This is a genomic window from Microcoleus sp. AR_TQ3_B6 (assembly GCF_036702785.1).
Taxonomy (GTDB): Bacteria; Cyanobacteriota; Cyanobacteriia; order Cyanobacteriales; family Microcoleaceae; genus Microcoleus.
Genome location: NZ_JAUBVJ010000018.1, coordinates 57,672 through 104,506 on the forward strand (window position 1 = coordinate 57,672; position 46,835 = coordinate 104,506).

The 46,835-nt window shown below is 45.5% G+C and carries 48 protein-coding genes (1 of these 48 only partly in view); 30 read left to right on the top strand and 18 right to left on the bottom strand.

The window, feature by feature from the left end:
- Positions 1-150 carry the 3' end of a glycosyl transferase gene (locus tag QUB56_RS11625; RefSeq protein WP_332955297.1) on the top strand. It extends 951 nt beyond the left edge of the window, so the window shows 150 of its 1,101 coding nt (coding positions 952-1,101); its start codon lies off the left edge, out of view; the stop codon is at positions 148-150.
- Positions 151-444: 294 nt separating this feature from the next.
- Positions 445-861: a secondary thiamine-phosphate synthase enzyme YjbQ gene (locus QUB56_RS11630; RefSeq protein WP_332955298.1), complete on the top strand. Its 417-nt coding sequence runs from the start codon at positions 445-447 to the stop codon at positions 859-861.
- On the opposite strand, the gene QUB56_RS11635 is transcribed toward QUB56_RS11630, so the two are convergent.
- The gene (locus QUB56_RS11635) at positions 848-1,363 is read right to left on the bottom strand and encodes a heme-binding protein (RefSeq protein ID WP_332955299.1); all 516 of its coding nucleotides are present in this window, start codon (positions 1,361-1,363) and stop codon (positions 848-850) included. The two genes, QUB56_RS11630 and QUB56_RS11635, sit on opposite strands and share 14 nt — an antisense overlap.
- 420 nt (positions 1,364-1,783) lie before the next feature.
- On the opposite strand from QUB56_RS11635, the gene QUB56_RS11640 reads away from it, so the two are divergent.
- Together QUB56_RS11640 and QUB56_RS11645 are read left to right on the top strand one after the other, a co-directional pair.
- On the top strand, positions 1,784-2,989 hold the full coding sequence (locus QUB56_RS11640) for an EAL domain-containing response regulator (RefSeq protein WP_332955300.1): 1,206 nt from the start codon (positions 1,784-1,786) through the stop codon (positions 2,987-2,989).
- Between the two features lie 53 nt (positions 2,990-3,042).
- A complete protein-coding gene (locus QUB56_RS11645; protein ID WP_445243330.1) occupies positions 3,043-3,894 on the top strand; it encodes a prohibitin family protein in 852 nt (283 codons plus the stop codon).
- A gap of 353 nt (positions 3,895-4,247) precedes the next feature.
- Here the strand turns inward: QUB56_RS11645 and QUB56_RS11650 are convergent, their stop codons facing one another.
- Both QUB56_RS11650 and QUB56_RS11655 read right to left on the bottom strand, forming a co-directional pair.
- On the bottom strand, positions 4,248-5,171 hold the full coding sequence (locus tag QUB56_RS11650; RefSeq protein ID WP_332955304.1) for a LysR substrate-binding domain-containing protein: 924 nt from the start codon (positions 5,169-5,171) through the stop codon (positions 4,248-4,250).
- A 104-nt stretch (positions 5,172-5,275) separates the two neighbouring features.
- Positions 5,276-5,428, bottom strand: coding sequence for a hypothetical protein (locus QUB56_RS11655; RefSeq protein ID WP_332955305.1), 153 nt, complete (start codon positions 5,426-5,428; stop codon positions 5,276-5,278).
- Between the two features lie 125 nt (positions 5,429-5,553).
- Here QUB56_RS11655 and QUB56_RS11660 point away from each other — a divergent pair, with 125 nt between their 5' ends.
- The 9 genes from QUB56_RS11660 to QUB56_RS11700 all read left to right on the top strand — a co-directional run bounded on the left by QUB56_RS11660 (position 5,554) and on the right by QUB56_RS11700 (position 13,051).
- Positions 5,554-6,993: an APC family permease gene (locus QUB56_RS11660; protein WP_332955306.1), complete on the top strand. Its 1,440-nt coding sequence runs from the start codon at positions 5,554-5,556 to the stop codon at positions 6,991-6,993.
- 277 nt (positions 6,994-7,270) lie between these two features.
- The gene (locus QUB56_RS11665; RefSeq protein WP_332955308.1) at positions 7,271-7,975 is read left to right on the top strand and encodes a cadmium resistance transporter; all 705 of its coding nucleotides are present in this window, start codon (positions 7,271-7,273) and stop codon (positions 7,973-7,975) included.
- A gap of 20 nt (positions 7,976-7,995) precedes the next feature.
- A complete protein-coding gene (locus QUB56_RS11670) occupies positions 7,996-8,658 on the top strand; it encodes a cadmium resistance transporter (protein WP_332955310.1) in 663 nt (220 codons plus the stop codon).
- A 535-nt stretch (positions 8,659-9,193) separates the two neighbouring features.
- The gene (locus tag QUB56_RS11675) at positions 9,194-9,859 is read left to right on the top strand and encodes a hypothetical protein (RefSeq protein ID WP_332955311.1); all 666 of its coding nucleotides are present in this window, start codon (positions 9,194-9,196) and stop codon (positions 9,857-9,859) included.
- A gap of 149 nt (positions 9,860-10,008) precedes the next feature.
- Positions 10,009-10,431: a DUF202 domain-containing protein gene (locus QUB56_RS11680; RefSeq protein ID WP_332955312.1), complete on the top strand. Its 423-nt coding sequence runs from the start codon at positions 10,009-10,011 to the stop codon at positions 10,429-10,431.
- Between the two features lie 91 nt (positions 10,432-10,522).
- Entirely contained in the window at positions 10,523-11,023 is a 501-nt protein-coding gene (locus tag QUB56_RS11685) for a DUF202 domain-containing protein (protein ID WP_332955313.1), read from the top strand.
- Between the two features lie 19 nt (positions 11,024-11,042).
- Entirely contained in the window at positions 11,043-11,279 is a 237-nt protein-coding gene (locus tag QUB56_RS11690) for a hypothetical protein (RefSeq protein ID WP_190738922.1), read from the top strand.
- A gap of 170 nt (positions 11,280-11,449) precedes the next feature.
- A complete protein-coding gene (locus QUB56_RS11695; protein ID WP_332955314.1) occupies positions 11,450-11,953 on the top strand; it encodes a hypothetical protein in 504 nt (167 codons plus the stop codon).
- Positions 11,954-12,256: 303 nt separating this feature from the next.
- Positions 12,257-13,051: a sulfite exporter TauE/SafE family protein gene (locus QUB56_RS11700; RefSeq protein WP_332955315.1), complete on the top strand. Its 795-nt coding sequence runs from the start codon at positions 12,257-12,259 to the stop codon at positions 13,049-13,051.
- A 667-nt stretch (positions 13,052-13,718) separates the two neighbouring features.
- On the opposite strand, the gene cysK is transcribed toward QUB56_RS11700, so the two are convergent.
- Together cysK and QUB56_RS11710 are read right to left on the bottom strand one after the other, a co-directional pair.
- The gene (gene cysK, locus QUB56_RS11705; RefSeq protein WP_332955316.1) at positions 13,719-14,699 is read right to left on the bottom strand and encodes a cysteine synthase A; all 981 of its coding nucleotides are present in this window, start codon (positions 14,697-14,699) and stop codon (positions 13,719-13,721) included.
- An 18-nt stretch (positions 14,700-14,717) separates the two neighbouring features.
- Entirely contained in the window at positions 14,718-15,155 is a 438-nt protein-coding gene (locus tag QUB56_RS11710) for an Rrf2 family transcriptional regulator (protein ID WP_332955317.1), read from the bottom strand.
- Between the two features lie 110 nt (positions 15,156-15,265).
- Between QUB56_RS11710 and QUB56_RS11715 the strand changes: the two genes are divergently transcribed.
- Positions 15,266-15,499, top strand: a complete 234-nt coding sequence (locus QUB56_RS11715) for a hypothetical protein (protein ID WP_332955318.1) — start codon at positions 15,266-15,268, stop codon at positions 15,497-15,499.
- A 338-nt stretch (positions 15,500-15,837) separates the two neighbouring features.
- Here the strand turns inward: QUB56_RS11715 and QUB56_RS11720 are convergent, their stop codons facing one another.
- The 4 genes from QUB56_RS11720 to QUB56_RS11735 all read right to left on the bottom strand — a co-directional run bounded on the left by QUB56_RS11720 (position 15,838) and on the right by QUB56_RS11735 (position 20,678).
- Entirely contained in the window at positions 15,838-16,422 is a 585-nt protein-coding gene (locus tag QUB56_RS11720; protein ID WP_332955320.1) for a Crp/Fnr family transcriptional regulator, read from the bottom strand.
- 87 nt (positions 16,423-16,509) lie between these two features.
- Complete coding sequence (gene cysE, locus QUB56_RS11725; RefSeq protein WP_332955321.1) at positions 16,510-17,241, bottom strand: serine O-acetyltransferase; 732 nt, start codon at positions 17,239-17,241, stop codon at positions 16,510-16,512.
- A 156-nt stretch (positions 17,242-17,397) separates the two neighbouring features.
- Positions 17,398-19,338, bottom strand: a complete 1,941-nt coding sequence (locus QUB56_RS11730; protein ID WP_332955322.1) for an ATP-binding protein — start codon at positions 19,336-19,338, stop codon at positions 17,398-17,400.
- A gap of 308 nt (positions 19,339-19,646) precedes the next feature.
- Positions 19,647-20,678 carry a sulfate/molybdate ABC transporter ATP-binding protein gene (locus QUB56_RS11735; protein ID WP_332955323.1) on the bottom strand — a complete coding sequence of 344 codons (1,032 nt, stop codon included), beginning with the start codon at positions 20,676-20,678 and terminating at the stop codon, positions 19,647-19,649.
- A 307-nt stretch (positions 20,679-20,985) separates the two neighbouring features.
- Between QUB56_RS11735 and gltD the strand changes: the two genes are divergently transcribed.
- From gltD to QUB56_RS11750, 3 genes are all read left to right on the top strand, one after another.
- Positions 20,986-22,470, top strand: a complete 1,485-nt coding sequence (gene gltD, locus QUB56_RS11740; RefSeq protein ID WP_332955325.1) for a glutamate synthase small subunit — start codon at positions 20,986-20,988, stop codon at positions 22,468-22,470.
- Between the two features lie 480 nt (positions 22,471-22,950).
- Complete coding sequence (locus tag QUB56_RS11745; RefSeq protein ID WP_332955326.1) at positions 22,951-24,312, top strand: ATP-binding protein; 1,362 nt, start codon at positions 22,951-22,953, stop codon at positions 24,310-24,312.
- On the top strand, positions 24,284-26,197 hold the full coding sequence (locus QUB56_RS11750) for a tetratricopeptide repeat protein (RefSeq protein ID WP_445243331.1): 1,914 nt from the start codon (positions 24,284-24,286) through the stop codon (positions 26,195-26,197). Before QUB56_RS11745 ends, QUB56_RS11750 begins: the two co-directional genes overlap by 29 nt.
- A 261-nt stretch (positions 26,198-26,458) precedes the next feature.
- Here the strand turns inward: QUB56_RS11750 and QUB56_RS11755 are convergent, their stop codons facing one another.
- From QUB56_RS11755 to QUB56_RS11765, 3 genes are all read right to left on the bottom strand, one after another.
- Entirely contained in the window at positions 26,459-27,055 is a 597-nt protein-coding gene (locus QUB56_RS11755; protein ID WP_332955328.1) for a hypothetical protein, read from the bottom strand.
- A gap of 210 nt (positions 27,056-27,265) precedes the next feature.
- A complete protein-coding gene (gene priA / locus QUB56_RS11760; protein ID WP_332955329.1) occupies positions 27,266-29,827 on the bottom strand; it encodes a primosomal protein N' in 2,562 nt (853 codons plus the stop codon).
- A 79-nt stretch (positions 29,828-29,906) separates the two neighbouring features.
- A complete protein-coding gene (locus QUB56_RS11765; RefSeq protein ID WP_332955330.1) occupies positions 29,907-30,977 on the bottom strand; it encodes an ATP-binding protein in 1,071 nt (356 codons plus the stop codon).
- A 610-nt stretch (positions 30,978-31,587) separates the two neighbouring features.
- Here QUB56_RS11765 and QUB56_RS11770 point away from each other — a divergent pair.
- Positions 31,588-32,532 carry a fused MFS/spermidine synthase gene (locus QUB56_RS11770; RefSeq protein ID WP_332955331.1) on the top strand — a complete coding sequence of 315 codons (945 nt, stop codon included), beginning with the start codon at positions 31,588-31,590 and terminating at the stop codon, positions 32,530-32,532.
- Positions 32,533-32,571: 39 nt separating this feature from the next.
- Positions 32,572-32,742, top strand: a complete 171-nt coding sequence (locus QUB56_RS11775) for a YqaE/Pmp3 family membrane protein (RefSeq protein ID WP_332955332.1) — start codon at positions 32,572-32,574, stop codon at positions 32,740-32,742.
- 142 nt (positions 32,743-32,884) lie between these two features.
- Here the strand turns inward: QUB56_RS11775 and QUB56_RS11780 are convergent, their stop codons facing one another.
- On the bottom strand, positions 32,885-34,195 hold the full coding sequence (locus QUB56_RS11780) for a lipid-A-disaccharide synthase (protein ID WP_332955333.1): 1,311 nt from the start codon (positions 34,193-34,195) through the stop codon (positions 32,885-32,887).
- Between the two features lie 36 nt (positions 34,196-34,231).
- Between QUB56_RS11780 and QUB56_RS11785 the strand changes: the two genes are divergently transcribed.
- The 3 genes from QUB56_RS11785 (at position 34,232) to QUB56_RS11795 (ending at position 35,527) form a co-directional block, all read left to right on the top strand.
- Complete coding sequence (locus QUB56_RS11785; protein ID WP_332955335.1) at positions 34,232-34,708, top strand: ankyrin repeat domain-containing protein; 477 nt, start codon at positions 34,232-34,234, stop codon at positions 34,706-34,708.
- 79 nt (positions 34,709-34,787) lie between these two features.
- The gene (locus QUB56_RS11790; RefSeq protein WP_332955336.1) at positions 34,788-34,976 is read left to right on the top strand and encodes a hypothetical protein; all 189 of its coding nucleotides are present in this window, start codon (positions 34,788-34,790) and stop codon (positions 34,974-34,976) included.
- A gap of 128 nt (positions 34,977-35,104) precedes the next feature.
- Positions 35,105-35,527 (top strand): Uma2 family endonuclease, encoded by a 423-nt coding sequence (locus QUB56_RS11795; protein WP_332955352.1) that lies wholly within the window; start codon positions 35,105-35,107, stop codon positions 35,525-35,527.
- Positions 35,528-35,609: 82 nt separating this feature from the next.
- Here QUB56_RS11795 and QUB56_RS11800 read toward each other — a convergent pair whose 3' ends face one another.
- On the bottom strand, positions 35,610-36,629 hold the full coding sequence (locus QUB56_RS11800; protein WP_332955337.1) for a calcium-binding protein: 1,020 nt from the start codon (positions 36,627-36,629) through the stop codon (positions 35,610-35,612).
- A 400-nt stretch (positions 36,630-37,029) separates the two neighbouring features.
- Positions 37,030-38,019 carry a calcium-binding protein gene (locus QUB56_RS11805; protein WP_332955338.1) on the bottom strand — a complete coding sequence of 330 codons (990 nt, stop codon included), beginning with the start codon at positions 38,017-38,019 and terminating at the stop codon, positions 37,030-37,032.
- Between the two features lie 532 nt (positions 38,020-38,551).
- Between QUB56_RS11805 and QUB56_RS11810 the strand changes: the two genes are divergently transcribed.
- From QUB56_RS11810 to QUB56_RS11825, 4 genes are all read left to right on the top strand, one after another.
- Positions 38,552-42,547 carry a magnesium chelatase subunit H gene (locus QUB56_RS11810; protein WP_332955339.1) on the top strand — a complete coding sequence of 1,332 codons (3,996 nt, stop codon included), beginning with the start codon at positions 38,552-38,554 and terminating at the stop codon, positions 42,545-42,547.
- Between the two features lie 164 nt (positions 42,548-42,711).
- Positions 42,712-43,287: a Uma2 family endonuclease gene (locus QUB56_RS11815; RefSeq protein WP_332955340.1), complete on the top strand. Its 576-nt coding sequence runs from the start codon at positions 42,712-42,714 to the stop codon at positions 43,285-43,287.
- A gap of 83 nt (positions 43,288-43,370) precedes the next feature.
- Complete coding sequence (locus QUB56_RS11820; protein WP_332955341.1) at positions 43,371-44,018, top strand: Uma2 family endonuclease; 648 nt, start codon at positions 43,371-43,373, stop codon at positions 44,016-44,018.
- Complete coding sequence (locus QUB56_RS11825; protein ID WP_332955342.1) at positions 43,994-44,236, top strand: hypothetical protein; 243 nt, start codon at positions 43,994-43,996, stop codon at positions 44,234-44,236. Before QUB56_RS11820 ends, QUB56_RS11825 begins: the two co-directional genes overlap by 25 nt.
- A gap of 97 nt (positions 44,237-44,333) precedes the next feature.
- On the opposite strand, the gene QUB56_RS11830 is transcribed toward QUB56_RS11825, so the two are convergent.
- Complete coding sequence (locus QUB56_RS11830) at positions 44,334-44,531, bottom strand: hypothetical protein (protein ID WP_293352268.1); 198 nt, start codon at positions 44,529-44,531, stop codon at positions 44,334-44,336.
- Between the two features lie 133 nt (positions 44,532-44,664).
- On the opposite strand from QUB56_RS11830, the gene QUB56_RS11835 reads away from it, so the two are divergent.
- The 4 genes from QUB56_RS11835 to QUB56_RS11850 all read left to right on the top strand — a co-directional run bounded on the left by QUB56_RS11835 (position 44,665) and on the right by QUB56_RS11850 (position 46,304).
- Positions 44,665-44,931 (top strand): helix-turn-helix transcriptional regulator, encoded by a 267-nt coding sequence (locus QUB56_RS11835; protein WP_332955343.1) that lies wholly within the window; start codon positions 44,665-44,667, stop codon positions 44,929-44,931.
- Positions 44,932-45,052: 121 nt separating this feature from the next.
- Positions 45,053-45,256: a DUF6887 family protein gene (locus tag QUB56_RS11840; RefSeq protein ID WP_332955344.1), complete on the top strand. Its 204-nt coding sequence runs from the start codon at positions 45,053-45,055 to the stop codon at positions 45,254-45,256.
- Complete coding sequence (locus tag QUB56_RS11845) at positions 45,256-45,462, top strand: type II toxin-antitoxin system HicB family antitoxin (protein WP_332955345.1); 207 nt, start codon at positions 45,256-45,258, stop codon at positions 45,460-45,462. The genes QUB56_RS11840 and QUB56_RS11845 overlap by 1 nt, the downstream gene beginning before the upstream one ends.
- Before the next feature lie 131 nt (positions 45,463-45,593).
- On the top strand, positions 45,594-46,304 hold the full coding sequence (locus tag QUB56_RS11850; protein ID WP_332955346.1) for a class I SAM-dependent methyltransferase: 711 nt from the start codon (positions 45,594-45,596) through the stop codon (positions 46,302-46,304).
- Between the two features lie 2 nt (positions 46,305-46,306).
- Here QUB56_RS11850 and QUB56_RS11855 read toward each other — a convergent pair whose 3' ends face one another.
- Together QUB56_RS11855 and QUB56_RS11860 are read right to left on the bottom strand one after the other, a co-directional pair.
- Positions 46,307-46,498, bottom strand: coding sequence for a hypothetical protein (locus tag QUB56_RS11855; RefSeq protein ID WP_332955347.1), 192 nt, complete (start codon positions 46,496-46,498; stop codon positions 46,307-46,309).
- A gap of 56 nt (positions 46,499-46,554) precedes the next feature.
- Positions 46,555-46,743: a hypothetical protein gene (locus QUB56_RS11860; protein ID WP_332955348.1), complete on the bottom strand. Its 189-nt coding sequence runs from the start codon at positions 46,741-46,743 to the stop codon at positions 46,555-46,557.
- Between the last annotated feature and the right edge of the window lie 92 nt (positions 46,744-46,835).

Sequence of the window (46,835 nt, forward strand, 5' to 3'; positions counted from 1 at the left end):
GCGGAACATCAAATTGTGACGGCGGCGGAGTTTTTTGAGGGGGATTGGGAGTTTTTGCGAAAACCGCTGCATCCGCCCCGTTTGTCGGGTAAATTGGATAAAAATGGTACGGAGACGATCGCCCAAGCTGTTGTAGATTATTTTACATGAGGCGATTGAAATCGATCCTAGACAAGCAAAGCTGGAGGAGGGCGATTGAAATTGCTTAAGAGTCAAACCAAGTCGGCGCAACGCCAGACTGAACAGTTTTGACTCAGTCTCATCCAAAATCTCAAATCTCAAATCTCAAATCGCAAGTCTCATGCAAAATCTCAAATCTCAAATCTCAAATCGCAAGCCTCATGCAAAATCTCAAATCTCAAATCTCAAATCGCAAGCCTCATGCAAAATCTCAAATCTCAAATCTAAAAAATCTAAAATCTAAAATCTAAAATCTAAAATCGAATGACTCACTATCAACACATACTCAAGATTCAAACTACAGGGAAGTCTCTGTGCAAAATCACTCCTAAGATTGAAGATGCGGTGGCGAATTCAGGTATTAAAACAGGACTTTGTACCTTATTTTTGCGCCATACTTCTGCTAGTTTGGTGATTCAAGAAAATGCTGACCCGGATGTACTTAAGGATTTGGCTAACTTTTTAGCTAAACTGGTACCGGAGGGCGATCGCTACATTCACGATGCGGAAGGCCCAGACGATATGCCGGCCCACATTCGCACTGCGCTGACTCACACTTCTGAACAAATCCCGATCGATCGCGGCAGGTTACTGTTAGGAACTTGGCAGGGAATTTACCTGTGGGAACACCGCCAGCGGGGTCACATTCGCGAATTAGTTGTTCACGTCAGCGGCACTTGATCGGAATTTGCACCTCGCTGATTTTAGTTGCTTCCGGCGTCATCGGGGAATTGTAAAAAAAACGGCGCGGCGGCCCGACTATTTCGTATTCAGGATGTTCTTGAAGCCAATCTTTGAGTTTCTGGAGGTTCTTTTCGTAGCTTTCCCAAGTGTAGGCCCCGCCCACGCCGATGCTGACAACCGTCATCGGCGAAGTATCCCTGACTTCTACAGCGGAGTTAACGCTGCTGGGGGCGATATTTGGTGCGGGATAGAGGAAAGAAACTTCTGCAACAGGAACCGCATCGATTTGCTCAGAAGTTGCCGTGTAGCGCGCTTCTACTGGCGTTGTCATCGCAATTTGGTTGTTGCTGATGTGTTGAAATAAGGGATTGAAGGCGATTCCTGTTGCTTGTGGCAAATCGCCCGCGTGGGTGTATGTGACAGCGCGGTACTGAGGATATTGCTTAACTTCTATGACCCCAATCTGTGCGGGTTCAGGGAATCCACTAGGTAATGCCATTTAAGATTTGAGATTTGAGATTTTACATTAAAGAATTGAGAAAGACTGACTCCGCAAGGGTTGGGAACTTGCTGGCAGTTGCATTGTTTTTTTGCAACTGGTATAAATAGGCTGAGATTGTTTGCAGACGATCGAGCCACACAACCAGTTTAGCAGTTATGCAGGGCGATGCTAACTGTCGATCGCCTAGAATTAGTTAGAGATTTATTAATTCAGCTCCTAATAATACGGAGGGCGCTGAGTAAGCAGAGAAACATTAATCTAGTTGTCGTTGAAAAATTACCGTTTTTCAGGGGCGTCTGCTATTTTGGTCGGAAAACATTCGGCTGTTGGGCCGATCGAGCTGTGCGTTCTCAGTTATTGCCACGCTTATCGCGTTCAGCAACGCCGATCAATTATACCGCTTTCAGGAAATGACGTATGAAAAAGATTCTAGTGATTGAGGACGAGCAAATAATTCTCGAGAATATTCTCAAACTCCTCAAAGCTGAAGGTTTCGACGTGACGGGCGCAGAAAATGGAGCGCAAGGTTTAAATGCGGCGGTGTCAAATCTTCCCGACGTGATTATTTGCGACGTGATGATGCCGGAACTTGACGGGTACGGGGTGCTGATGGCCTTGCGATCGAATCCTGTTACTGCTACAGTACCTTTTGTTTTTCTCACCGGTAAAACCGAGCGCTCTGAAATGCGGCAAGGTATGGAATTGGGAGCAGATGATTACCTGACTAAACCTTTTACTAAAGCTGAACTTGTGGGGGCGATATCGAGCCGCTTGAAAAAACAAGAAGCTGTCGCCGAACAGTACAATAATTTGCGAGCGCAAAGCTGCGCCTTAATCCCAGGTGCCGCGGAAAAATTAGAGCAGATAAAAACAAGTTTGTGCGACGCTCTGGAACGAGAAGAATTCCAACTTTACTATCAGCCGCAGGTCAATGTCCAGACTGGGAAAATTCTGAGCGCAGAAGCTTTAATACGCTGGCTGCATCCAGAAAAAGGGCTGATTTCGCCCGCACAATTTATACCGTCTGCCGAAGCAACTGGCTTCATTGTACAGTTAGGCGAGTGGGTTTTGCAGACAGCTTGCAGGCAAATGCAAGTTTGGCAAAGTGCTGGTTTTTCGGGGCTGCGGGTAGCGGTGAATCTGTCGGCGCGCCAATTTCACCAACCGGATCTCAGCAGCAGAATTGCCCAAATTTTAGCAGAAATTGGTTTGGAACCGAGCAGTTTGGAATTAGAGCTGACCGAAAGTTTGATGGTGGAGGATGCTCCAAGTGCGATCGCTACTTTGCAACAATTGAAAAATTTGGGAGTTTCTATATCTATTGATGACTTCGGCACTGGGTATTCTTCTTTAAGCTATCTGGCGCAATACCCCTTCGATACTTTAAAAATCGACCGCTGTTTTATCAGCAATATCACCCATGGTTGCACAAATGCAGCCATTGTGAAAGCTATTATTGAAATGGCGCACAGTCTCTGTCTTGAGGTAATTGCCGAAGGAGTTGAGACGGAAGCCGAAAAAGATGTTCTCTGGCGCTACAAGTGCGATACAATGCAAGGATATTTGTTCAGTCCTCCTTTGCCTGCGGCGGATTTTGAAAAGTTGCTAGTAGCAGGCAAATAGAATATCGGTTAATTCAATATTTGTCCTATAATTAAGTGCGATTCGGGTGGAATATGGTTTTAGAATCCAGCAGTAACGTTGACTCACTTAAATCAAGCAATAAAAAAAATAAGGATGTTTACATAGCTGTGCAAGTTACTCTATTGATAGTCTTTTTAGCTTTTTTGTCCAATTTTTTTGTCATTGTCAACGCTGGAGAACGGGGCGTCCTGATGCAGTTTGGTAAAGTGCAAGAACAGGTACTCGGAGAAGGACTTCACATAATATTCCCCACAGTTTATACTGTAAAAAAGTTGAGCGTCCGGGTGCAAAAACAGGAAAGTTCCGCTGAAGCTTCTTCAAAAGATTTGCAAGATGTTTTCACGGATGTAGCGCTAAACTGGCACATTATCCCAGACGAAGCAAATGCTATTTTTCAACAAATAGGTGACGAAACAGAAGTCGTGGCTCGCATTATCGCTCCGGCAGTTGAAGAAGTATTAAAAGCAGTTATGGCAAAATACACGGCTGAAGAAATTATTACTAAACGGGGAGAAGTTAAAGCCGCAGTTGATGAATTTTTAACCTTGAGGCTGCTTACATATCACATTGCGGTTGACGATATTTCTTTAGTACACGTTCACTTTTCTCAGCGGTTTAGCGATGCGGTGGAGGCGAAACAAATTGCCGAACAGGAGGCAAAAAGAGGGGAGTTTTTAGCGCTGAAGGCAGTAAAAGAGGCCGAGGCTAAGGTGAATTTAGCCAAGGGAGAAGCCGAAGTGCAAAGGTTGCTGCGGGACAATTTGACTGCGGAACTTTTGGAAAGGCAGGCTATAGAAAAATGGGATGGGAAATTGCCGCTGATTGTTGGTGATGGGGGTAAAAATATATTGGATGTGAGAAAACTATTGAACAGCGGTAATTAAGATAATTAGATATCTCCCATAATTCTTGTGGAACAGGCATCCTGCCTGTTCAAAACTTGATTTTTAGGAGATGTCTATTAACTAGGGACACGGCACCGTGCCTTTCGTCGTGTCAACTTAACGTACAACCAATAGTCCGGCAAGGGTTGAAACCCCTGCCTCAAAGCTAAAGTCGTCTGAAGACGACTAATGAGTTCTTCAGTCCTCTTGGAGAGGACTTTAGCTATTAGACAGGGGTTTCAACCCCTGGCGGACTGACGGGCGGACGGAAGGACTGGGCGGACTGACAGCTTAAGTTGACACTAATAGCCTCTGGGAGTGTCCCTACGGGGCTCTTACCAATTACCAGTACCTTAAGTTAATATCTGTTCAAAAGCTTTAGTAATTCCAGTTTGAAAGCGCTGTCGGTGCTTCAGTTTTAAAACTGGTTTAATTATGTCAAAACATAGATTAGAACTTGGTTGGCTATCTATAATTTTAATCGCTCGCAGTGTAGATAGCTGCAATTCTTTTTTTACCATCAATTCAGGAATAGCCGCTGCACCTGTGCCGCTTTCCACCACTGCTTTTACCATTTCACTGCTGTTCAAAACTAAAGTTACATTCAATTCATCGGGATTAATGCCCCAACTTTGCAAAGCTTGTTCCAACATTTGCTGAACTCCAGAACCAGCTTCTCGCATCACCCAATCCGTTTTCGCAATTTCCGTTAAACTCACCTCTGCACGTTCAAACCAAGGGTGAGATTGGCCAACTACAATCAGCAAGCGCTCGCTGCCTACAACTTCTTCCTCTAGAATCTTCTTAAGGGAAGCTTTGATGTCTCCCGTCACTAAACCTAAATCAAATGTTCCCGTCGCCGTCCCCGCACAAATTTCTTCGGCATTTGCCAGAGTACAATTCACGGAAATACCAGGATATTGCTGTTTGAACTCGCTAAGTTTATCAGGCAACCAATAATTGCCAATGGTCAGACTGCAACCCAAGTTTAATTCGCCTCGCTGCAAGTCGTTCAACTCCCGCAAACCTCTCTCAGTCAAAGCAACTTGGTCGAGAATTTTCTGAGTTTCAACTTGCAGCAACTTCCCAGCATCTGTGATTTCTATCCGGCGGCCGATGCGGTGAAATAGTTTGACTCCGTATTCTGCCTCTAAACATTGGATAGCGGCGCTGACTGCAGGTTGGGTAATGTAAAGTTCCTCTGCGGCGCGGCTGAAGTGCAGGTGTTCCGCGACAGCTAGAAAAACTCGCAGTTGGTCAAGTGTCATTCCGGCCATGCTGAGTACCCTTTTACTAAATACAGTTATTTTTTGAGATCAAAATCTATTGCGGCTAAGTTTTGACGTGAACTTTTCGATCGACTCTCTTGTACAGGTGGGAATTACAAATAAAGTACGGTTGCCAGCCGCTCTTTCAATTTTCCTTTTAACGTCAAGGGTTTGAGCTGGTGGCGACTGATAGGTTCGGTACTCCAAAAGTTCTTTGGCGGCGGCACTGCATCACTTGTATTTATTAATTCGATAAAAAACAACATTTGATTCTACCTCAGAAGAGCCTTAAGGTGATACTTAAGCTTCTAAGGCAGGGTCTAATGCTGAAGCAGCACCGACAAGTTTAAGCCGATCGCCAAAAGTCGATCGACAAAAAGAGAGAAGATAAATGACTAAGAAAACGCCAAAAAATCAGAGTGCACACGGCTTAAAGCCGGACTGCCTCTCCTTCGGGGAGGTTTTAGCTCAATCCTTTGCCGTCATTGCACCTACAACTATACCCGCATCTAATCTAGGGTTAATTGTCGCTCTTTCGGGTAACGGGACTTGGCTGAGCTTTCTCATCGGCTTGATGGGCCTAGTATTTGTCAGCATCAATATCAACCAATTTGCGAGTCGATCGGCTTCTGCCGGTTCTCTTTATTCTTATATTGTTAAAGGACTTGGCCCGACTGCCGGCGTAATTTGTGGCTGGAGTTTGGTACTGGCTTATCTATTTACTGCGATGTCCGTTTTGTGTGGTTTTGCCAACTTTACGGGTACTTTCATCGGTCATTTAGGCATCCATCCGTCACCGATTACGCTGTTAGCGATCGGGGCCGGCGTTGCTTGGTATGCAGGTTATAAAGATATCCAACTCTCAGCTATGGCGATGCTGTGGCTGGAGGGGGCATCAGTGGCAGCGATTTTTATCTTGGGAATCATCATCTGGGCGCACAAAGGTTTTGCCCTGGATATGTCGCAATTAACTTTGGAAGGCGTAACTCCGGGGAACATAGCGACGGGACTTGTATTAGTCATGTTTGGTTTCTCTGGTTTTGAAAGCGCTACATCTCTGGGCGACGAAGCGAAAAAACCATTAAAAAATATCCCCAGGGCTGTCATGGGCAGTGCTGTCATGGCAGGCTTATTCTTCGTTCTGATGACCTATATTGAGGTTTTGGGTTTTAGCGGGACTGGAGTTTCTATTACGGATAGTGAAGAACCTCTGACTTTTCTAGCGCAACAAGTCGGGATGGGTTGGCTGGGACAGTTAGTGGCTTTAGGCGCTTTATTTAGCTTTTTTGCTTGCGTGCTAGGCAGCATCAATCCAGCGGCGAGAGTGTTTTTTATGATGGCGCGCCACGGTTTGTTTCACTCTTCATTAGGTGTAGCGCATTCATCTAATAGAACTCCCCACGTTGCAGTAACGATGTGTACATTTATGACATTTTTTGTGCCTGCTGTGATGTCTATGTTTGGCATCAAACTGTTTGATTGTATGGGTTATTTGGGGGCAATTTGCAGCTACGGATTTTTAACGGTATACATCTTGATTTCGATCGCAGCCCCGGTTTACCTGCACAAAATTCGTAAATTGCGCCTGCGAGATGTGCTATTCTCGGTGGTGGCGATCGCATTTATGATGATTCCGATTGCGGGAAGTGTGGGCATTCCAGGCAGCACTATGTTCCCAGTTCCCGAAGCTCCTTACGATGCGTTTCCTTACTTGTTCTTGATGTACTTGGTGGCTACTTGCGGGTGGTTTTTCTTGCAGCGGCGGCGCTCTCCTGGACTTGTGGGTTCGATGGAGCGGGGTATTGACGCAATTCATGCCAAATTCGAGTAAGAAAATGCAATTTACGGCGGTGTTCGATTCAAAGCAGTCCCCTTTGACAGTGATGCTTTTTGATTAGCAGTTACCAGTTCGCTGTTCGGAGAAAGAGTTTTTAAGCAACTGGGTTTTTACTGAGATATTGCAGCATTGTCAATAAGCATTTCCAGGGCGTTGCTCCGATCGACAGCCCACAATAAAATTTAATTTTTGTGGAACGGGCCGGAGAGCCCGTTCCGAAGATACGATCCCAGCAAGTACAACGAAATAAAAAATCTGAGGAGACACAGAAATGAATGAATTACTAACAGCAATTTCTACGGGGATGACGGCTTTTACGGCTACGAACCTTGACGATATTCTGATTCTGCTGCTGTTTTTCTCGCAGGTGAATGCAGTATTTCGGCGCAGGCATATCGTCTTCGGTCAGTTTCTGGGCTTTACTGCACTGGTTTTGGCTAGCCTTCCGGGGTTTTTTGGCCGCTTAATCTTTCCGCCAGATTGGATCGGAATGCTGGGTTTGCTGCCAATTGCGATCGGGCTTAGCCGCCTGCTGAATCCAGAAACTGATGATTCGGAAGCTGAGGCAGAATTAGAGCAATCTGAGAACTCTTTTTTTACCAGTTTTCTGTCTCCTCAAACTTACAGCGTAGCAGCGGTGACGGTGGCCAACGGGGGCGACAATATCGGGATATATGTGCCGCTTTTTGCTAGCAATACTTTAGAAAGTTTGGCGGTGATTCTCGGCGTATTCTTCAGCATGGTGGGCGTTTGGTGCTACGCTGCTTATCGGTTAATTCAGATGCGGGCGATCGCGGATACTCTGACTCGCTACGGCAATCAGCTTGTGCCTTTTGTTTTGATCGGATTGGGAATAGCGATTCTGGTTAAAAGCGGCACTCTGGCAAGCCCAACTTTAAGTATAATATCTTTACTGGGTTGCGCTTTCTGTTTGATAACTGTGAGCAGAAGTAACGCCAGGGAAACTGAAGTCTAGAAAAATTGCAGGGACAGCACATGAATTGGATTGCCGCAGCGATTATTGCCGGGATTACATCTTTTGCCGCAACCAATATTGACGATATGGTGCTTTCGATGCTGTTCTTCGCCCAGGTAAATGATACTTTCCGCCCCCGGCATATCTTTGTGGGTAAGTACCTGGGATTTGCAGCACTCATCGCTGCTAGTTTGCCGGGTTTTTTTGGCGGTTTAATTGTGCCGAAAGCTTGGATTGGTTTGCTGGGTTTGGTTCCGATCGCGATCGGCATCAGTCACTTAGTCAACAGAGAAAATGAGGACAATGACGTACAAGCGGTGTCGGGCGAATTTAACCGTCAATCTAACTCATCTGCTGTGTCAAAATTAGCAAGTCTTTTCAATCCCCAAACTTTGAATGTGGCTGCGGTAACAGTGGCCAACGGGGGAGACAACATCGGCATTTATTTGCCGCTGTTTGCTAGCAGCGATTTGCCGAGCTTGGTGGTGATTTTGGCGGTTTTCTCGGTGATGGTAGGTGTTTGGTCTTATGCTGCTTACTGGTTAACTCACCACAGGGCGATCGCCCCTATTTTGACTCGCTATACTCAGGCTGTTGTCCCTTTTGTATTGATTGGCTTGGGAATATTTATTCTGATTGAAAGCGGTACTTATCGCCTGCTCCCGCACTTTCAATCTAACTAATAATTAGCCCTTTGCTATTTGCATCCCTCTAAAGGTAGATAAATGGTCCGAAACCATAAGTACTAAGTCATCATTTTTACCTTAACAATTGTTTGCTTAAAAATAGCGCTAAATCGCTTGAAATATATCAAGAAATATGCTAAGTTAATAATGAAGTGAGTGAGCGAGCTAAAAGCAGCTTCAAAGTAATTTAGCCTCAAGTATTCACGAAAGTTGAAACCATCTTTTGAGCTAGCTAATTGCCGGACTTAGGCAACAAGATACCTGTTGTCTCAATAAATCATGTAGTGGTGAATCAAACCGAGCTAAAAACTTGAGGATGAATCCCTAAAATATCCCCCGAACACTTCGCCACTACCCCAGGCAGCTCGGCTTTGACAATAGGTATAACGCTAAAAAACCAGATTTTTCGATTCTGCTAAATTTGGCCGCTCGGGCAAACAAGTTAAAGAGAGCTGGTTTTTGCCTGAGTCCTCAAATAGCAAGCAAACAGAAAGTGGGAAAAAACCTGAAAATCTAGAAAAGGAGAAAAATTGTGAAAATCTTCAAATTTGTTTTAGTGCTCTTGGTAATGGCCGCCAATTTAGTATTCGTTCCTCCCTCCTGGGCCGACGCTCCAAAAACGCCGAGATATGCGAGCAATCCCGACTACATAGAGGTGACTGAAGCTCTGAACGCTCTCAAGGCAGCGAAAGACGCACCCGATACCGCCCAGAATTATAGCCCTGAGGAACTCCGGAAAAAAATCGGTCAATTGGAGTTTCAAAAATACACTTTAGAAACGGGAAAACCTTGGGGTCAGTGCCGCAACGAGACCGGAAAAACCCTGGCTGTATACGGCCCGAAACGCAAAAAAGCAGCCGAGTCTTCTTACGAGAATGCCCTTTATTTTCTAGCTGACGGCGAAACAACTGAATATAAATGGGATTGCGATGGAATTTATCTGCCCAGCGATGTCAATGCAACCGATTTAAGGTCAGCAGATCAACCTTCACAACAATTGACCGGCGGTCTAGCTGTTAAGATAGTTGACGGAACTCAAGTTGTAGCGAGAGCTAATCCCGATACGGGGGCTGTAGAATTTAACGTTCCTACTGCTAAAATTTTCCAGCCTGGGGATGCGAATTGGTTTGTTCCTGAGGTGACTCAGGCTTACATAGATTCGCAACTTCCCAACGCACCTACTGAGGAAAATGATTAGTTTTGGTGAAGTTGTAATGCGATCGGCTGTGTAAAGCCCGTTGCAACGAAACATTCCGCCGGGGATCGCTCCCCCGGCGGATAATCCGTCCCAGCGAAAATATATCGGTTTCCCTTATTAATTTGGCGTCAAAATTAAAAGGTTTATCTATGCTATTAAATTGGAAATCCACGAAAGTAGATACAGAAAAGACTAAGCGACCAAATCCGTCGCGGGTGCGGGATCACTTGGCAAACGAGCGCACATATTTAGCATGGATGCGGACAGCAATATCGCTGATGGGTTTTGGCGTAGTTATCGTGCGCCTTCGCGCCTTCCATCCCCCTCTGCTGCCAACTCCGGGCAATGGTTGGAAGTTGGGTTTGCTTTTTTCAACAGTGGGTTTGCTGACGGTGCTATTATCAACTAAGCACTACTTCGGCGTCCGCCACGATATCGATTACGATACTTATGAACCTACCGATCGCTGGGTAATTCTTTTCAGCCTCGCGATCGCTATCCTAGGGGCTGGGGTAATTTATTATATGTTCACCGTTCCTTCTAGCTTAGAAGGTTTTATGGCACCAGAATAATGGCGCTGTTTTTATATCAATCTTCAAGAGTTCGATCGCGTGCAATTATCGTTCAAACTGAGATGTTGCACCATTGTCAAGAACAGGCAAGATGCCTGTTCCACAAAAAGTGCATTTTCTTGTGGGGTGGGCAGGAGAGCCCGCCCAAAAAAGGGTTATCGAGAATGGTGCAAGATGTGAGTTCCAACCGATGCAAGTAGATGATGAGAAACTAAACAAGCAAAATCTGTCGCGGGCGATCGATCGATCGGCAAATGAGCGCACCTTCTTAGCATGGATGCGGGCTGCGGTCGCCCTCATGGGTTTTGGCGTCGTCATCGTCCGACTTCGCGTCGTGCAAGTGCCCGTACAGTACCGCCTGGGGATGGGGTGGAAGTTGGGTTTAATCTTCTCTCTAATAGGTTTGGCGACAGTCTTAATCTCAACTTTGCACTACTTCACCGTTCGCCGCCAAATTGACGAGGATACCTACGAACCGTCAGATTGGTTGATATTCGTCTTCAGTTCGGCTGTTGCCTTATTGGGGATGGGAGTAATTTATTTTATCTTTGCAGCCGCCGTGGGCCCAAGTAGTTTTGTAATACCCGATTGATTGTCAACAGGAGTTAATTATGAACAGCGATACAGTTGCCACGATCGCTTCCATTATCATCTTAGCTGCTGCTATCTGGGCAGCATTCGTAGTGCTCGAGACTGTCGCGAAAATAGTCCCTAAATTGCTGGGCGTGACAGTCGCGATCGGGCTTTTGCTGGTTTACCTGCAATTTTACTGGGGCATCGATACTGCATATCTTTGGCAAACTGTCAAGCATTTGCCTGAAACTTTCAATTTCTCGATCGGCGCCTAAACTACCACTAGCCAGCATTCTCAACAACCTCTCCCGGATAGATAGTTTTGTATCAGAAACAAAGTATATTTAGCTGATCCCCCAAAATACGGTAACTTGATTGACTTACTAGACATAACCGATTTGGGCTGGTAAACTACGGTAAGTCGATCGAGTTATGAGCTATAAACGTGGAAAACGCTAAAAAAGTCAGTGAAGAGTACCAGCTTGCAGGACAACTCACCCAACAGTTGCCAGAAGCTAAGGGCTTTAAGGAAGTCTGGTTTAAGAAAATCCGAGGCGGGTTGCTTCTGGCAATTGGATATTTGCTATCACCCCTGTGTTGGTGGAACGACATATTTTTCAATCTGCCAATTGCCTACGCCTTTGGGTATATCTGTAGTTGGCTTTCCCCAGATTTACTGTTTCCTTGCACAATTGTCGGCTACTGGCTTTCCAATATTGTGGGAATTCTGTTGATGCAGCTAGGAACTTTAGATGTTTTGGCCGACAAACCCAAGGAAAAAAACCTCAAAAAAGAGTTATTGACGGGTTTAGTTTCCTCAACAGTCTTCACGGTTGTCATTGTGGCATTGATTCATTTTAATGTTCTCGAGACTCCCGATTTCTTTGCCGGCAAAGAGTCGGTTAACCTCAGCTATGCTTTACCTGTGACGCTCGTCACTTCTAGGTAGAAGGCAGAATATAAACCCCTAAATAAATCAAGGGTTTTTAATCAGTTACACAGGTAGATATAAGAAAATCAGGGAGCTTTTACACTACAATTTCTGTAGTTTTGTTTATTTGCATTTACTGGCTTTTCCCAAGAATTTTGTATCTGAACACGCCGTAATTCTCAATCGTTGATGAGCAAAATTCCTGGCTATAAATATTTAAATGCGAGTAAGATTTTGACTGTGTAGCTGTGTTGCAGGAGCCGCGCCAGTTATCTATTTGTTGGTTGGCAGCGCTAAATTACACAGTTTTTGGGCATAACCGTGAACTACTTATTACTCTCCTTTCTCAGCTTTTTTGTCGGCATTATCGTTGGTTTGACCGGAGTTGGCGGAGCCTCGCTCATCACCCCAATGTTAATTTTTGTTTTCCAAATTCCAGCATCAATTGCTATTAGTTCTGATGTCGTAGCTGCTACACTGATGAAAGTTGTTGGCGGCTTCAAACACTGGCAGCAAAAAACCCTCGACTTGCAAGTAGTTAAGTGGCTGGCTTTGGGTAGCGTACCCGGTTCGCTGACTGGCGTGTGGATTTTACACTGCATCCAATCCAGCGAAAATCAGGACTTAGACAGCATATTGCTGCGCTTTCTCGGATTAGCGATCGCCCTCATTGTCGCTTTATCGCTGACCCAATTAGTGGTCAAAACATTTTTCCCTAATTTTAAAATGCCTTCGCCCCCGGAATGGGACTTAAATACTAATTATGGCCGTATTTGTACTGTGAGTGCGGCAGCAATTTTAGGCTGCATAGTGGGAATCACTAGCGTATCTTCCGGTTCGATGTTTGCACTGTTGCTGATTGCTTTTTTCCGCCTGGATACTTCTAAATTGGTGGGTACAGATATTTCGCAGGCGGCACTTTTGTTGATGTTTACATCTGTGGGACACCTCAGCCTCGGAACGGTAGACTGGAGTTTAGTTTGGCCGATTTGGTTGGGTTCGGTGCCGGGAGTTTTGGTAGGTGCTAAATTCTGCCAAGTTATGCCTCAACGCCCGCTAAAGTTTGTTATTTACGGAATGTTGGCGATGGCTAGTTGGAAGTTGTATCAAGTGTGATATCGATTCCGGTTGCACCCTCCGTGATTGTTGACTGTTGACTGTTGATTGTTGACTGTTGACTGTTGACTGTTGACTGTAGAAGGAGGGGTCAAAAAACTGAAAATTGCGCGAATTATTAGTTGCGAGCTTGATTCGAGTTTACGCCGGACTTCGGAGGGCGAATTTGATATCATTCCGGCGCAGCCGGAATTGATATGAAAAGTTAAACCTAGTGTCAGCCTGCTGTTTGAGTCCACAATCCTCAATAATCCCCCTAACCCCTAAAAAAAAAGGGGGGACTGTTTCATTCTCCCGAAATCCGCCAGGGTTTGAAACCCACGGGGCTTATAGCAAAAGTCGGTTAAAATTGAAATGTTGCACCATTGTCAATAAGCTTTTTATGAACAGGCAAGATGCCTGTTCCACAAAGAGTGAGTTTTCTTGTGGAACAGGCATCTTGCCTGTTCTTGAGAATGGTACAAGATGTGAGTTAAAACCGACTCAAATAGTAATTTTTAGTGTTCATAGCGAGAACTTTCGCTCTCTCGAAAGGGGTTGAAACCCCTTTCGGACTATAGCTTTAAAAGAAGGAATCAGCCCTGCCCTAGGAAGGGTATGCACGGGGACTCTAGACGGGAATGCAAGCTAGACTTATCAAGGACGATCGCTCAACCTCACCTACAATTTAATAATTGCTGACTAATGATTCGAGTTCGGCGACGGTGGGCAATTCTAAATCTTTGAACAAGGCTGTACTGAGGTAGCGTTCGCCATAAGAAGGCTGCACAAAAACTATCAATTTTCCAGCATTTTCCGGTCGCTTGCCGACTTGAATTGCGGCAAACAAAGCGGCGCCTGCAGAAATTCCTGACAACAATCCTTCTTCTCTGGCCAGCCGACGGCTGTAGGCGATCGCATCTTCGTCGCTAACTGCGATCGTTTCATCAATTAACTCTGTTTTCAACACTTCCGGGATGAATCCTGCACCAATCCCTTGAATTTTGTGAGCACCAGATTTGCCTCCAGAAAGCACGGGGCTGTTAGCGGGTTCAACTGCGATCGCCCTAAAAGTCGATTTTCGCGGTTTAATTACCTCAGCAACTCCAGTAATCGTACCGCCGGTGCCAACTCCAGCAACTAAAAAATCTACTTTACCCTCTGTATCTTCCCAAATTTCCTCAGCCGTTGTTTCCCGGTGAATTTTCGGATTAGCGGGGTTGCGAAACTGTTGCAGCATGAAAGCATTGGGGGTTTCTTCTACAATTTCTTCCGCACGGGCGATCGCGCTTAACATCCCTTCATGTCCCGGAGTTAATTCCAACCGAGCTCCGTAAGCTTTCAGCATCGATCGGCGTTCCGTGCTCATCGTATCCGGCATAGTTAAAATCAGACTGTACCCTTTCGCCGCCGCTACCATTGCCAAAGCAATTCCAGTATTTCCTGAAGTCGGTTCAACTAAAATAGTTTTCCCCGGTTGAATTAACCCCGCTTCTTCGGCAGCCTGAATCATGCTCGCCCCGATTCGATCTTTCACCGAAGCAGCCGGATTCATACCTTCCAATTTTGCCACAATTTGAGCAACCACTCCTTCGGCTTGGGGAATTTTATTGAGCTGAACTAAAGGAGTTCTGCCAATTATTTGTGTAATATCCTTAGCAATTCTCATGGCTTAATTTCTCTCCCCTTAAATGTAGTACATAGGATGTGTTTGTTTGCGAAGATCCCGCTGTTCGCACAAATCTTGTAATGTGTATTTTCCCAAAACTGCGAAAGATGCCTCTCGAGCTTCCTGCCATATTTCTAGCACCGCAGTTTTTTCTATTGTTACAGATTCCGACACTTTTTGAGTCTGGCCGCTGCCAGATCCTTCGAGACTCAAAAACACCTCTAGCAAAGTAATCTGCCAAGGCTCTTTCGCCAGCAAATAACCGCCTTTAGCGCCCCGCAGACTCTGGACGATACTCGCACGCCGCAGCACGGCAAGAATTTGGTCTAAATAGCGTTCCGGTATCTCACCAGAAGCAGTAAGTTCGCTTACTGTTAGGGGCGAATCCTTCGGGTAGTGGCTCGCCAGTTCCAAGAGGGCTAACAGGGCATATTGTACTCTAGAAGATAGTTCCACATTCCCCACTGGCGATCGAGTTTAAATTGTACATTATATCATAGTACACAATCCCGGTAGGTGTACAGGTGTTATCATATTTTCATTACAAAAACGGTTGGAGAAATCCCGTGAGCAATGTAAATGTAGGTTTAAGCTGTCGGCATTGTCGGTATTACGAGCAGCACGGACACAGGGGCGGAAACTGCCAGATGCTCGGCGTGGGGGTACAGGGTGGGTGGAAAGCTTGCTCCTTGTTGGTTCCACCCTTTGCACCGTCTTGGGAATACCCCGAAGCGGGTAGAGCCCGAAAGTCTCAAATGTTGCAGGGAGCAAGTATTTTACAGGCAATACCGCCGCCTTAAAGTAACTGCTAAGTAGGTAGGCGAATATGTGCTGTGTCATCATTAAGTTTATTCCTACTGATATCTTGCACCATTGTCAGCAACAGGCAAGATGCCTGTTCTACAAGAAAATTTATCTTTTGTGGAACAGGCATCTTGCCTGTTCATAAAAGGCTAATTGAGAATGGTGCAACCTATGAGTTCATACTCACCTACTTAACGGCAGTCAACAGGTGCCAGATGTGGCATCTGTTGGCAGTGAGAAGAAAGAAATCAGGAGAAAGAGAAAAGCAAGTGCGATTGTCGCACTTGCTTTTGAACTTATTGACCAGTGGATGAGAAAATTTAATAAACGCAAATTATATTTCGTAGTGCCACACCTCGGAAGCTTGCAGAATAATCCGGTGGAGCGGCAGGCGATCGATCAAGCCTTGCTGCTCAAAATGACCGAGGGTGCGAGTGACTGTTACGCGACTTGTACCGATGATTTCTGCAATGTCCTGATGCGTTAAAATCATATCGATCAGATGTCCTTGCTCTACCTGAGAACCAAACCTCTTAGCCAGCCAAGTTAATAGGTGATAGAGCATAAAATCAACTTTTTTGTAACCTCGCATTACCATAAAATCTTCAGCTTGCTGAATGTGATTGAGCAAAATATCTCGATTTAGCCAGCGATCGCCAGATAATAGAGTTGCCTCGACTTTAGTTAAGCATTCAATTTGAAAAGGATCGCATTTTGATATCTGTTTGCCGATCGTATCACCAGGCCCCCACAATCCCAAGGTGATAATTGTGCCATCTTCAAGCCACGTTACAGTTCGCACTACTCCACTTTCAATTCGCCACAGAGCATTGCTTCTGTTGGGCAAGTGCGTGCGGCGAGCAAATTTATGTCGGCTGGTTTCATCAAAAATTTTAGGGGAAACAGAAGCAATAGTCATAGCCAGTTACTGAAGGAATCAAAGTTAGTTTGTACAATTGCAGCAGAATAGTGTTGCTAGCTAAAATCTCTCTAAATCAAAGCTTTACTAGATTCCTGCCCCGTCTAAAAACTGTGTAATAAATAAATTAGAAGACATAAATAATTCATGTTTTTTAGTCTCTTTTGGCTCTGATTCAGTTGCTTTGACCGGAGTTAGTTGAGATTTCAAAATATTAACCTGGTCTTCTAACTCCTTAATTCTATCGAACAAAGCTCGAATTGCTTGAGCTTCCAAATCCGGTATGCCTTGAGAATTTTGAGCATCTTCCACCTGCTTTTTCCGAGGGATGATGCGACCGGGAATTCCCACAACTGTGCAATCGCTAGGGACATCCCGCAGCACTACCGATCCCGCACCAATCCGAACATTATTGCCAACTTGAATATTGCCTAAAACCTTAGCGCCTGCTCCCACGACTACATTTTCTCCCAGGGTGGGATGCCGTTTTCCTATTTCTTTACCCGTGCCGCCAAGGGTCGCTCCTTGATAAATTACAGCATAATCTCCAACGATCGCAGTTTCGCCAATTACCACCCCCATGCCGTGGTCGATAAACACGCCCCTACCAATTTGGGCTCCTGGGTGGATCTCAATACCTGTTAAAAAGCGGCTCAGTTGGGAAATCAAGCGCGGTACAAACGGAAGGCCAGCGGAATAAAGCCAGTGTGCTATCCGGTGCAAAAAAAGTGCTTGCAGTCCGGGATAGCAAAATAATACTTCCAGCCAGTTGCGTGCCGCGGGGTCACGTTCGTAAATAATTTGCAAGTCAGTGAACATATTTAGTCTCGCCGTGTTTTGGTTATACAGTATCGGCAGGGCCGACGGTTTAAGCTGCATAAAGCAGGATTGGTTGTGGCATTATTACATATAATACTATAACCCGACCGAATTACAGTAGTATATGAGAAAAAAATTTTCCTTCCCCAGCCGCTTCTAAGCTGCCTCCGATATTTTCCGCGAAACAAACGGTACTGGTTGTCTGACTTCTTGCCGCAGCGGAATCTCGATCGAGAATTGGGTCCCCAATCCCGGTGTCGAATCGCAGCGCAGCGCACCCTTGTGCTTTTCTACGACAATTTTATAGCTGATTGACAGTCCCAATCCTGTCCCTTTGCCGGCAGGTTTAGTCGTAAAGAACGGGTCAAACAGCAGTTTTTTGACATTTTCTGGCATACCGGGGCCGTTGTCAGATATCCGCACAATTATTTTGTCGGGACTTGAATATTCTGTGGTTATGGCGATCGCCATCGGATCGATCGCTGCTTCGGGCCCGCGATCGAGCCTGTAACTCTCAAGGGCGTCGATCGCATTAGCCAGAATATTCATAAACACCTGATTTAATTGTCCGGCATAGCACTCTACTAAAGGTAAATGGCTGTAGTTTTTAACAATCTCGATCGCCGGGCGATCGGCTGTAGCTTTCAGGCGACTTTGCAGAATTAGCAAAGTGCTGTCAATGCCTTCATGGATGTTGACAGGTTTCATTTCGCTTTCATCTAAGCGAGAAAAATTCCGCAAAGATTGGACAATTTGAAGAATGCGATCGGCGCCTATTTTCATCGAGGACAGCAGTTGCGGCAAATCTTCGCTGACAAAGTCAAAGTCAATATTTTCTAAATGCTGTGAAATTTCCGAGGGAGGGGATAAATAGTGTTTTTGGTAGAGTTCTACCAACTCCAACAGATCCCTAGTATATTCGCGGGCGTGGTGAAGATTGCCGTAAATAAAATTAATAGGATTGTTAACTTCGTGGGCAACACCAGCCACTAATAAACCCAAACTCGACATTTTTTCCTGCTGAATCAGTTGAGTTTGAGTTTGCTGCAACTCTTGCAACGTTTTCTCTAGCTGTTGAGATTTAGTAGTGCGTTCGGCTGCTACTTTTTCAATTCGCTCGGTATAAATCCACAAGCTCATTATATAAAGTGTCGCCGCCAAAGTTAAGATACTCCCAAAAATTAAAACAGTCAAAGAACGCCAAAATCTTAGAGGATTAATGTACTCTGGCGTTAGCCGCAGTTGCAGCAACCACCTGCGATTTTCAATATTGAGAATGCGGGTGCAACTGCTGCCGTCCGGGCAGTAAGCTCTTTCCCCTATTTGGAGTTGATTTTTAATGTTTTCGTCGGTGATTATCCTCTTAGTCTTCGCTTCGTAAAAGGCAAGAAATTTTTCGGATTCAGGAGCCATCGCATCTTGAAGATACACGTTAACAAAGTTGAGTTTAGTTTCCTGTAAAGCCGATTTTACAAGAGCATCAACGAGCAAAACCCCGAGAGTAAAACCTTTCAATGATTCGGGTTCCCTAGCAGGTAAATCTGGCTGCCCTGCTGCGGTATCGCCGGGAGGAGTTTGACTAAAAATTGGCAGGAATACAAAGACGCTGGGTTGATTTTGGGAGGGCAATTTTTGGCGGTCAGTTGCAATAATTTCTTGTCTTTTTGTTGCTTTTTCTAAAGCAAGTCGATTTGCACTCAAATCTACATCTAAATCTATTTCCTTTGTCAGGGATTGCGGAGAGTCAGAAACGCGGGGAAGCCAAGCGATCGCCTTCAGGCTCGGATGGCGGTAGAGGGCAGAACCAACAAATGTCTTCATTTCTGGTTTTTTAACGCCGTCAAATACGCTGTAAAATGCACCTGCAGCCCGAATAATTTCTAAATTCCCGCTCACTTCTCTCTGAATGTCTGTAGCTATTTTGTCCAGTCGGTCTTGCAGTTCGGTTTGCATGAATTTGTATTCCCAATTGTACGCAACTGAACAGGCGATCGCAGACAGTCCAAATCCTGCACAAAGTGTTAATCCTGCCTGGATATAACGGCGATAACTAAGTAAAGTGCTAGTTGCTAAATTCTTGAATTTGTTAGCAGTCATATTCTTCACCTATCTTTTTTCTAGTTCTTCCAACCTCGGCCTGGGATTTCTCGTTTTTCTCGTTCCCAGGCTCTGCCTGGGAATGAATTTCAGGAGGCTCTGCCTCCGATTTTTATCGTTCCCACTCAAAATTTCAGGAGGAAGCTCTTTCTCGTTCCCAGGCTCTGCCTGGGAATGAATTTCAGGAGGCTCTGCCTCCGATTTAGAGCCACGAGACAGCATTACCAGGCACGAGCCTGGTAACGGTGTGGGAGCAGTGTTTTGTAGAAGATCCCGGATAGTATTTTGCGTAAGATGCAGTGGCTGATTTAAATTGAATAAGCAGGAAAAGTCATCGCGTGTTTGGGCTTGACGTAAACCTGCTGATCTCGCGTTAACTTTAGAGAATCGAAGCGTTCGCGACTCACGTAAGCCGTTACTACCTGCTGGGATTCTAACACTAACTCGGTTTGTATTTCCCGCCCTAAATGAATGATGCGGCTGACTGTTGCTAATGAAAAACCCGACTCCGGCTTAGTTTTAATTTCCACGTCGTGGGGGCGCAAAAACACTAATTCCGAATGAGCGGCGCCATTATTGTGAGGCGCTGGGGCGTGGTTGGCGAACAAACCCGCAGCATTCGACAGCACATTGACCGGCCCAATAAAACTCATCACAAAAGCTGTTGCGGGTTTGTCGTAAATTTCAGCAGGAGTGCCAATTTGTTCGACTCTACCTTTGTTCATTACCACAATTTCATCGGCTACTTCCATAGCTTCTTCTTGGTCGTGAGTCACAAAAACTGTGGTGATGTTAACTTCTTTGTGAAGGTTGTGCAGCCACGATCGCAATTCTTTGCGGACTTTAGCATCTAATGCTCCAAAAGGTTCGTCTAGCAGCAGCACTTTTGGTTGAACTGCTAGAGCTCTGGCCAAAGCAACCCGCTGCCGCTGGCCACCGGAAAGTTGCGAAGGATAGCGATCGCCCAAACCTGTCAACTGCACTAAATCCAAAAGTTCATCAACCCGCCTGCCAATAGAGTGTTTAGGAACTTTGCGAATTTCCATCGCAAAAGCAATATTTTTCCTAATACTCATGTGTTTGAACAAAGCGTAGTGCTGAAACACAAAGCCGATATGCCGTTCCTGCACCGACTGATGAGTAGCATTTTCACCGATCAGGTAAATCTCACCGCTGTCGGGCGGTTCTAGCCCCGCGATCATCCTCAGCAGAGTCGATTTCCCGGAACCGGAAGGCCCCAACAGCGCCACTAAAGAGCCCCTTTTAATTTCCAAATTCACGTTGTCAATTGCGTGGAAGGAGCCGAAGTGTTTCGATACGTTCCGAATTGTAATGCTCATGAGTTTATATACCTATTTTCGGAGTGAAAAAAGTTAACCCCGCTTATCTGACCGAGTTACAGTAGTATATCCTGAAAATAATATTTATTTTGCAACCCCTGTAACTTTTTGTATTGTATGGAGAGGCGCGGGTGATGGGGACTGGGCTTGAAAGTTGACGCTGGCGGGCTCCGAAGAGTTAAGCCGCGAGGGCTGCTAAAACCGCGCGGCTTCTAGCCGTGGGGTAGTTTACAATAGTTAATTCAGAAGCCAGCCAGCTTGAGCTTTGAGAAACGACAGAATAGTAAGTTCTAACAAAAACACCACTATGGGAAAACCAACAGGCTTTATCGAATTCTTGCGCGAATTGCCCTCGGAACTCTCACCAGTCGAGAGAGTCCACAACTGGGACGAATTTCACCTGCCGATGGATGAGGAAAAACTCCGCACCCAAGGCGCGCGCTGCATGGACTGCGGAATTCCGTTTTGCCACACGGGTACAATGATCGGCGGCATGGCAAGCGGCTGCCCGATTAACAACCTCATCCCCGAATGGAACGACCTAGTATATCGCGGACTGTGGAAAGAAGCCCTAGACAGACTCCACAAAACCAACAACTTCCCGGAATTCACCGGCCGCGTCTGTCCCGCACCCTGCGAAGGCGCCTGCGTGCTCGGCATCAACAACCCGCCAGTCACGATTAAAAATATCGAAGCCTCGATTATCGACAAAGGCTGGGATGAAGGCTGGATTACTGCGGAACCGCCAGCCAAACGCACCGGCAAAAAAATCGCCGTCATCGGTTCCGGGCCCGCCGGTTTGTCCGCCGCCGCGCAACTCAACAAAGCCGGTCATTGGGTAACAGTATACGAAAGAGCCGATCGACCGGGCGGCCTGCTAATGTATGGCATCCCCAACATGAAGCTAGACAAAGAACAAGTCGTCATGCGCCGCCTGAAAATCCTCGAAGACGAAGGCGTGACATTTGTCTGCAACACCGAAGTCGGCAAAGACTTACCAGCCGAACAACTGTTAAAAGAATACGACTCCGTTGTCCTCTGTACCGGCGCCACCAAACCCCGCGACTTGGGCATCCCCGGCCGCGAATTAAAAGGCATCCACTTCGCAATGGACTTCCTGACTGCGAACACCAAAGCAGTTTTAGACAAGAGCACCAACGGCAACTTCATCTCCGCCGAAGGCAAAGATGTGGTCATCATCGGCGGTGGCGACACGGGCACCGACTGCGTGGGCACCTCCATCCGCCACGGCTGCAAAAGCCTCGTACAGCTAGAAATCCTGCCCAAACCGCCCTCGGAACGCGCCCCGAACAATCCCTGGCCGGAATGGCCGAAAGTCTACCGCCTCGACTACGGCCAAGAAGAAGCAGCAGCCAAATTCGGCGAGGACCCCCGCGGCTATCTCACCACGGCGACAAAGTTCGAGGGCGACGAAAACGGCAATGTCAAAGCCGTGCACACCGTTGAGGTGGAGTGGGAGAAAAACGAGAAAGGGCAGTTTATTCCGAAACACATCCCGGGCACGGAAAAAGTGTTGCCCGCACAGCTTGTGTTGCTGGCGATGGGCTTCCTCGGCCCGGAACAGCCCTTGCTGGATGCCCTGGGATTGGAACGCGACGCCCGCAGCAACGTGAAAGCCGAGCACGAAAAATATACAACCAGCATTCCGGGAGTTTTCGCGGCTGGGGACTGTCGCCGCGGACAGAGTTTGGTGGTTTGGGCGATTAATGAAGGGCGCGGCGTGGCCCGGGAGTGCGACCTTTATCTGATGGGGAGCACTGATTTGCCTTAGTTGGTAGGATTTACAGTACGGACACGGCGCTGTACCCATTGGTGTCAACTTAAGCTTTTCGTCCGCCAGTCCTCCCGCCTACCCTGCAGTCCGCCAGGGAATGAATTCCCTGTCTAATAGCGAAAGTCCTCTCAAGAGGACTAATCAGTTTACCAGTCTTTTTCTCAGTCCTCATAGCGAGGACTTTCGCTTTGAGGCAGGGGTTTCAACCCCTGCCGGACTGCCGGACTGAGGGTTTAACGCCCTTGTTGACAGCATCGAGGACACGGCAGTGCCGTTTCCCTACCGTTGAATCTGTAGTTCACTCGGCTGAAAACTGGTATATTACCCATTAGTTTGTAGTAAGGACTTCATTCCTTTCTTTTCTCAGGGCTAAAGTCCTGACTGCGAACCTATTTTGCTAAAATAAAAGTACATAAACAACATAACTTTGATACATTATTCAGGTTTCCTGCAACAAATTTACTAAATTAAAAACTTATGACTACTCATCCTATCAACCGCGCCACTACCCTCAAAACTGCCTATAAAGCCTGTGATCCTCTCCGCTCCTTAGAAGGTGCAGATCTCGATCGCTATTATGTTGATTTATCGAATGTTCGCAAAACCGAAGCGATCGCAGGTGTCAGTAACATTTTAGACTTTCAAGAACCAGAACAGTTTACCACAATCTTGTTTACAGGACATCAGGGTTGTGGCAAAAGTACCGAATTGAAGCGAATTCAAAAGCAGTGGGAAATCGATTATCGCGTCATTTATCTGAACGTGCAAGAAGAAACCGATATTAATGATATCAGTTATACCGATTTTTATTTAATCGTCATTAAGCGAATTGAGTTTGAAATGCGCCGGCTGGGGCTGAAATTAGATTCTCGGCTGATGGATAATTTTGGGGCTTGGTTTAAGGATGTCACTGAAGAAACAGAACGCACGGTTGAAAGTTCCGTAAGTGTGGAAGCGGAAGCAACCTTGGGACCGGAAGCTCCATTTTTAGCAAAGTTATTGGTTAAGCTACTGGCACAAATCAAAGGTTCTGATAAGCAGAAGAAAACAATTCGCCAAACTTTAGAAAAAGACATTTCTCGCTTAAAAGCCGATATCAATTTAATCTTAAATGATGCTGTCAAAAAACTGCGTAAGGAGTTTCCGAGCTATAAAGGATTTTTAATTATCTTTGATAATTTAGACCGCGTTCCTCCCCATGTGGCAAACCATTTATTTTCGGACTATGCCGCTCAACTTCAAGAACTGAATTGTACGCTGATTTACACAATTCCACTTTCAGTTCTTTACTCGTCTCAAAATGCTCTCAAGAATTTTTTTGACTGTCCTCACATTGTCCCGATGGTCAATGTTTATGAATTCGAGCGAGATAGCTGCGACTTAAACTACAATGAAGTTAGCTTAAATGCGATGGCTAGTTTAATCGATCGCAGAGTTGAAGCTGACAAAATCTTTGAGTCTCGCGAACAATTACTAGAATTAGCCAAAGCCAGCGGGGGTAACGTTAGCCAACTCATGAAGATGATGCGGACGGCTTGCATAACCGCCAGCGGTCGCAGTCATGCTAAAATAATGGCTGAAGATGTTACCTATGCAGTCAAACAAGAACAATTTAATTTTGAGCGGTTCATCCCACAAGATCATTATCCAGTTTTAGCTCAAGTTTGTTTGACGAAAACTATTAATAACGATGAACTCCGTGATGTGATGTTTTCCAATTTGTCGGTTTTGGAATACAACGGCAAAAATCGATGGAACTATCCGAATCCGGTGGTGAAGCAAATTGAAGAATTCCAAAAAGCCCTCCGAGATGCCAGACAATCCCATGTTAATCCCTAACACTCGGAATGCACAAATTTGGCGATTTTTGGCAGTAAATCAGCAGGCATTTACTCAACTTTTGACGTTTGTTGATTTTTCGGAGAATTTGACTATCGGGTTTGCAGAAGTTAATTTTAATACGGAAGCTGATTTGCTAATTGAGGGAGTGAAAAATCATCCGATTTCTCAAGAAACTCAATTTGAAGTTTTGAGTTTTGATGAGAATTTGCGTTTTCTCCGAGATGAAATTATCAAAATTTTACCTACTATTAAGCGAGAGGCAAATAAAAAATTAGTTTTAATTGTGCGGGGATTGGAAAAGTCGATCGGCAAGTTTGGTGAATATCCTCCGGTATTACAAGACCTTAATTGGGTGCGAGATGCTTATAAAACCAGCGTTCCCCATCCGATCCTGTTTGTTTTGCCGGACTATGCAATTACTCGTTTGGCGAAGTTTGCACCGGATTTTTGGGCGTGGAGATCGGGAGTATTTCTGTTTAAAACTACTCAAGCTACTAGAGATGATGCCGTTGCTAGGACTCTGGATTCGGAAAGGAGTTTTAGGACATTAGAAACGCCTGAAAAGCAAGAACGCATTGAACTTTTAGAGTCTTTGTTGATGGAATACAGTCCGAGTCATTCTGGAACTGAAAAAAATCCTAGTGCTTGCAGCAATATTTTACATCAATTAGGAGTTGCTTATCTCAGCCAAGGAAAGCCCGTTAAAGCGAGAGAGTATTTAGAAAAAGCCTTGGAGTTGACAAAGGAAAGTGAAAACTTATCGCTGCAAGCTGATGTTTACAATGAATTGGGTAAAGCTTACAAGCAAGAGCGACAATTTTCGGCGGCAATGAGTGCTTATCAAGCATCGCTGGCAATTGCTCGCCAACTGGGAAACCGTCGCGGGGAAGCTAATGCTTTGTATTATTTGGGGAATGTCTGTCAGGATTTGCGAGAGTGGGAAAAGGCAACTGTTTTTTATCAGGAATGTTTAGAAATTGAACAAGCAATAGGAGATATCTACTCTCAAGCAAGCACCTACCAGCAGTTAGGATGGGTGGCGCAGGAAATGTGGAATCTGACTGAAGCTGAGCGTTACTATCAACAAGCTTTGGAGATTTATCGCGAATATGGCGATCGCTCTGGTATGGCAACTTGTTGGGGATTATTGGGAGATATCGAGCGAAATCGCGGCAATTGGGATGAAGCAGAGAGATTGTACCGGCAATGTTTGGAAGTTGAGACAGAATTGGGCGATCGCTCAGGTATGGCAAGTTGTTGGGTATCATTGGGATATATCGAGTCATGTCGCGGCAATTGGGATGAAGCAGAGAGATTGTACCGGCAATGTTTGGAAGTTGAGACAGAATTGGGCGATCGCTCAGGTATGGCAAGTTGTTGGGGAGTATTGGGAGATATCGAGCGGATGCGTGGTAATTTCGATGCTGCTGAACAGTTTAAGCGACAGTCTTTTCAGTTGCGAGAACAATTAGGCGATCGTGAAGGTATGGCAAGTTCTTTAGGTGCATGGGGAGATATCGAGCGAAATCGCGGCAATTGGGATGAAGCAGAGAGATTGTACCGGCAATCTTTGGAATTAAGGACAGAATTGGGCGATCGCTCTGGTATGGCAACTTCGATCGGTTGTTTGGGAGAAATTGAGATGCTTAAGGGTAACTTGGATGCAGCAGAACCCCTTTTAAAAGAGTCTTTAGCGATGTTAGAAGAACTAGGAGAACCCAGAAAAATTGCCGATGCCAACTACGATTTAGCACGACTTGAACGTAAACGCAACAACCCAGAACTTGCCCAACAACATTACAACAGTGCCCATCAAATCTTTCAACAATTGGGAGCCGCGAAAGACTTAGAAAGAATCGAGCGAGAGTGGGAATCCGATTAATTTTAATCAAGAAATGCCGCAGGCGATAGTTGTAGGGTGTGTCGCCATTAACAATCTCTAACTCAATATCGACAATCTCATAGCGACGCAGCGGGCGAAATAGGTATCAGGTGCGTCAGCTTGGAGATTCTGGATTATTTACAAAATCGTCGAAGCTGACACACCCTACAATACCAAAGAAACCGGGTTTTTAGCTAATTTCGTAACTGCGGCGAATAATTTTATCCAAAAACCCGGTTTCTGGCCACCCGTGTGTAAGTCCTATTTGAGCAAACTTGAGAAAATCCCTAATATTTTCCCCGCATCTTTAATGTAATACTCCACAGCATCAATATCTAAAGCATTACCTTCTAACTTTAAAAATCTCCAGACAGTACCAGATGTCACAACACCATAAATTACTGCAACTTGATTCCCTTCTTTTTCATTAAACAACTGCGCTGCATACATTTGGGCCGCACACTGTCCCAAACCGCCGATTAAATCTTCTTTCTTCGCCTCAACAATTGCAATTACAGGGGCCATAATCACAATCTGCGATTCGGAAAGGCTAATTAAAAAATCACAAGCGCCAGTCAGTCCTTTTTCTAGGTCTACATTAAACTCTTTACCAGAAAACAAGCTGATTTTATCGTCTAGCATTCTCCTCAATTCTAGTAAGATTGGGGTGATAATCATTTCGGAACGCGCTTTTTCTGTATTGATTTCGCTGGCAATTCGCAGGTTGTACTTGAGGGTGAAATCTAGATATTCGCTGTATTCTACTTCTGGTATATGGGCGAATAAATCATTTTTGTCTTTCAGGGTTAAGCTGAGTTTTTTGATGGCATCAGTCAGGGAAAAGTTACTGTAAGCCATATAGGATTTTGAAGTTTAAGTTGATGATAATATTGTAGCTTGTAGATTGTAGATTGTAAGGTGCGTCAGCTTGGAGATTTTCGATTATTTACAAAATTGTCGAAGCTGACACACCCGAAGATTCAAAAGCTTTTAAGGTGCGTCAGCTTGGAGATTTTCGATTATTGATACAATTGTCGAAGCTGACACACCCGAAGATTACACAGCTCATCAACCAAAATTCAACGGATCGACATCAATAGTTAGACTAACAGAACGCGGCGTGCGATCGCGCAACCCGATCAAATCCGACAAATCCACCGACTCATCCAAAGGCAACTTCAGCAAAATCTGCCATCGATAGCGATTTGCCACCCGCATAATCGCCGCAGGTGCAGGCCCCAACAACTCACACCCCGGTACAGACAATCGCTGAATATACTCCTGACAAACCGACGCCAATTGTACCGCAGCCACCGCCACTTCCGCCGCATCTACACTGCTCAACCGCAACAAAATCAGCCGCCCCGAAGGAGGATAATTCAGCGCGGCCCTTTCCGCCAATTCCGTCTCCACAAAACCTGCATATTCGTGCCGCCTAACTGCTTGAATAACCCGATGTTCTGGAGTGTAAGTTTGAATAATTACGCGCCCCGGATCGTCGCCTCTGCCCGCACGGCCCGCGACTTGAGTTAAAGTTTGAAAAGCTCGTTCGCTGGCCCGATAATCCGATAAGTTCAGCAACCCGTCAGCAGACACAACTCCCACCAATGTGACTCCAGCTAAATCTAACCCTTTCGTCAGCATTTGCGTACCCAACAAAATGTCAGCTTCCCCATTGGCAAATTGCGTTAACAATCTGCGGTGATCGCCCTTATTTCTAGTCGTATCGCTGTCAAACCGAATTGCCCGCAATTCTGGAAACAATCTCGTTAATTCCTGTTCGACTCGCTGAGTGCCGCTGCCAAAGTTTTTGAAGTAAGGAGAACTGCATTCCGGGCAGTTTTGGGGGTGTCGTTCCGTGTGGTTGCAGTAGTGACAGCGCAACACTTCTGCGGTTCCTTCGCCGACGTGGTGATAAGAAAGCGACACATCGCAGTTCGGGCATTCCATTACATAGCCGCAACTCCGACAAGAGACAAAGGTACTGTGTCCTCTTCTGTGAATAAATAGAATACCTTGCTGTTGTCTTGCTCGCAATTGTTCCAGGGCGTTTTGCAGGGAAGCGCTGAAAATAGAGCGGTTTCCTTGCCGCAATTCTTGGCGCATATCCACTATTTCTACAGGCGGCATCGGGCGGGAATAAATGCGACTGGGCAATGATAAATAATGGATATTTGGTAACGAGTAATAATCTCGGCGCGTCCCCACAAAAGTCTCTAAAGCTGGCGTTGCGGAACCTAAAATTAACGGACACTTCTCTAATTCGGCGCGCCATTTAGCAACGGTGCGGGCGTGGTAGCAGGGGGCTGGTTGATCTTGTTTGAAGCTGCTGTCGTGTTCTTCATCGAGGATAATTAAGCCGAGGTTAGGTAAAGGCGCAAAAATGGCCGATCGCGTGCCGATGACAATTTGCGGGGTTCCAGCCAGCATCTGACGCCATGTATCGTAACGTTCGCCCTCGGATAGGGCGCTGTGGTACACGCAAATTTGCTCGCCAAAACGGGCTCGGAACCGATCGGTAAGTTGAGGTGTGAGGCCGATTTCGGGAACGAGTACGAGGGCGGATTTGCCGCTGGCTAAGATGGGGGCGATCGCCTGCAAATACACTTCGGTTTTCCCGGAACCTGTAACGCCGTGCAGCAGCACTTGACGGAATCCCGAAAAAGAGTTAATAAACGCTAAGGCTTCAGCCTGAAAATGAGTTAAAGTCTTCGGTGCATCGGGCAATTGAGCAATTCCGCGATCGCCCCTGAGCACTTCCCTTTGATCGATAACAACACAGCCTTTTTCTTCTATTTTTTTGACAACCGAAGAACTCGCGCTGCAAATCCTCAGTAAATCATTCAGCCACATTTCACCGCCACGCTGGCGCAAAACTTCCAATACTTCTTGTTGCCGCTTGGTTAAATCTGTGACAAATGCACTAGCAATTAATGTCACTGCAGGTTTGAGTTGTGGTTTGGGAGGATGGGGAGGTTCTACATAACTTTCTACCCAACCGCGTTTCAATAAATCTCGCAATCCCCGATAACTTCCCTTGACTTGTCGCTGGAGGTATTGCCAAGTGTAATCGCCGTTTTTTTGAGCTTGCAGCAATTGCAAAATTTGATTGGCTGCGGGATTGAGAAATGTTTCGGCATTCGGAGAAATTGCGTCCTTAATTAAGCGAATTCGGCGCACGGAACGCCTTAACAAACCGGGCGGCAGCGAGGCTCTAATTACTTGAAGTAAAGGTGTGCAATAATAGGTGGCAGTGCGATCGAGCAATTCCCAGTAATTAGGCGGGAAAAAACCCGCACTGACCACATCTTCGACATCTTTAACCCTTGTGGGATCTAAGTCGGGCGGCAGTTGAGAAATGAACCGAATCGCGATCGCCCCTACCTGTTGATTGCCAAAGGGTACACTCAAAATATCCCCTGGTTGCACCGTAAGTTCCGCAGGTAAACGATAAGTAAATAATTTGTTTTCCTCCCCAGGGGAGTCCCCCGCACCCCTGAAAGGAGAGTCCACCAATACCTCGATCCACTCTGCCCGCACTGTGGGGCGCTGTGGCGGTTCGCTGCTGCGGTAGGATGCCCCGGGCTCTGCCGCTACAGGGGTTGACAAACCAAAAGAAACAGTAGACATAGGGTTGCACATCAAACTAGGAGGAGCCGCGGTCAAAGGGAGTTTTCATTATCCCTCAGTTTAGCTCGATCGCTCCATCTTAGCTGCGGGAATTGGCGATCGGAATCTCGATCACCAATTCAGTCCCTTCTCCAATTGCGGATATGCAGTCCAACCTCCCGCCGTGTTTGTCCACAACAATTTGATAGCTAATTGACAGTCCCAAACCCGTCCCGTGACCGACTGGTTTGGTCGTGAAAAACGGATTAAAAATTTTCCCTTTTACAGTTTCATTCATTCCTATACCATTATCTTTGATGCTAATTCTTACCCAATTTCCGGAAATAATAGAAGTAGTAATTTCCATCTGGCTGGGGTTGGCTTCTCTCTCGCCTCGGTCACACTTTTTGTCTCGCTCCCGCAGGGCATCAACAGCATTATTAATGATGTTCATAAATACCTGATTTAATTGCCCCGCATAACATTCAACATGGGGCAACTTTCCATAATTTTTAACAATTTTTATAGCAGGGTAACCTGGTTTCTCATTAGTTAAATTCTGCAAAATTAACAAAGTGCTGTCAATTCCTTCGTGAATGTTAACCGGTTTCTTTTCGGCTTCATCTACCCGCGCAAAGTTGCGTAAAGTCAGCACAATTTCGCGGATGCGATCGGAGCCAACTTTCATTGACGAAAGAGTTTTTAACAAATCTTCGCGGAGAAAGTCGAGGTCAATTCTTTCAATAAAATCTTCAATCTCTGCATCTGTTTCGGGATACCGCTCCTGATACATTGCGAGCAATTTTAAAAGGTCGGCAGTGTAGTCATTGACATAGGTAATATTGCCGTAGATGAAGTTGACGGGATTGTTGATTTCGTGGGCGATGCCAGCTACCAAAATTCCCAAAGCCGACATTTTTTCGGCTTCGATCAATTTGAGCTGCATTGTTTGCTGGTTTTCCAGAGCTTTTTCTAGTGTAGACATTCTTGCTTTTAAAATATTTTCGGAATCTCTAAATTCCTCCGTGACACTTTTTAGCAAATATTCCTTTTTTTGATTAAGCGCTTCTAATTCGCTGCGTTTGGTTTCCGAAGTTTCGAGTTTTTCCCGCAGGCTTCGATTTTCCTTTTCCAGTTCTTTGATTCTGTTTTCCCACTCTGTTGGTTCCATCGGCTATTATTTTGCACCTAAAAATAGTGTAAGAACAGTTTTATTAGTAAATTTAGTTGCACTCTTTACCTAGTTAGAATCTCGTCGCACATCGCCTAGGCAATTTTGTCCAAAAAATTAAACACTTGCTTTATTTTGGTCTGTTTAAAAATCTTATCTAATATACATTCAAAATGTCAAGATATTAATAACAACTCTGTTTAAAACCGCTCGCCAGTTTTATTCCCCGCACTCGCATTTGCGGGGTTTTCATCCGATTTTTGATAAATAAGCAGGGCGATCGCAAACTTATAAAGGCTGACCCAGCGCGAAAAATTGCCCGATTCAGACAACATTAGTACAAAACCCGCCGACAATCCAAAGCGAAAATATTAAAGGTGACGGAGTGAGGGTGGGGGATGGGAAAAGTACGATCGACTGGGCGCGCGATCGGGCAAGCAATCTCAAGTACCAAGCCAATTGGGTTCTCCCAGAACGCAATCACACTATACCATTGCTGAAAAATCTCACTCCAATGTGTCGATCGTACTTACATACCCGCACCATTTTGTGCTAAGAACTACTACTTGTGACCACATTGACACAGAAGTTTATATTTGGAGAGTAATTGATGTCAGGTAGCGAAGTTCGTGCAGACTTTTGGATGAGCGAGTACATTACCCCTTGGGATATTTACGTTCACGGCATCATCGGCGTGCTCGCTTACAAAAAAACAGCCTATCAAGAAATGTACGTAGTTCAGACCGGTACCTACGGCAAAGGCTTAGTTTTGGACGGCAAATGGCAATCTTGTACAGGCGACGAGTTTCTGTACCACGAACCCCTAGTACACCCAGCCATGATTTGTCACGGTTCCCCCAAAAAAGTGCTAGTTCTCGGCGGCGGAGAAGGAGCTACAATTAGAGAAGTGCTGCGCTGGAAAACAGTTGAAAAAGTCGTGATGATCGATATTGACGGCGAAGTAGTAGAAGCTTGCCGCGAACACCTCCCAGAAATGCACCAAAACGCCTTTGACGACCCCCGCTGCGAAGTCGTAATCGGCGACGCTTTGGACTATTTAGACAAAACAGACAAAGATTGGGATATTGTCATTTCTGACTTGTCCGATCCCATAGAAGAAGGTCCATCTTTCCAGTTGTTTACCAAGGAGTATTTTGAGAAAGTTCGCGGCGTAATGTCGCCTAACGGATATTTCGTAGTGCAAGCGGGGCCAGTTTCTCCCGCCGAAATGAAAATGCACGCTCGCATTGTCAATACCCTGAAATCGGTTTTCCCCAACGTTCAATCCTGTACCAGCTTTATTTCTACTTACGGAGCTCCGTGGGGTTTTGCCATAGCTTCAACTCAAGAAATAAATACGCGGCCAGAACCCGAAGCTACTGACAAATTACTCGCCGAGAAAACAACTGGCGGGTTGCGGATGCTGGACGGGATTACACTGTTGGGGTTGATGCAAGTTCCCGGTCACTTGCGGCAGGTAATCGCCTCTGAAACCGAAGTTTACACTATGGCAGCACCGCCTAAATTTTTCGGGAAAGGCTCTGTCAGTCAGTGAAGTTAAATTGAAAGAGAAAACTCGTTTGGAGTAACTGAGATGAGCAATTTAATTCGCATAGTCGCTGCAATTTTTCTTCCCCCTCTGGGCGTATTTTTGACTGTCGGCCTCGGCACAGATTTTTGGATCAACCTGGTTCTGACATTTTTGGGCTTTATTCCCGGCATCATTCACGCTGTTTGGGTGATTGCTAAGCACGATCGCCCTTAACTTGAGGGCAAATCCAGTTTTGGGATAATAAACAGGTCAGAGAAAATAAAATTTCTTTTGCCTGTTTTCACCAATTTATCAGTATTAAATCTGCGTTCATCCGCGTTCATCTGCATTCATCTGCGGTTAAAAAGAAAAAAATCTAATTCATCTCAGAAATAGATTGCACCTCAATTTCTTCACAAACCAATTCAGCAATTTTTTTCGCCGCCCCCAATTCTCCTCGAACCGCACGCAAACGATCGCCCATTTGTGCTAATTTATCAGGATGGCTCAAATAGTCGATCGCCAATAGAGCCACAGCATCGGGTTCCAGCTTCCCAATCAACTCCGGCACAATCTCCTCCCGTGCCCAAATATTCGGCCAAGCATAAAGCTTACCCTTTCCCAATTGCCAGATTAGCCAATTAATCGCCGTAGCAAAAACTGAACCGACTAACGGCAAATTTGCCAACAATCCCGGCAATCCGTCCCAAGCTTTCATCGCATCCAATTGCTGAGTCGGAATCAAAACAATCATCGGTACAGCTAACGAACCCAATTCGGCAGTATTCGCTCCCACAGTAGTTAAACACAGGCTGCATTCTGATAGCAAATCGTAGGCGGGCGTCTGGGTCCAAAGTTCAACTTGCAACTTATTTGCTGTCTGCAAAAAAGGCCGTTCTGTGAAATGAAGTTCGGCGCTGCCGTTCTCAAATAAATGCAGGCAAGGATTTTGTTTCGGGTCGGCAAAACCTGCTAGAGTTTGCACATCTAAGGTAGGAGCAACGGGAATTACAAAGCGAGTTTGAGGGCGGATGCGATGGATCGATTGGGCGATCGACAAACATAACGGTACACCTAAAGCTAATTTGGCGGCTTTAGAACCGGGCAACAATCCAATTAACTCTATTTTTGGAAGAGGCGGAGCCTCTGGATATGCGTTTCCAGGCAGAGCCTGGGAACGAGGTAAATGAGTCGATTTCCGATCGCCTACTTCCGCAATCAAATCTCCGACAACTACAAATTTACTAGCATATTTTTGGGGAACTTTAGCAAAAACTTCAGGTTTCATCGCCGCAAACTTATCAATCCAGCGATACCAGCGCGCGTCCCATTCAGCATAAATAACAGTGCGATATTTTAGCCTTTTGCCAATAACAACCGTAAAAAATTGATCGCCGCCTAAAAACAAAACAACTCCTGTTTCATACCAATCCCAATTTTCAGCAGTTTTGCCCGATAATAAGAAGGGAAAAAAATGCTCCGGCGCCTGCACTCTGTCCACTTCAGGGTAGGAACGGGCGATTTGTGCTTCTTTTCCGGTGGCGTGGGGACAGGGGGACAGCACCACAGAGATGCGGGCTTGAGTCCCCGCCTTCCCCAATTTCTCGCGCAAAGCTTGCACGGCGGGACGCACCCAAGTTGCCAATTCTCCGGGGCCGTTGGAGAGGATTAAAATATCGACTGTCATAGGATTTAATATTTGAGAGGATACAAGGGAGAATTTATGACAGATTTAATTGATGCCGTCAAGACGGGTGATGTTGCCGCTGTAGAAAGTGCGATCGAACAGCGTGCAGATATCAATGCCAAAAATGAGCAAGGTGAGACAGCTTTGACGGCTGCGGCTGAGGCTGGCAATTCTGCGATCGTCAAAAAATTGCTGGCTGCAGGTGCCCAGGCAAACAGTCAGGATAATGACGGGTGGACGCCGTTAATGAGTGCCGCTGCTGCCGGACATAGCGAGATTGTACAGCTTTTGCTGGAGGCGGGAGCGGATGTGAATGCTAAAACTAATTTTGGTTTGACGGCTTTGATGAGTGCGGCAGGCAGCGGGCGCACTCAAGTTGTGGAATTTTTAATCGATAAAGGAGCTGATATCAAAGCTAAGGATAATAATACTTGGACTGCGTTAGTTTGGGCTTCTTCGGAGGGCCACAAAGATGCGGTTGAGGTTTTGAAGCTAGCGCGCGATCGCCATTAAAGACTTAGCAACCGGGTTGATTGGAAAAACCCGGTTTCTGGATGGTACAATTAATCAATAAATTTGCCATTTTCCTGTCATGGTACTATTCGATCGAGAAATGCGTTTGCCAACTAGCGCCGAACTTCCTTCTTCGGATGATACTCCTGTGGATGACGAAAATCAAAACTTTCTTCCCAACTTACTTTTATTCTTGCTCAAATTTCACTGGCGGCAGCGAACTGGTTTTTTGGCGTGGATATGGCAATTTATCACACGACGGGAGTGAGTCATCTGGTTCCAATCGTTCCTGACGGATTCTTGAGTTTGGGCGTAGAAAGGTTCAAAGGCGATACTTTGCGCCTCAGTTACGTCCTGTGGGAATAAAATAATATTCCCCCGATTTTTGCCCTAGAGATTGTTTCTCAAACTTACGGCGGCGAATACGATAAAAAAATTGATATTTATGCGCGGTTGGGCGTGCTGTACTATGTGATTTACAATCCCTACTACTGGCGGCGAGACCAACATCAACCGTTTGAAGTTTATCGTTTGGTAAATGGTGAGTACGAACAGCAAATTGGTGAACCTTTCTGGATGCCGGAAGTGGGCTTAGGAATTGGTCGAGGTCGGTACAGTGATGGGGAACGACAGTTGGAAGTTTTGTACTGGTTTGATGAACGAGGTAGCAGGTATTTGACGGCTGAAGAAACTGCCGATCGAGCACAGCAAAGAGCGGAGGAATCAGAACAAAGAGCGGAGGAATCAGAACAAAGAGCGGAGGAAATACAACAGCAGCTTGCTAGATACCGCGATCGCTTTGGTGAGTTGCCGGAATAGCAAAGTGCGATCGCCCTTTTTGTAGAATGTGCGATCGCACCGACATCAGCAATCAGGCAAATCCCCAATAGCTGCGAGATTTCTATCCAAGTAAAAGTATCGACGAATAACTAGGTGCTGGTAATTGATTCAACTTGAGATTTCCGCCGCCTTCAATAACAGCGATCGTGTCACCGGGGCTGGTTTGGCTAACTCCATTTTGAGCGAAGGGCAAGCCCTTCCTTTGGATTGCTAAATCTCGATTATTGTTAGTGGGAACCAGAATGTAGTCATCTAAGAAAGACCCTCTGAGTTCGATTGTATCCTGACCTTGGGTAAAGTTCCGAATAGTAGCAAAACCCGGCCCAATGTAGAAAGTTTTAACACCAAGAACACTCAGTCTAGGGCTTAGTATTACTTCCCCGAGCACGAATGTATCGCGACCGGTACCGCCAATCAGAGTATCGAATTCGTTGCTGCCGTCACTTCCACTCACCCCGTAGCCTGCTCCAACTCCAATTAATCTGACATTACCCACACCAACACCTGTGAGGATATCATTGCCGGGGCTTCCGACAAAAGTAGCGGAGCGCCCCTCAAATTGCCCAAATTTGAAATAATGTTCTCGACCACTTGTCAAGGCTCCTGAGTAGACAAAAGGCGCGATGTCGGGGTTCTCGAATAAATATAAATTTTCCCCAAAAGAAGTCGCAAATCTGCGCTCTTTATTTCCAAATTTGATGAAGTGCTGGTAGCCATTTTTGAAAGTTCCGTTCTGAACAAATGGTAGCAGGTCTTGGTTATTTGCTAAATAAAAATCTTCGTCATACTCAGGCGATACGCGAGTGCGACCCTCTTCGTAACCGTATTGGATAAAGTGGTCTAGTCCGGTCGCAAACGGCGCATTTGGGTTGAATGTGCGGACAAAGGGTTTAAGGTCTGGATTTCTCTCAAGGTAAGTATCTTCGTCAAAATACCGCGATATTTTTGTGAGGCCGGCGGCTTGACCAAATTTTTCAAAGTGTTCTCTCCCGGATTTGATGATGCCTGCATCAATGGCTGGTTTCACCCAGGGATATTGTGAAAGGTAGTATTGTTCGTCAAAAATTTCGTAGTTCGCCATGTTTGTCTCCTATTTTTATTATTCCTCTATAATCGGCAAAATAGACCATACAGACCTTATTAAATGGTTTTACGCTTGGGAAAAATATTAGTTTTGGTGGCAGCATCATTATCATTATTTTTAATTTTACCTTCGCGAATTATAGCTTTTTGCCTCAGTTAATTGCTTGATATAAAAAAGTCATGAATCATCAGTATTATAGCAATCCTCGCATCAGTTTCAATAACTTCCAGGCGTTTCGCCTCTTAATCAAAGTCACTCTTGCTCTGCCTCGCCTGCTACAATCGAGGCTCTTCCTCCGGATCTGCGTTACCAGGAAGAGCCTGGTAACGAGTAGAATCATTTAGGATTGCTATAGCTAATGACTGATGACTAATGACTAATGACTAATGACCAATGACTATCCAATCAAGAAAGTACTGTTACTGTTAGCTTCTTGGAAGATCAAACCCAAGCTTGCTCCTCCTTCAATCACGCCCAGCACGTCTCCGGCACGTGTCTGGATGGACAAATTGCTGCCAACGGGAACCAAGTTGTAACTGCTTAAAGAAGTTCCTTGCAGTTGGATAAAATCGTTTTCTATGTTGAAGTTGCGAATCGTAGCTTGACCGTTACCCAAATACAGCGGTGTCGGGGCGGTATTCCCGGCTGTAGCACCCACTCCCAGTACGAATATATCAGAGCCCGGACCGCCAATCAGGACATCGAACTCATTGGTGCCAAAGCTTTCATACTGCCGGTTGCCCCTGGGATCGATACCTACTTCCACTCCAATGAGTTCGGTAGTCCCCACACCAACACCAGTGAGAATATCGTTGGTGCGGCTACCAACAAAAGTAGCCTTGCGGTTTGGCTCGTTTTTCCCGAAATTGAAGTAGTGTTCCCGACCAGTTCTCAGGACTCCCGAGTTGACAGACGGTACAATGTCGGGGTTTTCTTTTAAGTATTCAGGTTCAAAAAATGAAGTCCCAAAACGGCCTTCTTTGGCCCCGAATTGAATGAAATGCTGGTAGCCTGATTTGAAAGGTGCATTGGGGCCGATAAACGATCGCAACTCTGAGTTATTTGCTAAATAAAAATCTTCGCTGTACTCAGGCGATACTGCGCTGCGGCGCTGTCCTTCATCGTAACCGAACTGGATAAAGTGATCTAGACCTGTCGCAAAAGGTCCGTTTGGATTGAATGTGCGGATAAAGGGTCTGAGGTCTGTGTTGACAGTAAGGTAAGCATTTTCGTCAAAATAACGCGATACTTTGGTTAGACCGGCCTCTCGCCCGAATTTTTCAAAATGTTCTCTCCCGGATTTGATGACTCCGGCATCAATGGCTGGTTTGATCCAAGGATATGAGGCGAGGTAGTATTGTTCGTCAAAAATTGCGTAGTTAGCCATGTTTTACCCTAATGTTTTAATGAGCTTGATAGTCCATAGCAATTAGCTTTCCCTGAACTAGAGCGCCAATCAGGAACTTAGACACAACAGACTTTATAAAATCGTTTTAAGTTCCTGGCAACCTACCAATTTTGGTAAGTCAGCAATGATCCTAAGGCTACATACTGCTTTCACAAATTATGCCTTTTTTCCATCAGTTAATTGCTCGATCGCAAGTTTGATCGATTCTACAAAACTTTGCTCTTTTTTCAGGATTTCTTTCTCAATGGTTGGTTAATTTTTAATTATTTTTATATAACAAATTTTGATATCACAACAATATTTTTTTGTCAAGTAAAATTTTGTAAAGAAAAGATGGAGTATTTGCTCAAGGAATTTATAAAAAAATGTAACGAAAAAATGCCATAAATTTGTCGAATTGTGTCATATGCAGGCTCAAATCGCCTAATGGCAAGCATTTTCTGGTAAAAATGCTTATGGGATAAAAAAATTCCCGATTCGCGAAAACAGCATCTTAAAGGAGCCTAACCGGATGTTCACTCACGTCAAGCCCACCATTCGCCACGTCGTGCCGGAAAACTTGCAGGGGCGCTCGCTCATGAAGGTGGTCTATGTCGTACTAGAACCGCAGTATCAAAGCGCCCTGTCGGCAGCGGTTCGATCGATCAACAAGAAAAATCCGAATTTGGCAATAGAAATCAGCGGCTACCTGATCGAGGAACTCCGCAGCCCGGAAAATTACGAAGCCTTCAAGCGGGATGTGGCGGATGCCAATGTATTTATTGCTTCTCTAATTTTCATCGAAGATTTGGCAGAAAAAGTGGTAGCGGCGGTGGAACCGCTGCGCGACAGCTTGGATGTGGCCGTCGTCTTCCCGTCGATGCCAGGGGTGATGCGGCTCAATAAAATGGGCAGTTTCTCGATGGCACAGTTGGGACAAAGCAAAAGTGCGATCGGCGAATTCATGAAAAAACGGAAGGAAAAATCCGGGAGTTCCTTCCAAGACGGAATGCTGAAACTGCTGCAAACTTTGCCGAAAGTGCTGAAATATTTGCCCATCGACAAAGCCCAAGATGCGCGCAACTTCATGCTGAGTTTCCAGTATTGGCTGGGCGGTTCCCAAGAAAACCTGGAAAACTTCTTGCTGATGCTGTCACATAAATATGTGTTCAAAGGCCAGGAACAGCTAAGTTTTCAAGAGCCCGTGGTATACCCGGATATGGGAATTTGGCATCCTTTGGCACCGTCGATGTTTGAGGATGTAAAAGGATACCTCACCTGGTACAACGCCCGCAAAGATATTTCTGCTGATCTCAAAGATCCCCTCGCACCTTGCATCGGCTTGGTATTGCAGCGGACTCACTTAGTCACGGGAGATGACGCGCACTATGTAGCAATGGTGCAGGAATTGGAGGCAATGGGGGCGCGGGTGGTGCCGATTTTTGCCGGCGGTTTGGACTTCTCGAAACCAGTCGAAACTTTTTTCTTGGAAGTTGGGACCAAAGGTGTTGCACCGCTGCCGATAGTTGATGCGGTGGTTTCTCTGACTGGTTTTGCGCTGGTGGGCGGCCCGGCGAAACAAGATCACCCAAAGGCGATCGAGACTTTGAAAAAGCTAAACTGCCCTTACATGGTGGCTTTGCCGCTGGTTTTCCAAACAACGGAAGAGTGGGAAAATAGCGATTTAGGCTTGCACCCGATTCAAGTTGCTTTGCAAATTGCCATTCCCGAGTTGGATGGCGCGATCGAACCGATTATATTGTCGGGAAGAGATGGCGCAACTGGCAAGGCGATCGCCCTGCAAGACCGGATCGAAGCAATTTCCCAGCGCGCCATGAAGTGGGCAATGCTGCGCCGCAAACCAAAATTAGATAAAAAAGTTGCCATCACAGTTTTCAGCTTCCCGCCGGACAAAGGCAACGTCGGAACAGCCGCTTATTTGGACGTTTTCGGCTCTATTTACCAAGTATTGAAAGCCTTAAAAGGCAACGGTTACGACTTGCCAGAACTGCCGGATTCCGCCGAAAAACTGATGCAAGAAGTCATCCACGACGCAACAGCCCAATACCAAAGTCCGGAATTAAATGTTGCTTACCGGATGTCGGTAGCTGAATACGAAGAATTCACTCCTTACTCGGAACGCTTGCAAGAAAATTGGGGTCCGCCTCCGGGACATTTGAACAGCGACGGACAAAATTTGCTGATTTTCGGCAAACATTTCGGCAATGTGTTTATCGGAGTGCAACCTACTTTTGGATACGAAGGCGATCCGATGCGGTTGTTATTCTCTCGTTCTGCCAGCCCGCACCACGGTTTTGCTGCTTACTATACATATTTGGAGCGCATTTGGGGTGCGGATGCGGTGCTGCACTTTGGCACTCACGGTTCGCTAGAATTCATGCCCGGTAAGCAGATGGGAATGTCTGGGGAATGTTATCCCGACAGTTTGATCGGCAAAATTCCTAACCTCTATTATTACGCCGCCAACAATCCCAGCGAGGCAACAATTGCCAAGCGCCGCAGTTATGCTGAAACAATCAGCTATCTGACTCCTCCGGCTGAAAATGCTGGTTTGTACAAAGGTTTGCAAGAACTCAGCGAGTTAATTGCTTCTTATCAAACTTTGAAAGAGACTGGGCGCGGTGTGCCGATTGTTGATGCGATCGTCGAAAAATGCCGTTTGGTGAATTTGGACAAGGATATCGCCCTACCTCCGGAACAAGAAAGAGGGGTGGCTGCGGGAATGACTGCCGAGGAACGCGACAATTTAGTTGGCTTGGTTTACCGCAAGTTGATGGAGATTGAGTCGCGGTTGTTACCTTGCGGTTTGCACGTTATCGGTAAGCCGCCGACTGCGGAAGAGGCGATCGCAACTTTGGTAAATATCGCCAATTTAGACCGCGAAGAAGACGGGCTGATAAGCTTGCCGCGGATTATTGCTAACAGTCTCGGACGCGATATCGGCGAAATTTACACTAACAGCGACAAAGGCATTTTAACTGATGTCGAATTGCTGCAAAACATCACCTTGGCCTGTCGGGATGCCGTTGGCGCTTTGGTGAAGGAACAAACCGACGCTGAGGGCAGAGTTTCCCTTGTTTCTAAGTTGAATTTCTTCAACATGGGCAAGAAAACACCTTGGCTTGAAGCTTTGCACGCCGCCGGTTACAAAAAAATCGATCCAGAACCGATTAAACCGCTGTTTGAGTATCTGGAATTCTGCTTGCAGCAAGTTTGTGCCGACAACGAATTGGGCGCTTTGTTGCGCGCGTTAGAAGGCGAGTATGTTCTGCCTGGCCCCGGTGGCGATCCGATTCGCAACCCGGATGTTTTGCCGACTGGCAAGAATATGCACGCTTTAGACCCGCAGTCAATCCCTACAACGGGGGCGGTTAAGTCTGCTAAGGTTGTAGTCGATCGGCTGTTAGAAAGACAGCGCGTGGATAACGGCGGAAATTACCCAGAAACGATCGCCGTTGTGTTGTGGGGAACCGACAACATCAAGACCTACGGTGAATCCCTCGCCCAAGTAATGTGGATGGTGGGAGTGAAGCCAGTTCCCGACGCATTGGGCCGGGTCAACAAACTCGAATTGCTTTCTTTAGAAGAGTTGGGACGCCCTCGGATCGACGTAGTAATTAACTGTTCCGGCGTATTCCGCGACTTGTTCATCAACCAAATGAATTTGTTAGATAAAGCTGTGAAAATGGCAGCGGAAGCCGACGAACCCTTAGAGATGAACTTCGTCCGCAAACACGCCCTGAAGCAAGCGGAAGAAATGGGAATCAACCTGCGACAAGCAGCAACCAGGGTATTTTCCAATGCCTCTGGTTCCTATTCATCTAACGTCAACTTGGCGGTGGAAAACAGCACTTGGGAAAGCGAAGCCGAGTTGCAGGAAATGTACTTAACTCGCAAATCCTTCGCCTTTTCTTCCGACAATCCCGGAACAATGGAACAAGACAGGAAGATTTTTGAATCATCCTTGAAAACTGCGGAAGTGACTTTCCAAAACTTGGATTCTGCCGAAATTTCCCTAACCGACGTGTCGCACTATTTCGACTCCGATCCGACTAAATTGATCGGCAGTTTGCGGGGCGACGGCAAGCAACCCGCATCCTTTGTTGCTGATACAACCACAGCCAACGCGCAGGTGCGGACGCTATCAGAAACCGTGCGTTTAGATTCGCGGACTAAGCTGCTGAATCCGAAGTGGTACGAGGGGATGTTGTCGCACGGCTATGAAGGTGTGCGGGAGATTTCTAAGCGTCTGGTGAATACGACTGGATGGAGTGCGACTGCGGGCGCGGTGGATAATTGGGTGTATGAGGATGTCAACACTACGTTTATCAAAGATGAGGAGATGCAGAAGCGTTTGCTTAACTTAAATCCTCATTCGTTCCGCAAGATTGTCAGCACTTTGCTTGAGGTGAATGGCCGGGGTTATTGGGAGACTTCGGAGAGTAATTTGGATCGCTTGCGTGAACTTTATCAGGAGGTGGAAGACCGGATTGAGGGAGTAGAATAAACCTCCGAATTTCGGACGATCGCCTTTAATCTGTAGGGACACAGCAATGCTGTGTCCTTATATTTTTGAGAGGGTTTTGATGAGTAGGAAGCGATCGCCCTCAAGACTGACTTGATATGTTACCATCGTTAATAAAGGTCGTTTAGCCACGATAAAATACCGCTATGACTACCCTCACCCTCAACCTCAATCCAATTATTAAGCTAACAGACGATCAGTTTTTTCAACTCTGTCAGGAGAATGAAAATATTAGATTGGAACGCACAGCTAAAGGAGAATTAATTATCATGTCACCAGCAGGAGGAGAAACTAGCAGCAGCAATGCAGGATTAACTGCACAGATTTGGATTTGGAATCAGCAAAATAGACTGGGTAAAGTTTTTGATTCCTCTGGCGGTTTCAAACTTCCCAATGGGGCCGATCGCTCTCCTGACGCTTCTTGGGTAAAATTAGAACGCTGGAATGCACTAACTCCTGAACAACAAAAGAAATTTCCCCCCATTTGTCCTGATTTTGTCGTTGAGTTAATGTCTCCCAGCGATAGTTTGAAAGAAACTCAGGATAAGATGAAAGAATATCGAGATAACGGTGCTGTTTTAGGTTGGTTAATTAATCGCAAGTCGCGGCAAGTAGAAATTTACCGTCCGAATCAAGAAGTTGAAGTGCTAGAATCTCCAGCCGCTGTATCAGGTGAAGATGTTCTCCCCGGATTTATTTTGAATCTTGAGTCGATTTGGTAAAGTACGCGCGTGCGAAGCTATCCCGCAGGGAATCGCACCTCTCCAATGTTCAATAGAGTTAAAGTTCTCGTGGAGTATTTGCAATGGTTCAAACCCTGGCGTACAGTAAAGAAGAGCTTGCAGGTTCTCACCTGGTTTTACATGATATCAGTTGGGAAACCTACGAACACTTGTTAAAAATATTTGCGGAACGTTCAACGCCGCGCATGACTTACTATCAGGGGACTTTAGAACTAATTGTACCTTTACCAGAACATGAAACCTATAGCTGGACTCTCGGACGACTAATTGTAGCACTTTCGGAAGAATTAGGACTAGAGATTATCGGATTAAAATCATCTACTTGGCGTTCGGAACCGAAAAAAGCTGGCAAGGAAGCTGATGAATGTTTTTATATCCAAAATGAAGCTTTAATGCGAGGAAAGTTAACTATCGATCTCAAAAATGACCCGCCGCCAGACTTAGCTGTGGAAATGGATTTGACTAGCTCATCTATCAATAAAATGGCGGTTTATGCGGAACTTAAAGTGCCGGAGGTTTGGATTTGGAAGAAGGGGAAACTAATAATTAATATTTTAAATGATACGGATTATGTCGAGTCGGAAACCAGTTTGGCATTTGGCTCGTTTCCTGTCAAAGAACTCGCACAGTTTATGCACCTAGACTCAGAAAAGGGAGAGAATGCGAGAATTAGAGAGTTTCGGGAATGGGTGCGATTCCCTGCGGGATAGCTTCGCACGCGCGTACTTACAGAATCAGCTACTGTAGGGAAAAGGCACTGCTGTCTCCTAGGGGCATGGATACGGACACGGCAATGCCGTTTCCCTACGAATATCCCGTTTATCAACCGAATTTGATATCCTTTAGAAACATACCGACTTTGCACATACTGTTTCAACACAGACACGGACACGGCAGTGCCGTTTCCCTACAGCGATCGATCGCTTGACGGGTGTACTTTATCAAGGTGGAATCTGCTGTAGCTCAATTTTAAATTGTGAGAAAAGCGATCGCCCTTTTATTCTCAAAGTTCGATCGCTCTTATACTATCTTGCACAATTTGTTAGCTGTTGCGAATTCACCTCAAAGGCGATCGCAAACTCCACTTGTGGCAGCAATCTTTTGATAATCCGCAAGTGTTCCTCGGCGTCGTTTCGGCGGCGAAAACGCGCCACAGTCAGGCGTTGCAGGTTGGGTAGGTGGCGGTAAATCACCCACGGGTAAAGTTGTTGTTTGTAGTTCATCCTAGTTCTGCCATAGATTGCGGGCAAAATGAGACACTAGAAAGGCAGGGCTGATTTCCCGTACTCTGCCCTTTTGCTGTCTATATAGACATAGTGTCTGGACAAAGTTGTTTTGTCAAGCAGTCTAGACACTATGTCACATTTTGTAATGATTAAGCGAAGACAACCTCAAGAAGAAGCTGGCGAATCACCGCTGAAAAAACTCAGAGATGAGTTAGGAATGTCCCAAGAAGAATTTGCTCGGCAAATTGGGACATCGGTACGGACTGTGAGTCGCTGGGAAGCCGGAGATAACGTGCCGACATTCACAATTGCCCAGATCAAAGCTTTGGCAAATTTTTTGCGATCGCGCGGATTAACTCTTGATGACTTGCCCGATCGCTTTGGTCCGCCTGAGTGAGGGTGTGAGAAAAATAGGATACGATCGCCCCTCGATTTGCCTTCGATCGAACGAAAGAGGAGTATTTTCGCAGAGCGATCGCCCTTGATACTATATTATAAATAGATGGGAGTATTGAGCCATGAGTAATGTCAATTATGCTGCAATGAGCGATCGGGAACTAAAGCGATATATTCTCACTCATCGAGACGATCGCGAAGCTTTTTATGCCTATATGGATCGGCGGCATTCTCGTCCTCACAAAGTTAGTATAAAACTTGACGATCCAGCTTGGGAAGATAAAATTATATCAGCAATTCGGATGAACTTAAACTCTGCTAATTAATGAAGTATGAAGTAATTATTTACTGGAGTCAGGAAGATGAGGCTTTTATTGCCGAAGTTCCTGAATTACCAGGATGTGCTGCTGATGGGGAAACTTATCAAGAAGCATTGCAAAATGTAGAAATGATTATGCAGGAGTGGATTGAGACTGCTCAGGAAATAGGGAGATCTGTCCCTCAACCTAAAGGTAGATTGATGTTCGCATAAATAATGCCCGACTAAGAAGGGATAGAATAGTTCAGCTTCTTATTTGAATAGGGGTAGGGTCTGCCTTATCCCTAAGTCAGAAAAAGTTAAGTATATATTCACGGAAAATTAATAGGGAACGGATTAAAGATATGAGTTTAGTGGAACTTTTGAATCCCAAAGAGAATGAACATATTCTTGATCTGGGCTGTGGAGATGGGATAATAACGACACAGATTGCTGATAGTGCTGCTCGAGTAGTTGGTATTGATATCTGTGATTCTCGTGAAGATTCTTGTAATAATTTCCAATTTGAAAGAAGAAATGCCACCGATTTAGATTTTAACCAAGAATTCGATGCTGTGTTCTCAAATCTTGTAATTCATCATATAAAAACTCCCGAACAAGCTCGCAAACAAGTGATATCTTCTGTTTGGAAGGCACTTAGACCTGGCGGACGGTTTGTTGCAGAATTTTATGGACACGGTACTGCTAAAGAAATTATATTAGCTCTTCAAGAAGTTATGATTTCTCACAATTATTCTTTTGATATTAATGAGGATTTTCCTTGGTACTTACCGACTCAAGAAGAATATTGCAATTTGCTGATAAATCAAGGATTTACAGTAATTGTTAATAAGATTTTTCCAAAAAAGTTAGACTTACACAATGGAGTAGATATTTGTAGGTGGCTTGAACAGATACCATTCAATACTGAAAAGTTTAATCATATAAATGATTATTTTGAAGAGGTTCAAAAGAAAGTTCGTTCTCAACTATCTGAAAATGGCAAATGGTTTGTGAACTACCAACATATCAGAATAGTTGCTAGAAAATCTTCTCACTTATCCAATAACAACTAATTTTACTTCTTCTTCCATCCACTAATAGTCACCCACGTCCAATAAGCAGCGTTAATATCTCCCCTTTTCATGGCTTCTTTTGCATTCCACGCTGCTTTATATCCCCTATCTAGTTCTCTTTTGATGAACTTAGCTTGTCTGGGATCTACTGGATTACTTCTTAAGGCTTGGATGGCTCTTTCAAAGTTTAGCAATGCAGTGTCATAGTCTCCACCACGACCAGCATTAATTGCAATTTGCAGGTAGTTTGTTATATACCTCTCTCAAAATCTGCGATCGCTTCTGCTGCTAAAGCATCCAGTTTACCCTCAGCAATATCTTTCTCTAGCTGGACATCCCATCGTTTGTAATCCAAATTTAGAAACCACTCTAACAACTCTCCTATCTGGTTCGGCGGAAGTTGCAGAATCGCATTTTCTATCTGTTCAATAGTCAACATAGGGTGTCTTAAGTTATACCATTTTGCCAAATAAGTGCTACAATGCCAGAAAAATAAGGGATATTTTATGAAGGTCAACTATCAAGAAAGAA

Excerpts from the sequence above, each read along its gene's own strand:
- QUB56_RS11630 (WP_332955298.1), top strand. The coding sequence starts at position 445 with ATGACTCACTATCAACACATACTCAAGATTCAAACTACAGGGAAGTCT.
- QUB56_RS11635 (WP_332955299.1), bottom strand. The coding sequence starts at position 1,363 with ATGGCATTACCTAGTGGATTCCCTGAACCCGCACAGATTGGGGTCATA.
- QUB56_RS11640 (WP_332955300.1), top strand. The coding sequence starts at position 1,784 with ATGAAAAAGATTCTAGTGATTGAGGACGAGCAAATAATTCTCGAGAAT.
- QUB56_RS11645 (WP_445243330.1), top strand. The coding sequence starts at position 3,043 with ATGGTTTTAGAATCCAGCAGTAACGTTGACTCACTTAAATCAAGCAAT.
- QUB56_RS11650 (WP_332955304.1), bottom strand. The coding sequence starts at position 5,171 with ATGGCCGGAATGACACTTGACCAACTGCGAGTTTTTCTAGCTGTCGCG.
- QUB56_RS11655 (WP_332955305.1), bottom strand. The coding sequence starts at position 5,428 with ATGTTGTTTTTTATCGAATTAATAAATACAAGTGATGCAGTGCCGCCG.
- QUB56_RS11660 (WP_332955306.1), top strand. The coding sequence starts at position 5,554 with ATGACTAAGAAAACGCCAAAAAATCAGAGTGCACACGGCTTAAAGCCG.
- QUB56_RS11665 (WP_332955308.1), top strand. The coding sequence starts at position 7,271 with ATGAATGAATTACTAACAGCAATTTCTACGGGGATGACGGCTTTTACG.
- QUB56_RS11670 (WP_332955310.1), top strand. The coding sequence starts at position 7,996 with ATGAATTGGATTGCCGCAGCGATTATTGCCGGGATTACATCTTTTGCC.
- QUB56_RS11680 (WP_332955312.1), top strand. The coding sequence starts at position 10,009 with ATGCTATTAAATTGGAAATCCACGAAAGTAGATACAGAAAAGACTAAG.
- QUB56_RS11685 (WP_332955313.1), top strand. The coding sequence starts at position 10,523 with ATGCCTGTTCCACAAAAAGTGCATTTTCTTGTGGGGTGGGCAGGAGAG.
- QUB56_RS11690 (WP_190738922.1), top strand. The coding sequence starts at position 11,043 with ATGAACAGCGATACAGTTGCCACGATCGCTTCCATTATCATCTTAGCT.
- cysK (WP_332955316.1), bottom strand. The coding sequence starts at position 14,699 with ATGAGAATTGCTAAGGATATTACACAAATAATTGGCAGAACTCCTTTA.
- QUB56_RS11720 (WP_332955320.1), bottom strand. The coding sequence starts at position 16,422 with ATGACTATTGCTTCTGTTTCCCCTAAAATTTTTGATGAAACCAGCCGA.
- cysE (WP_332955321.1), bottom strand. The coding sequence starts at position 17,241 with ATGTTCACTGACTTGCAAATTATTTACGAACGTGACCCCGCGGCACGC.
- QUB56_RS11730 (WP_332955322.1), bottom strand. The coding sequence starts at position 19,338 with ATGACTGCTAACAAATTCAAGAATTTAGCAACTAGCACTTTACTTAGT.
- QUB56_RS11735 (WP_332955323.1), bottom strand. The coding sequence starts at position 20,678 with ATGAGCATTACAATTCGGAACGTATCGAAACACTTCGGCTCCTTCCAC.
- gltD (WP_332955325.1), top strand. The coding sequence starts at position 20,986 with ATGGGAAAACCAACAGGCTTTATCGAATTCTTGCGCGAATTGCCCTCG.
- QUB56_RS11745 (WP_332955326.1), top strand. The coding sequence starts at position 22,951 with ATGACTACTCATCCTATCAACCGCGCCACTACCCTCAAAACTGCCTAT.
- QUB56_RS11750 (WP_445243331.1), top strand. The coding sequence starts at position 24,284 with ATGCCAGACAATCCCATGTTAATCCCTAACACTCGGAATGCACAAATT.
- QUB56_RS11755 (WP_332955328.1), bottom strand. The coding sequence starts at position 27,055 with ATGGCTTACAGTAACTTTTCCCTGACTGATGCCATCAAAAAACTCAGC.
- priA (WP_332955329.1), bottom strand. The coding sequence starts at position 29,827 with ATGTCTACTGTTTCTTTTGGTTTGTCAACCCCTGTAGCGGCAGAGCCC.
- QUB56_RS11765 (WP_332955330.1), bottom strand. The coding sequence starts at position 30,977 with ATGGAACCAACAGAGTGGGAAAACAGAATCAAAGAACTGGAAAAGGAA.
- QUB56_RS11770 (WP_332955331.1), top strand. The coding sequence starts at position 31,588 with ATGTCAGGTAGCGAAGTTCGTGCAGACTTTTGGATGAGCGAGTACATT.
- QUB56_RS11775 (WP_332955332.1), top strand. The coding sequence starts at position 32,572 with ATGAGCAATTTAATTCGCATAGTCGCTGCAATTTTTCTTCCCCCTCTG.
- QUB56_RS11780 (WP_332955333.1), bottom strand. The coding sequence starts at position 34,195 with ATGACAGTCGATATTTTAATCCTCTCCAACGGCCCCGGAGAATTGGCA.
- QUB56_RS11785 (WP_332955335.1), top strand. The coding sequence starts at position 34,232 with ATGACAGATTTAATTGATGCCGTCAAGACGGGTGATGTTGCCGCTGTA.
- QUB56_RS11790 (WP_332955336.1), top strand. The coding sequence starts at position 34,788 with ATGGTACTATTCGATCGAGAAATGCGTTTGCCAACTAGCGCCGAACTT.
- QUB56_RS11800 (WP_332955337.1), bottom strand. The coding sequence starts at position 36,629 with ATGGCGAACTACGAAATTTTTGACGAACAATACTACCTTTCACAATAT.
- QUB56_RS11805 (WP_332955338.1), bottom strand. The coding sequence starts at position 38,019 with ATGGCTAACTACGCAATTTTTGACGAACAATACTACCTCGCCTCATAT.
- QUB56_RS11810 (WP_332955339.1), top strand. The coding sequence starts at position 38,552 with ATGTTCACTCACGTCAAGCCCACCATTCGCCACGTCGTGCCGGAAAAC.
- QUB56_RS11815 (WP_332955340.1), top strand. The coding sequence starts at position 42,712 with ATGACTACCCTCACCCTCAACCTCAATCCAATTATTAAGCTAACAGAC.
- QUB56_RS11820 (WP_332955341.1), top strand. The coding sequence starts at position 43,371 with ATGGTTCAAACCCTGGCGTACAGTAAAGAAGAGCTTGCAGGTTCTCAC.
- QUB56_RS11825 (WP_332955342.1), top strand. The coding sequence starts at position 43,994 with ATGGGTGCGATTCCCTGCGGGATAGCTTCGCACGCGCGTACTTACAGA.
- QUB56_RS11830 (WP_293352268.1), bottom strand. The coding sequence starts at position 44,531 with ATGAACTACAAACAACAACTTTACCCGTGGGTGATTTACCGCCACCTA.
- QUB56_RS11835 (WP_332955343.1), top strand. The coding sequence starts at position 44,665 with ATGTCACATTTTGTAATGATTAAGCGAAGACAACCTCAAGAAGAAGCT.
- QUB56_RS11840 (WP_332955344.1), top strand. The coding sequence starts at position 45,053 with ATGAGTAATGTCAATTATGCTGCAATGAGCGATCGGGAACTAAAGCGA.
- QUB56_RS11845 (WP_332955345.1), top strand. The coding sequence starts at position 45,256 with ATGAAGTATGAAGTAATTATTTACTGGAGTCAGGAAGATGAGGCTTTT.
- QUB56_RS11850 (WP_332955346.1), top strand. The coding sequence starts at position 45,594 with ATGAGTTTAGTGGAACTTTTGAATCCCAAAGAGAATGAACATATTCTT.
- QUB56_RS11860 (WP_332955348.1), bottom strand. The coding sequence starts at position 46,743 with ATGTTGACTATTGAACAGATAGAAAATGCGATTCTGCAACTTCCGCCG.